The organism is Streptomyces sp. NPDC057271 (genome assembly GCF_042668715.1).
GTDB lineage: Bacteria > Actinomycetota > Actinomycetes > Streptomycetales > Streptomycetaceae > Streptomyces.
Map to the genome: position 1 here is coordinate 1 of NZ_JBHUYJ010000023.1, position 56,013 is coordinate 56,013.

General features: G+C 70.8%; 53 protein-coding genes and 1 pseudogene (1 of these 54 only partly in view). 30 read left to right on the forward strand and 24 right to left on the reverse strand.

Annotation, left to right across the window (positions count from 1 at the left end; genetic code table 11):
- Window positions 1-90: 90 nt before the first annotated feature.
- Window positions 91-504, reverse strand: a complete 414-nt coding sequence (locus tag ACFUJR_RS13665) for an NUDIX hydrolase (protein ID WP_383168218.1) — start codon at window positions 502-504, stop codon at window positions 91-93.
- Window positions 501-1,160 carry an NUDIX hydrolase gene (locus ACFUJR_RS13670; protein ID WP_383168215.1) on the reverse strand — a complete coding sequence of 220 codons (660 nt, stop codon included), beginning with the start codon at window positions 1,158-1,160 and terminating at the stop codon, window positions 501-503. Before ACFUJR_RS13670 ends, ACFUJR_RS13665 begins: the two co-directional genes overlap by 4 nt.
- Window positions 1,161-1,567: 407 nt before the next feature.
- On the opposite strand from ACFUJR_RS13670, the gene ACFUJR_RS13675 reads away from it, so the two are divergent.
- From ACFUJR_RS13675 to ACFUJR_RS13720, 10 genes are all read left to right on the forward strand, one after another.
- A complete protein-coding gene (locus tag ACFUJR_RS13675; protein ID WP_030344300.1) occupies window positions 1,568-2,077 on the forward strand; it encodes a nucleoside-diphosphate kinase in 510 nt (169 codons plus the stop codon).
- A gap of 80 nt (window positions 2,078-2,157) precedes the next feature.
- Window positions 2,158-2,457, forward strand: a complete 300-nt coding sequence (locus tag ACFUJR_RS13680) for a hypothetical protein (RefSeq protein ID WP_383168211.1) — start codon at window positions 2,158-2,160, stop codon at window positions 2,455-2,457.
- A gap of 158 nt (window positions 2,458-2,615) precedes the next feature.
- Window positions 2,616-3,200 carry a hypothetical protein gene (locus tag ACFUJR_RS13685; RefSeq protein WP_383168208.1) on the forward strand — a complete coding sequence of 195 codons (585 nt, stop codon included), beginning with the start codon at window positions 2,616-2,618 and terminating at the stop codon, window positions 3,198-3,200.
- Between the two features lie 39 nt (window positions 3,201-3,239).
- Window positions 3,240-4,004: a hypothetical protein gene (locus ACFUJR_RS13690; RefSeq protein ID WP_383168205.1), complete on the forward strand. Its 765-nt coding sequence runs from the start codon at window positions 3,240-3,242 to the stop codon at window positions 4,002-4,004.
- A 2-nt stretch (window positions 4,005-4,006) separates the two neighbouring features.
- Complete coding sequence (locus ACFUJR_RS13695; RefSeq protein ID WP_383168202.1) at window positions 4,007-5,401, forward strand: hypothetical protein; 1,395 nt, start codon at window positions 4,007-4,009, stop codon at window positions 5,399-5,401.
- Between the two features lie 62 nt (window positions 5,402-5,463).
- On the forward strand, window positions 5,464-6,201 hold the full coding sequence (locus tag ACFUJR_RS13700) for a class I SAM-dependent methyltransferase (protein ID WP_383168199.1): 738 nt from the start codon (window positions 5,464-5,466) through the stop codon (window positions 6,199-6,201).
- 119 nt (window positions 6,202-6,320) lie between these two features.
- Window positions 6,321-6,842 (forward strand): ATP-binding protein, encoded by a 522-nt coding sequence (locus tag ACFUJR_RS13705; RefSeq protein WP_383168197.1) that lies wholly within the window; start codon window positions 6,321-6,323, stop codon window positions 6,840-6,842.
- A 250-nt stretch (window positions 6,843-7,092) separates the two neighbouring features.
- On the forward strand, window positions 7,093-8,685 hold the full coding sequence (locus ACFUJR_RS13710; RefSeq protein ID WP_383168194.1) for a site-specific DNA-methyltransferase: 1,593 nt from the start codon (window positions 7,093-7,095) through the stop codon (window positions 8,683-8,685).
- Entirely contained in the window at window positions 8,682-11,105 is a 2,424-nt protein-coding gene (locus ACFUJR_RS13715; RefSeq protein ID WP_383168191.1) for a DEAD/DEAH box helicase family protein, read from the forward strand. Before ACFUJR_RS13710 ends, ACFUJR_RS13715 begins: the two co-directional genes overlap by 4 nt.
- Window positions 11,106-11,698: 593 nt before the next feature.
- Window positions 11,699-12,994, forward strand: coding sequence for an MFS transporter (locus tag ACFUJR_RS13720; RefSeq protein ID WP_383168188.1), 1,296 nt, complete (start codon window positions 11,699-11,701; stop codon window positions 12,992-12,994).
- Window positions 12,995-13,029: 35 nt separating this feature from the next.
- Here ACFUJR_RS13720 and ACFUJR_RS13725 read toward each other — a convergent pair whose 3' ends face one another.
- A complete protein-coding gene (locus tag ACFUJR_RS13725) occupies window positions 13,030-13,887 on the reverse strand; it encodes a sigma factor-like helix-turn-helix DNA-binding protein (RefSeq protein WP_383450402.1) in 858 nt (285 codons plus the stop codon).
- A gap of 27 nt (window positions 13,888-13,914) precedes the next feature.
- The gene (locus tag ACFUJR_RS13730) at window positions 13,915-14,298 is read right to left on the reverse strand and encodes a DUF6479 family protein (protein WP_383168181.1); all 384 of its coding nucleotides are present in this window, start codon (window positions 14,296-14,298) and stop codon (window positions 13,915-13,917) included.
- Window positions 14,299-14,451: 153 nt separating this feature from the next.
- Here ACFUJR_RS13730 and ACFUJR_RS13735 point away from each other — a divergent pair, with 153 nt between their 5' ends.
- Complete coding sequence (locus ACFUJR_RS13735) at window positions 14,452-14,961, forward strand: SigE family RNA polymerase sigma factor (protein WP_383168178.1); 510 nt, start codon at window positions 14,452-14,454, stop codon at window positions 14,959-14,961.
- Between the two features lie 62 nt (window positions 14,962-15,023).
- Window positions 15,024-16,295: a hypothetical protein gene (locus ACFUJR_RS13740; protein ID WP_383168175.1), complete on the forward strand. Its 1,272-nt coding sequence runs from the start codon at window positions 15,024-15,026 to the stop codon at window positions 16,293-16,295.
- Between the two features lie 294 nt (window positions 16,296-16,589).
- Here the strand turns inward: ACFUJR_RS13740 and ACFUJR_RS13745 are convergent, their stop codons facing one another.
- Window positions 16,590-18,287, reverse strand: coding sequence for a bifunctional 3'-5' exonuclease/DNA polymerase (locus tag ACFUJR_RS13745; RefSeq protein WP_383168173.1), 1,698 nt, complete (start codon window positions 18,285-18,287; stop codon window positions 16,590-16,592).
- A gap of 59 nt (window positions 18,288-18,346) precedes the next feature.
- Window positions 18,347-19,591, reverse strand: coding sequence for a LuxR C-terminal-related transcriptional regulator (locus ACFUJR_RS13750; RefSeq protein ID WP_383168170.1), 1,245 nt, complete (start codon window positions 19,589-19,591; stop codon window positions 18,347-18,349).
- A gap of 151 nt (window positions 19,592-19,742) precedes the next feature.
- Here ACFUJR_RS13750 and ACFUJR_RS13755 point away from each other — a divergent pair, with 151 nt between their 5' ends.
- Entirely contained in the window at window positions 19,743-20,660 is a 918-nt protein-coding gene (locus ACFUJR_RS13755; RefSeq protein WP_383168167.1) for an NADP-dependent oxidoreductase, read from the forward strand.
- Between the two features lie 7 nt (window positions 20,661-20,667).
- On the opposite strand, the gene ACFUJR_RS13760 is transcribed toward ACFUJR_RS13755, so the two are convergent.
- The gene (locus tag ACFUJR_RS13760; protein ID WP_383168165.1) at window positions 20,668-21,273 is read right to left on the reverse strand and encodes a Uma2 family endonuclease; all 606 of its coding nucleotides are present in this window, start codon (window positions 21,271-21,273) and stop codon (window positions 20,668-20,670) included.
- A 10-nt stretch (window positions 21,274-21,283) separates the two neighbouring features.
- Window positions 21,284-22,213, reverse strand: a complete 930-nt coding sequence (locus ACFUJR_RS13765; RefSeq protein WP_383168162.1) for a helix-turn-helix domain-containing protein — start codon at window positions 22,211-22,213, stop codon at window positions 21,284-21,286.
- A gap of 761 nt (window positions 22,214-22,974) precedes the next feature.
- Here ACFUJR_RS13765 and ACFUJR_RS13770 point away from each other — a divergent pair.
- Window positions 22,975-23,172: pseudogene (locus ACFUJR_RS13770) on the forward strand (DUF397 domain-containing protein).
- Window positions 23,173-23,234: 62 nt separating this feature from the next.
- Here the strand turns inward: ACFUJR_RS13770 and ACFUJR_RS13775 are convergent.
- From ACFUJR_RS13775 to ACFUJR_RS13785, 3 genes are all read right to left on the reverse strand, one after another.
- Entirely contained in the window at window positions 23,235-25,325 is a 2,091-nt protein-coding gene (locus ACFUJR_RS13775; protein WP_383168159.1) for an FtsX-like permease family protein, read from the reverse strand.
- A 58-nt stretch (window positions 25,326-25,383) separates the two neighbouring features.
- The gene (locus ACFUJR_RS13780) at window positions 25,384-26,142 is read right to left on the reverse strand and encodes an ABC transporter ATP-binding protein (protein WP_383168156.1); all 759 of its coding nucleotides are present in this window, start codon (window positions 26,140-26,142) and stop codon (window positions 25,384-25,386) included.
- 106 nt (window positions 26,143-26,248) lie between these two features.
- Complete coding sequence (locus ACFUJR_RS13785) at window positions 26,249-27,082, reverse strand: NAD(P)H-binding protein (RefSeq protein WP_383168153.1); 834 nt, start codon at window positions 27,080-27,082, stop codon at window positions 26,249-26,251.
- Window positions 27,083-27,161: 79 nt separating this feature from the next.
- Between ACFUJR_RS13785 and ACFUJR_RS13790 the strand changes: the two genes are divergently transcribed.
- Window positions 27,162-27,551 carry a winged helix-turn-helix transcriptional regulator gene (locus tag ACFUJR_RS13790; protein WP_383168150.1) on the forward strand — a complete coding sequence of 130 codons (390 nt, stop codon included), beginning with the start codon at window positions 27,162-27,164 and terminating at the stop codon, window positions 27,549-27,551.
- Complete coding sequence (locus tag ACFUJR_RS13795; RefSeq protein ID WP_383168147.1) at window positions 27,530-28,681, forward strand: DUF2786 domain-containing protein; 1,152 nt, start codon at window positions 27,530-27,532, stop codon at window positions 28,679-28,681. Before ACFUJR_RS13790 ends, ACFUJR_RS13795 begins: the two co-directional genes overlap by 22 nt.
- Window positions 28,682-28,845: 164 nt before the next feature.
- Here ACFUJR_RS13795 and ACFUJR_RS13800 read toward each other — a convergent pair whose 3' ends face one another.
- Complete coding sequence (locus tag ACFUJR_RS13800; RefSeq protein WP_383168145.1) at window positions 28,846-29,760, reverse strand: NAD-dependent epimerase/dehydratase family protein; 915 nt, start codon at window positions 29,758-29,760, stop codon at window positions 28,846-28,848.
- A gap of 394 nt (window positions 29,761-30,154) precedes the next feature.
- On the opposite strand from ACFUJR_RS13800, the gene ACFUJR_RS13805 reads away from it, so the two are divergent.
- Entirely contained in the window at window positions 30,155-30,367 is a 213-nt protein-coding gene (locus tag ACFUJR_RS13805; RefSeq protein WP_030219358.1) for a DUF397 domain-containing protein, read from the forward strand.
- Between the two features lie 119 nt (window positions 30,368-30,486).
- Here ACFUJR_RS13805 and ACFUJR_RS13810 read toward each other — a convergent pair whose 3' ends face one another.
- Complete coding sequence (locus ACFUJR_RS13810; RefSeq protein WP_383168142.1) at window positions 30,487-31,011, reverse strand: ATP-binding protein; 525 nt, start codon at window positions 31,009-31,011, stop codon at window positions 30,487-30,489.
- A gap of 279 nt (window positions 31,012-31,290) precedes the next feature.
- On the opposite strand from ACFUJR_RS13810, the gene ACFUJR_RS13815 reads away from it, so the two are divergent.
- From ACFUJR_RS13815 to ACFUJR_RS13840, 6 genes are all read left to right on the forward strand, one after another.
- Entirely contained in the window at window positions 31,291-32,163 is an 873-nt protein-coding gene (locus ACFUJR_RS13815; RefSeq protein WP_383168139.1) for a helix-turn-helix domain-containing protein, read from the forward strand.
- A gap of 84 nt (window positions 32,164-32,247) precedes the next feature.
- Complete coding sequence (locus ACFUJR_RS13820; RefSeq protein WP_383168135.1) at window positions 32,248-33,705, forward strand: aldehyde dehydrogenase family protein; 1,458 nt, start codon at window positions 32,248-32,250, stop codon at window positions 33,703-33,705.
- A gap of 93 nt (window positions 33,706-33,798) precedes the next feature.
- Complete coding sequence (locus tag ACFUJR_RS13825; protein ID WP_383168132.1) at window positions 33,799-34,344, forward strand: DinB family protein; 546 nt, start codon at window positions 33,799-33,801, stop codon at window positions 34,342-34,344.
- Window positions 34,345-34,369: 25 nt separating this feature from the next.
- Window positions 34,370-35,011 carry a PadR family transcriptional regulator gene (locus ACFUJR_RS13830; protein ID WP_383168129.1) on the forward strand — a complete coding sequence of 214 codons (642 nt, stop codon included), beginning with the start codon at window positions 34,370-34,372 and terminating at the stop codon, window positions 35,009-35,011.
- 77 nt (window positions 35,012-35,088) lie between these two features.
- The gene (locus tag ACFUJR_RS13835) at window positions 35,089-36,075 is read left to right on the forward strand and encodes an ATP-binding cassette domain-containing protein (protein ID WP_383168127.1); all 987 of its coding nucleotides are present in this window, start codon (window positions 35,089-35,091) and stop codon (window positions 36,073-36,075) included.
- Window positions 36,072-36,836: an ABC transporter permease gene (locus tag ACFUJR_RS13840; RefSeq protein ID WP_383168123.1), complete on the forward strand. Its 765-nt coding sequence runs from the start codon at window positions 36,072-36,074 to the stop codon at window positions 36,834-36,836. Before ACFUJR_RS13835 ends, ACFUJR_RS13840 begins: the two co-directional genes overlap by 4 nt.
- A gap of 82 nt (window positions 36,837-36,918) precedes the next feature.
- On the opposite strand, the gene ACFUJR_RS13845 is transcribed toward ACFUJR_RS13840, so the two are convergent.
- From ACFUJR_RS13845 to ACFUJR_RS13855, 3 genes are all read right to left on the reverse strand, one after another.
- On the reverse strand, window positions 36,919-38,331 hold the full coding sequence (locus ACFUJR_RS13845; protein WP_383168120.1) for a glutamate decarboxylase: 1,413 nt from the start codon (window positions 38,329-38,331) through the stop codon (window positions 36,919-36,921).
- Window positions 38,332-38,352: 21 nt separating this feature from the next.
- Window positions 38,353-39,648, reverse strand: coding sequence for an ion channel protein (locus tag ACFUJR_RS13850; RefSeq protein ID WP_383168117.1), 1,296 nt, complete (start codon window positions 39,646-39,648; stop codon window positions 38,353-38,355).
- A gap of 63 nt (window positions 39,649-39,711) precedes the next feature.
- Window positions 39,712-40,080, reverse strand: a complete 369-nt coding sequence (locus ACFUJR_RS13855; protein WP_383168114.1) for a YbjQ family protein — start codon at window positions 40,078-40,080, stop codon at window positions 39,712-39,714.
- A gap of 158 nt (window positions 40,081-40,238) precedes the next feature.
- On the opposite strand from ACFUJR_RS13855, the gene ACFUJR_RS13860 reads away from it, so the two are divergent.
- Window positions 40,239-40,946 (forward strand): DedA family protein, encoded by a 708-nt coding sequence (locus ACFUJR_RS13860; RefSeq protein WP_383168112.1) that lies wholly within the window; start codon window positions 40,239-40,241, stop codon window positions 40,944-40,946.
- A gap of 86 nt (window positions 40,947-41,032) precedes the next feature.
- Here ACFUJR_RS13860 and ACFUJR_RS13865 read toward each other — a convergent pair whose 3' ends face one another.
- Together ACFUJR_RS13865 and ACFUJR_RS13870 are read right to left on the reverse strand one after the other, a co-directional pair.
- On the reverse strand, window positions 41,033-42,673 hold the full coding sequence (locus tag ACFUJR_RS13865) for a threonine/serine exporter ThrE family protein (RefSeq protein ID WP_383168221.1): 1,641 nt from the start codon (window positions 42,671-42,673) through the stop codon (window positions 41,033-41,035).
- A gap of 152 nt (window positions 42,674-42,825) precedes the next feature.
- Complete coding sequence (locus ACFUJR_RS13870; RefSeq protein WP_003968257.1) at window positions 42,826-43,320, reverse strand: inorganic diphosphatase; 495 nt, start codon at window positions 43,318-43,320, stop codon at window positions 42,826-42,828.
- 102 nt (window positions 43,321-43,422) lie between these two features.
- Here ACFUJR_RS13870 and dacB point away from each other — a divergent pair, with 102 nt between their 5' ends.
- The 6 genes from dacB to folE all read left to right on the forward strand — a co-directional run bounded on the left by dacB (window position 43,423) and on the right by folE (window position 50,858).
- Window positions 43,423-44,928, forward strand: a complete 1,506-nt coding sequence (dacB, locus tag ACFUJR_RS13875) for a D-alanyl-D-alanine carboxypeptidase/D-alanyl-D-alanine-endopeptidase (protein WP_383168108.1) — start codon at window positions 43,423-43,425, stop codon at window positions 44,926-44,928.
- A gap of 49 nt (window positions 44,929-44,977) precedes the next feature.
- Window positions 44,978-46,108 (forward strand): zinc-dependent metalloprotease, encoded by a 1,131-nt coding sequence (locus ACFUJR_RS13880; protein WP_383168105.1) that lies wholly within the window; start codon window positions 44,978-44,980, stop codon window positions 46,106-46,108.
- Window positions 46,109-46,304: 196 nt separating this feature from the next.
- Window positions 46,305-47,378, forward strand: a complete 1,074-nt coding sequence (gene tilS / locus ACFUJR_RS13885; protein WP_383168102.1) for a tRNA lysidine(34) synthetase TilS — start codon at window positions 46,305-46,307, stop codon at window positions 47,376-47,378.
- 41 nt (window positions 47,379-47,419) lie between these two features.
- Window positions 47,420-47,959: a hypoxanthine phosphoribosyltransferase gene (gene hpt, locus ACFUJR_RS13890; RefSeq protein WP_132917781.1), complete on the forward strand. Its 540-nt coding sequence runs from the start codon at window positions 47,420-47,422 to the stop codon at window positions 47,957-47,959.
- 161 nt (window positions 47,960-48,120) lie between these two features.
- Window positions 48,121-50,154, forward strand: a complete 2,034-nt coding sequence (gene ftsH / locus ACFUJR_RS13895) for an ATP-dependent zinc metalloprotease FtsH (protein ID WP_383168099.1) — start codon at window positions 48,121-48,123, stop codon at window positions 50,152-50,154.
- Window positions 50,155-50,252: 98 nt separating this feature from the next.
- Window positions 50,253-50,858, forward strand: coding sequence for a GTP cyclohydrolase I FolE (gene folE, locus ACFUJR_RS13900; protein WP_383172395.1), 606 nt, complete (start codon window positions 50,253-50,255; stop codon window positions 50,856-50,858).
- Between the two features lie 194 nt (window positions 50,859-51,052).
- Here the strand turns inward: folE and ACFUJR_RS13905 are convergent, their stop codons facing one another.
- The 6 genes from ACFUJR_RS13905 to ACFUJR_RS13930 all read right to left on the reverse strand — a co-directional run.
- Window positions 51,053-51,541 (reverse strand): DUF3180 domain-containing protein, encoded by a 489-nt coding sequence (locus tag ACFUJR_RS13905; RefSeq protein WP_383172344.1) that lies wholly within the window; start codon window positions 51,539-51,541, stop codon window positions 51,053-51,055.
- Between the two features lie 49 nt (window positions 51,542-51,590).
- Window positions 51,591-52,190, reverse strand: coding sequence for a 2-amino-4-hydroxy-6-hydroxymethyldihydropteridine diphosphokinase (gene folK, locus ACFUJR_RS13910; RefSeq protein WP_383172346.1), 600 nt, complete (start codon window positions 52,188-52,190; stop codon window positions 51,591-51,593).
- Window positions 52,187-52,546, reverse strand: a complete 360-nt coding sequence (folB, locus tag ACFUJR_RS13915; protein ID WP_137988623.1) for a dihydroneopterin aldolase — start codon at window positions 52,544-52,546, stop codon at window positions 52,187-52,189. Before folB ends, folK begins: the two co-directional genes overlap by 4 nt.
- Before the next feature lie 201 nt (window positions 52,547-52,747).
- Window positions 52,748-53,206: a nuclear transport factor 2 family protein gene (locus ACFUJR_RS13920; RefSeq protein WP_383172349.1), complete on the reverse strand. Its 459-nt coding sequence runs from the start codon at window positions 53,204-53,206 to the stop codon at window positions 52,748-52,750.
- The gene (gene folP / locus ACFUJR_RS13925; RefSeq protein ID WP_383172397.1) at window positions 53,203-54,000 is read right to left on the reverse strand and encodes a dihydropteroate synthase; all 798 of its coding nucleotides are present in this window, start codon (window positions 53,998-54,000) and stop codon (window positions 53,203-53,205) included. The genes ACFUJR_RS13920 and folP overlap by 4 nt, the downstream gene beginning before the upstream one ends.
- A gap of 152 nt (window positions 54,001-54,152) precedes the next feature.
- Window positions 54,153-56,013: the 3' portion of a phosphatidylglycerol lysyltransferase domain-containing protein gene (locus ACFUJR_RS13930; protein WP_383172351.1), read on the reverse strand. Its footprint extends 35 nt past the window's final position; 1,861 of the gene's 1,896 nt are visible here — the last part of the coding sequence; its start codon lies off the right edge, out of view — the gene reads right to left on this strand; it ends in the stop codon at window positions 54,153-54,155.

Below are 56,013 nucleotides of genomic sequence, written 5' to 3' on the forward strand. Positions count from 1 at the left end.
TCACCCGCAGCCGCCTCGGACGCCTCACCCGCCAAGGCTTCCTCACCCAACCCGGACGAGGCCGCTACCAGAAACGGACTTAACGTCCACTCAGGAGAGCAGGGTCACGTCGAGGTAGTCCTGCACCGGCTCGAACAGTCCGTACGGCACGTACTCCGGGATCTCACCATGGGCGACCCAGGCCAGTTCGGCCAGCTCCTCGGTGTCCGCCACGTGGGCGGTACCGCCCAGCATCTCGCACGCGGTGTACGACATCAGCCGGCCCGTCTTCGGGTGGACACGCTCGCCGAGCAGCTTCACGGCCGCCACGGTCAGCCCGGTCTCCTCCTGGGTCTCTCGCACGGCGGCGTCCTCGCGGGCCTCGCCGGGCTCGACCTCTCCGGCCGGGAACTGCCAGGAGAGCTGTCCCTCGCTGACCCGGCGGCGCACCATCAGCACGCGTCCCTCGTTCACGACGATGGCGGCGGCGATGCCCGGGCGCTCGTCCGTGTTCTGGTTCGTCACGTCTGCTCCTCCAGGACGGCCAGGATGGGTGGGAAGATCGTATCGACGGGGATGAAGCGGGGCACCGAGTTTCTGGGGACCCACATGACGTCGATGTTCTCGGCCGCGTCGCTGTTCGTGGCCTCGCCGGCCAGGTACTCGCACAGGAAGTACTCGCACAGCACGCCGGTTACGGGGTGAAGGCGGTTCCCGAGGTGCTGCCGGATCGCGCAGTGGACACCCGTCTCGTCCAAGGTCTCCCGCACGGTGGTGGTCTCCGCCTTGCCGCCCGGCTTGATGACGCCGGCCGGGAACTGCCACGTGATTCCAGCGGCGTCGTCGTCCCGTCGGCACACCAGGAGGACATCGCTGTCGCGGGCGACCACCGCGATGGCCACCCGCAGCGCCTGAGCGCCTGACGGTGTCGAGTCCGCGGGGGCCTGTTCCTTCGCCAGCAGGAGCGCGAAGCGCTGTCGGGCGGCCGGAGGAGCCTGCTCATGGGCCGTGTCGAGGAGCTGCTGCATCTCCCTGCGAGGCACGACGGACGCGTCGGCGTGCCAGGTGGCCACCGTTCTCACGGCGATGCCCAGTTGTGCGGCGAACTGTTCGTTTCCGAGTCGTAGGGCGGACTGCAGCAGGCAGGCGTACCGGCCGCTCCAGCGCTCGATCACGTCCACAAGACCGTCCCCTTGTCGCCGCCCCGGTGCAGGAATCCGCGCGCCGAAAGTGCACTCCCACTGCACTGGCACTTCATGGTCACGCGGGAAGGGCCCCGGAAGAATCGGAGTCACCAGGGGCCAAGGAATCACCCATCGAAGGCTCAGTCCCTGGGAGGCGTATGAGAGGCGCGAGAGCGCCAGACGACCACAGGGAGATTCTAGGTGCGTAACCCCAGCGGATAGCGGAGAAAGAGAAGTTGGCCGAATCGGGCCTCTCGATGAGCTGATCGGCCACACCTTGGCCGGCATTCGCCCGTCCGGGGCATTGCCCGCATGCCCGAACCGCCCTGCCAGCGCCGGTAACCTCAGCAGATGACGGCTGATCGTCCGTCATGTTCGGTTGCTAGCAAGGCGAAAGGGAGTCAATGGCCGAGGTTCAGGCACACACTGTCGAGCGCACGCTCGTCCTGCTCAAGCCCGATGCGCTGGCGCGTGGCCTGGCAGGAAGGATCATCACGCGATTCGAAGACGCCGCGCTGAAGATCGTCGGCACCAAGATGAAGTGGATGGACGAGGAGTTCACCCGCAAGCACTATTTCGATCTTGAAGAGCGACTGGGGTCGGAGGTCTACAACCTCACGGCGACGTTCATGCAGCAGGGGCCGGTTATCGCCCTGGTGCTGGAGGGCTTCGACGCCATCGCCACCGTCCGCAAGATCGTCGGCAGCACGTACCCGAACCAGGCTCCGGCCGGCACGGTGCGAGGCGACTTCTCGCACTACAGCGCGGCAGCCAGCATCGCCTCTGGCAAGGCGGTCGCGAACCTCGTGCATGCCTCCGGCAACGCGGAGGAGGCCAAGCAGGAGGTGGAGCTGTGGTTCGACAAGGACGAGCTGCAGGACTACAAGACGCTGGCCGAGATCTACACGTACTAGCAGCGGGTCACGGCGTCACCACGGGTACGCCAGGGCGTTGATCACCACTGGGGCACGACCGTTTGAACCGAGAGGGCACCATGACCAACCAGACCCGCCTGGCCTCCACCGACGAGCTGGAGTCGATCTTCCAGCGTGAGCTGGCGACCGACCGGTGGGCCGCCACCGAGACCGCGTACGCCCTGGCCGTGCGCCACCGCGACCTGGGCGACTGGCCCGCGTCGCAGGAATGGGCCCAGCAGTGCCTGCGTCTGCTGGAGGACTTCCCCAGCGAGACGGAGGAGCAGGTCGCCACCGGCCGTACGTCGGTGGGAGGCGTCCAGCTGCCGACGTACCTGCACTCGGGTGTGGTCGAAGAGCGCTTCGGCACCCTCGGCTGACACCCGCCGCATCACCGGGGTGATGCGGCCGGCACCCGCATCGGCCGCATCACCCCACGTTCGACCATCAACCCCATAGCGATCGCCCGACCGGACAGCCCCCTCGCGGCAGGGTCCGGCTGGCTTCGCCATGCCTGAAACGAGGAGGCAGCAGCACCGTGGCCGTCGAGATCGAGATGCGCGCCCGCTTCACCAAGGAGGTCCACGACCAGCTCGTCACCCGCCTGAAGGCGGACGGGGAGGACCTGGGCCCCGACGACAAGCACATCTACTTCTACGTGCTGCCCGACCAGCTCCTGAAGGTCACCGACAACAGCGCCGCCGGCACTGCCAAGATCACCCTGAAGGGGAGCAAGATCGGGCAGGGTGCGGCCTTCGTGGAGACCGAGTTCGCCATCGCCCCCTCCGACGTTCCCGCCGCGGTGAAGGTGTTCAACGCCCTCGGGTTCGAGGCGGCGATGCACGAGGCGTTCAACTTCCGTCACAACTTCCGCCTCGACGACGTCGAGATCGCGGTCAAGTGGAGCGAGGCGTGGGGCTACCACGCCGAGTTCGAGGTCCTGCTGGAGGACGGCGCCCCGGACGCCGCTCGCGCCGAGGCCGAGGCCAAGATCACGGACGTCGCCACGACGCTCGGCGTGACCCTGATGACGGAGCAGGAGCTGGCCGACTTCACCGCTGCCTTCGAGTCGGCCGAGAAGGAGCGCAAGGAGCGCGAGCAGCAGGCTGCGCCGATCCGGTAGGGAACATCACCGCGGAGACCACCAAGGGGGTGGGCACGAGTGAGCACGACCCCGTTGACCGCAAGTCTGATCGACCTGGCTGCCCGAGGGCAGCTCCCGCTCCACCAGCACATGGACCACGCCACCATCGCGTGGATCAGCGACCACAGGCCCGACCTCCCGCCGGCAACGCGGCCGGCCTTGCGCCCGCAGTCGAAGGAGCTGCTCGCGCACGGCGGGCTGCCCACCCGGTGGTGGGCCGACCCCCGCCTGTACACATCGCTCCACGGCGTCCGGCACGCCATGAGGACGGCGGCGCTCGCCGCCGTCCTCGCCGAGGCGAACGACCTCGACGACGCCGATGCGGCCACGGCGATCCTCGCCGCCGCTGTACACGACTGCCAGCGGCGCCACGACCAGGACGACTGCGGACATGGCGCCCGCGGGGCTATCTGGCTCGCCGCGAACGCCGACACCGTCTGGGGCCACTTCGGCCTCGCCGCCACACCCCGGCGGATCGTGCAGGCGGCCACCGCCGTCCGACTGCACGACATTCCGTACGAGGCGTTCACTGCGGACGACAGGTCCGACCACGCCCGGGCCGAGCGCATCACCGACCTGGTCAAGGCCGCCGATGCCCTGGACCGATATCGCTTGCCCAAGCTGAAGTGGTGGCCGGAGTCCCGGTACGTCCGTGAGCCCGCCTTCGACCAGCTGCGCGGCCTCGCCTTCGACCTTGTCCTGGTCTCGGAGCGGGCCTACCTCGCCGGTGCCAGCGGCACCGCGGCTGTCCGCTACGCGCTCGCCGAGAAGGGGCTGGTCTGACCATGGACTTCCTCGACGCCTACCACCTGTGGGCCGACGCCCACGCCTTCTTCGACTCCACCCTCATCCCCAGCCCCTCCGACCACACCGACCCGCTTGCCACCCAGGCCGCGGGTTGGGACCGACGTCTCGCCGAGGAGACCCCGAACGGCCACCTGCTTCGGCAGAACGCCCTCTTCGAGGCCCTGAGCGGAAACGACAAGCTGCACCTGCTGCACGTCACCCACGCCCTGGAGGAGATCAGTCGGCAGGGAGTGCTCTACCCGTCGGGCGGCTGCCTCGTCGGAAGCATCTACTGCGCGCCGCTCACCTCGACCGACCAGGGCTTCCGCATGCACAACCTCGGCGCCTACGTCCTGACCAAGGAAGCGCCGGCCTTCCTGGCCAAGCTCGGCGTCACCGATCGCGTCCCCACCCCGCTGATCTTCGAGATCGACACCCCGTCGCAGGCGTATCGCGGTCTCGCCGGCGTGGACTACCTGCGGTTGGGCCTCATCCACCTGCAGATCTACAGCCACCTCGAATACCTGCTGAGTAAGAACGAGCGGCACCAGCTTCACGAGACCGTCGTCAGCCGGGTCAAGAACTCGGCCGCGTTCCTCGCCACCGCTGCCGCTGTCGCCTACCAGGGCACCCAGGTCGACGCCGAGCCGTTCCTCAAGCTGCTCGACGAGACGATCCCCCGGCTGCCGATCCTCGGCTACCTGTACTTCGAAGCAGTCGCCGAGTACCTGATGCTCCACTCGGCCTCCCGCCACACCCGGCGCCTGGCCGAGCTCGGCGAGCTGAACAACTGGCTGTACAAGGAGATGCTGTTCGTCTCCTTCCCCGCGATGGAAGGCAAGTTCGACCTCGCGAGGTTCCGTCCCCGTCCGAAGCAGCTGACCGCGCTCATCCACCGAGTCGACCCGACCATCGACACCAGCCACGCGAGCGCGTACCTGGTCGAGCGGATCAGCTACCTCGTCGCCGCCCGCCTCTTCGCGCCCGGCGACGCCCCCGAAGCGTGGCACCACACGCGCTGGGAGTTCGACTCCCTGGCCACGCAGCTCGGACCGCTCCTCGGTCACCTCATCCACCGGGAACTGCGCACCTTCGGCCGGTACCCCGACTTCTACTTCTACTTCGACCAGCACAAGGCGCTGCAAGCCTGGAACTACTGGAACCACATGGACATCGTCGCCCCGTTCAACGGCACGATGCCCAAGGGCGAGATCGGCATCAACCCGGCCTACCCCAACCTCGACTACCGCGTCTGGCGCGCCGAGCAGGACGACACGGGCCACCTCCACCCGGCCGAGGAGCTCGCGCTGACCATCGCCCCGCGCCTCGTGGACATCAAGTACACCCTCATGCGCAACAACCAGTGGACCGCCCCCGCGCCCAGCGCCGCCTGATCACCGCCGCCGCCATTCGCGGCCCACCCCACCCCGAGCAACCTCACACGTAGGAGATCGTGATGAGTCCCTCCGGCATGCCCTCCGTCGACCTCCTCGGCGAACAGATCGCCTCGGTCCTCGCCGACACCGCCACCACCCATGGCCTCGCCCGCACCCTCCGGGCCGCCGCCAAGGAGATCGAGCTCCACCGCTACCACCACGCCAGCCGGCGCGCCTGGCCCAACGGCCGCATCGACGACAAGCCCGCCAAGGTGCAGATCGGCGGCGGAGCCCACCGCATCGACGGCTTCTTCAACATCGACCTCGTGCCGCCGGCCGACCTCCTCTGGGACATCCGCGAGGGCATCCCCCTCCAGGACGACAGCACCGACGAGATCTTCTCCGAACACTTCCTGGAGCACATCGACTACCCGCGCTCCGCCAAGCACTACGTCCGCGAAGCCCGCCGCGTCCTCGTGCCGGGCGGCCGGATCATCACCGGCGTCCCCGACGCCGCCTTCGCCCTGCGCCAGTACCCCGGCCCCATGGACACCTCCGACGAGACGATCGAGCGCTGGTACGCCAAGCGCGACTGCCGCGGCGACATCAACACGCGGCTCGACCTCGTGAACCTCGTCTTCCGCGACCAGGACGACGACCCCACTTACACCCCGCACCTGTGGGCCTACGACCACGAGAAGCTCGTCCAGCTCTTCACCGAGGCCGGCTTCACCACCGTCGAGCCCTGGACCTTCGACCCCACCATGGCCAACCCGAAGCGCCGCTGGGGCAGCGTCTACGTCGTCGCCACGAAGTAAGCCCCTCAAACTGCCCGCGAGGCCGAGACGCCCCGTCCCTAGCCGTCCCGGCCTCGCGGGCCTCCATCCACGCCACAGCGCCGCACCCGCCCGGCCACGCCGCCGAGGGAGCCACCCGCATGAACCAGGTCCCATTGCCCACCAGCGAACTGACCCTCGCCGCCACCCCCAACGCCGTCGCCTGGGCCCGCCGCCACACTGTCGACATCCTCCAGCGCTGGCGCTTTCCCGCCGAGGGCATCGAGGTCGCCCGGCTCCTCGTCTCGGAGCTGGCCACCAACGCCATCCAGCACGCCCGCCTCGCCGAGATCGCGGAAACGGCCGCCGAATCTGCCAGCATCGGCACGATCCTGCTCAGGCTCTGGCCTACCGACGGCGGCATCATCCTCGCGGTCAGTGACCCTGACCCCCGACCGCCGGTACCTCGCGCTGACGACGCCAGGGCCACCGGGGGCCGTGGACTCGTCCTTATCCAGGCAATGGCCAACCGCTGGGGCTACTTCCCCACGCAGCCGCTCACTGGGAAGGTCGTCTGGGCCGAAGTGCCCAGCCATCCGAGGGCTGCGCTCAGAGAGTCGGGCGGCCCAGAGATCACCCCACTCGTGATGGGGCGAGCTCTCGTAGCGCTTCGCGATCTGTAGGACCCCTGCTGATCACCACACGGCAGTCACATCAGCGTCAGGGCGCTGTACCTCGTAGCCCTATCAAGGCCGGCCTGAGGCTGTGAGGCACCGCACACTGCACCCTCCGGACGGTGCCTATCCGCAGAACCGCATCACCGACGACTCGCAACCGTCGGTCGCTGTCGGCGGCGGCCGGTACCTTTGCAGTGAGTGTTGTGGTCCGCGTTTGACATCGCGGACCGATCGAGGTGCATGGGAGTGGTCGCGGGTGACGAATGGGCGTCTGACCCTGTCGTGGGTCGGCAGGGACGAGGCCCTGCGGAACACGGCGGACGGTGGATACGAGTGGGTTTCACGGCAAGACCCGCGGGTTACCGAAGTCCGGCTATTGCAGGAAACCGGCAAGGCCGGCGATGTCACCGGCACGGCAGCGGACAACCTTCTCATTCACGGCGACAGCTATGACGCCCTGCACGCCCTGGTTCGTAACCCAGAGTACGGTGATCACTACCGCGGCAAGGTAAAGCTCGTCTACATCGATCCGCCGTTCAACACGGGCCAGGCTTTCCAGCACTACGACGACGCGCTCGAGCATTCTGTGTGGCTCACGATGATGCGTGACCGACTTGTGCTTATCCGTGACCTTCTTGCCCCTGGCGGATCGGTCTGGGTGCATCTGGACGATGCTGAGATGGCGTACTGCCGCGTTCTCATGGACGAGGTCTTCGGACGTGGCAACTTCGTCGGGACTGTCGTCTGGCAGAAGATCCACGCTCGCAACAACTCCGCCCAGCACCTCTCCTCGGTGCATGACTACCTCCTCGTCTACGCCCGCTCCAAGAGTGATCTTGTGCTCAACAAGATCGATCGCACCGAGCTGAGCGACCAGGAGTTCTGGAACCCGGACAACGACCCTCGTGGCCCCTGGCGCAGGTCGGACCTCACGGCCTCCCACGCATACGAGGACGGCCGCTATGAGGTGGTCGGTCCACACGGCGATGTGTTTTCCCCGCGAGGCAACCGTTGGTGGTCGTGCTCAAGGGAGACATTCGACGCACTGCGTGAGGACAACCGGCTCTGGTGGGGGAAGACGGGGCGTACCTTCCCGTTCCGAAAGCGTTTCCAGTCGGAACTGGGTGGCCTCGTACCTACCACCTTCTGGACCCACGACGAGGTCGGCGACAACCGCCAGGCGAAGGCCGAGGTGACCAAGCTCTTCGACCGGTCGCGGATCTTCTCGACCCCGAAGCCTGAGGCTCTCTTGAAGCGCGTGATCCAGATCGCCACTGACCCGGGCGACGTTGTCGTCGATGTGTTCGCTGGCTCGGGCACCACCGCTGCCGTAGCGCACAAGATGGGACGCCGTTGGGTGACTGCCGAGATCCTCGAAGAGACGGCTGAGACCTTCACCCATCCCCGTTTGGAGAAGGTCGTCGCCGGCGACGACCCGGGGGGCATCACGAAGACCGTTGGATGGGAAGGCGGAGGGGGCTTCAGGAGCCTCAAGGCATCGCCGTCCGCGTTCGAGATCGTCGATGGCCGAGTCTTCCTCGCGGATTGGGTCAAGGGCGAAGACTTTGCTGCCGTCGTCGCAGCCCAGTTGGGCTTCATGTACGACAGCGCCGACGGTGGGCCGTTCTGCGGCACGAAGGGACGTGCTCGGCTGGCCATTGTCGACGGCGTCGTGGACGAGGTTGTGGCCCGAGGTGTTATTGGGCATTTGGACGAGGGAGAACGAGCAGTGATCGTCGGCAGGGGCGTCACGCCCGAAGCTGAGAGTCTCATTGCGGAGCTGAGCCGGGGGTCCAAGGTGCTTAAGGCGCCTCGCGACCTGGTGCGTCGCGGGAAGGCTGTGCGATGACCTGGATCGACTACGACGCCTCGCTCGTGGACGACATCGCGGCGAGGTTGGACCTTCGGGCACCCAATGCGTCGGCCGTTCGTGCGGTTGCCGAAGCTATCGCGGACGGGGACGGCCGCGAAGTGGTGTGCGACCTGGCGACGGGCGTCGGTAAGACGTACATCCTTGCCGGCCTGGTGGACTACCTGGCCGCGCAAGGAGTTCGGAACATCCTGGTCGTCACGCCCGGCACGACGATCCAAGACAAGACGGTCGCCAACTTCACTCCTGGGCATGCGAAGTTTGTGAACGGTAGTGACGTCGAGCCGTTGGTGATCACCTCGGAGAACTTCTCCCGAGGACAGGTGGGCGACGCCCTGCACGACGACACTGTTACGAAGCTGTTCGTCTTCAACGTGCAGCAGTTGATCCGGCCCAGCGACAAGACGTCCAGGCGGGTCCGGGCCCGAGACGAGTTCATCGGCACGGGTCTCTACCAGCACCTTCAGCAGGTAGAGGACCTCGTCGTCATCGCGGACGAGCACCACGTCTACAGCTCAAGGGCCAAGTCGTTCAACCAGGCCATCGAGGACCTGGGCGCGCGGGCAGTCGTCGGACTCACCGCAACACCTGCACCAGGTGTCAAGCCGATCTTCCAGTACTCCCTCGCCGAGGCCATTGCCGACGGCTTCGTGAAGATCCCTGTGATCGTCTACCGCCCGGATGGCCGGAAGGACGAGAGCACGGTCCTTGCCGACGCTTGCCACCTGCTGCGGATAAAGGACGCCGCATGGACTGCCTGGGCAGAAGCACAGGGCAGGACCCCGGTGCACCCTGTGCTGTTCGTGGTATGCCGTGACATCCCCGACGCCGAGCGTGTCGCGAACAGGCTGACAGCCGACGACATGTTTCCCGACGAGGGGCAGGTGCTCACCATCACCTCGCAGTCGAGCGACACCGCACTGCGGGCCTTGGCTGAGGTGGAAGAGGCCGACTCGCCGGTGCGCGTCGTGGTCTCGGTGAACAAGCTGAAGGAAGGCTGGGACGTCAAGAACATTGGGGTCATCGTCGGCCTGCGCGCTCTCGCGTCGGAGACCCTGACGGAGCAGGTCCTCGGCCGAGGGCTGCGGTTGCCTTACGGGCGCCGGGTTGGTACCCCCATGGTGGACACGGTTGACCTCGTTGCCCACGAGTCCTACCGGCAGTTGCTGGCCAACAAGGACGCGCTGCTGCAACAGGTTCTGCCCGCTGATGGCGGTGACCTGGACAAGGACCGTCCGCAGCCGGCCCCTGTTGCGAACCAGCCGAGCAGCGGCGATGAGCAGCAGATCCTGACCTTTACGTCCCGTCCGCGTGTCATCGGTGACGACTTGGTGGACGGCTCTCCGTTGCTGCATGTGGAGTCGTTTGACGCTGTCATGGCCCAAGGCAAGCGTGACACGAAGGCCGTCGCAACGCTTCGCGCCAAGGTCCCCGGTGCGCCGACGATCCGCTTCCCCAGGCGTGAGCGGGAGATTCTTCCTGTTCGTTTCTCCTTCAGCTACATCGACAACGCGGCCGCGCGGTCTGAGGGCGCCGCGTACAAGCACGAGTTCAAGGTCCCGTTGGTGCGGCAGGCGGTCGACGCACAGCGTGGCATGGACAGCAAGGTGGACACGTTCGTGACGGCAGCCGAATCGGTTGACGCCACCCAGAAGTTCATCTCAGTCTCCGAGCTCCGCAACGATCTCTTTGGGCGGATCTGGAACAGCGGTTACGTGGAGGAGACGCTTGCCGAATCCCGAGCGGCCGAACGCGTTGTCCGCGAGTTCTTGGCGGGAGCCGGCGTCACCGCGGAAGACCAGGAGCACGAGTGGGGTGAACTGCGTGCCGCCCAGGCAGCCACTGCCCTCGGCAAGTTGGTCAAGACTGCCTACGACACCCGTAAGCTCCAGCCCGCATACGCCTTCCGGCCGGTAGACGTCCCGACTGTTCCGCCGCCGCCCATGCCCTCGAACGTCGTCAGCAAGTGGGCGGATTTCCGTAAGGACCTTTGGTACGAGGGCTGGGAGCACTCGGTCGAACCGGTTGCTTCCTTCGATGCCGGCAGCACCGAGTACGCCATGGCGCACCTGTTTGACGCGAGCCCTAGCGTCCAGTGGTGGCTGCGCAACTACGACCCGGGTCCCATCTGGATCGAGCGGGACAACGGGAAGAAGTACTATCCGGACTTCATCGTCCTCGACGCCGAGGGAACGTACTGGGTCGTGGAAGGCAAGGCTAACGACCGAGCGAATGATCCCGAGGTGTTGGAGAAGCGGCGAGCTGCTGAGGATTGGGCACGCTTCGTCCGGGACTATGGCGAGTTCGGCACGTGGCGGTACATCTTCGCGACCGAGAAGATCATCAAGGATGCCAGGGGGTCGTGGGAGTCCCTGATCGCGCTTGCCAAGCCAGAATGATCAACCTTGTTGCGTGAGCGCTGCGTGAGCGGACTGGGCGGCACCGGGGCGGACCAGGCATCACGTTGATCAATGCGGCAAGCCTCTGATCAGCGGAAACGGGATTGAGCGGCACCGCTCAGCACCACCCGGGATGATCTTGCGGGCCCTCGTAATGCGTAGGTCTCGGGTTCGAATCCCGAAGGCGGCTCTGTGGAAGCCTCAGGACTCACTCGCCGTGACCTGGGGCTTTTGCTATTCCGCGACCTTTCTTCTGTTGGTGCGTCAGCCCAGAGGTCCCGCCGCGCGCCCCCTGGTGGCCGTGCTGGTGACGAAGGCCAACTCGTGGCAGAGGGCCGGAGATGCCAGGTCGCGGTCGCGCATCCGGCCGTCGCGCACGTACTTTCTGGCAGTCCTCGAACGCGTGAGCCTCGTAGCCCTCGGGCCCGGCTTGGGCTTATGCGGATCGGAAGGTCGCGCAGCGTGCTCGGTTACGGGACGCAGGCGTCGTAGAGACGGGGGCGGTCGGGGCCGCCATAGGGTAGGAGTGCTTAAGTGTTGCCGTAGAACAATTTGATTGTGCTGATGCTTCGGGGTGCGGCAGGTTCGAGGGCATGCGATCCGACTCACCCTGGCGCGTCCCCGACTTCCGTACGCTCTTCTCCGCGGCCGTCCTCAGCCAACTCGGCACCAACGTCGGATACGTGGCCGTTCCGCTGATCGCCGTCGAGGCGCTGGACGCGAGCCCCGGCGAGGTCGGGGCGCTCGCGACCCTCTCCACCCTCGCCTTCCTTCTCATCGGCCTTCCCGCGGGGGCGTGGGTGGACCGGCTGCCGCAGCGCCGGATGCTGATCGTGGCGGACGCGGCCCGTGGGCTGCTCCTGGCCTCCGTGCCCGTCGCCTGGTGGTGCGACGCCCTGACCCTCGCGCAGTTGTACGCCGTCGTACTGCTCAGCGGCTGCGCCACCGTCTTCTACGACGTCACCGGCCAGAGCATCCTGCCCCGGTTCGTCGGCCGCGACGGACTGGTCCCCGCCAACGCCGCCATGGTCAGCCTGATGGCCGTCACCAACGTGGCCGGCCGCGGGGCGGGCGGCGGCCTGGTCCAGCTGCTCACCGCGCCCCTCGCGGTGGTGGTCACCGCCGTGAGCCATCTGGCCTCCGCCGTACGGCTCCTGTGGCTCAAGGAGACGGCTGCCCCTGCTGCCTCGCCCCACTCGATGCGGGAGCCGCTGCGGACCCAGATCGCCACGGGCGTACGGCACGTCCTCGGACACAGGGAGCTGCGGGCGCTCGCCCTGTCCGCCTCGCTCACCAACCTCGGCTCACAGATACTCAACACGATGATGCCGGTCCTCTTCGTCCGCGAACTGGGGCTCTCCGCAGGCGTTCTCGGTCTCTACTGGGCGGCCGGCGGCGTCGGCCTGCTGCTCGGCGCCCGCTGCGCCCGCGCCGTGGCGGCCCGCCTCGGCTTCGGCCGCACGCTCGGTCTCGCCGGGCTCGTACTCGCTCCCGCCGGCCTCCTCGTCCCGCTCGTCGGGCACGGCCCCTGGCTCTGGGTCGCGGGCGCGGGGTGGCTGTGCGCCATGTTCAAGACCGGGATGGACAACGTCCTCGGCGTGAGCCTGCGTCAGCGGATGACCCCGGACGTGCTGCTCGGCCGCATGAACGCGACCTTCCGCTTCCTGCTCACCGGCGCCATCGCGATCGGCGCAGCGATCTCGGGCCTCCTCGGCGAACTCGTCGGTCTCCACGTCACCCTGTGGGTGGGCGGCTCCCTGCTCGCCTGCGCCTTCCTCCCGGTCTTCCTCTCGCCCGTCCGAACCCGCCGCGCGCTCCCGGCAGAGGCGGGTTCGGACGGGGCGGGGAGCGTCCGTCCGGCTCCGCTTCCGCGCGTACGGGAGGGGTGATCCCCGCCGGGCGGTCGGCGGGGAGGCCTCGCACCTCACTCCGGCAGGGGCTCCACGTCCAGGCGGTCGAGGTGGTTCGGGTCCATCAGGACGTCGGCCGCCGTGACGCGGCCCTCGATGACCGTGAAGGCGATCACCGCGATCGGGCCGCCGCCCGGGGCCGCCACCAGGCCCGCCGCGCCGTCGACCAGGGCCATGCGGGCCGACCGGGCCCGCTCGGCGAGGCGGGCCGCGACGGCCGTGGGGCCGTGGGCGGCCGCCGCGCCGGACCGTACCGCCTCGGTGTCCGCCCCCAGCAGCACGTCCGGATCGAGCAGCTCACGCAGCGCGAGAAGCTCGCCGTCGCGTGCGGCGGCGAGCACCGCGGCCACCACCTCCCGCTGGCGCGCCAGGTCCGGTTCCGGCATCTCCTCCGTACCCCGCACGCGCGTGCGTGCCCGGCTCACCAGCTGCCGCGTGGCCGCAGGCGTGCGCTCAAGGACCGGGGCGATCTCGTCGACGGGCACCGCGAACATGTCGTGCAGTACGAACGCCACCCGTTCGGCGGGCGTCAGCGTCTCCAGGGCCGCGTCCTCGGACCGGTGCGGGGTGCGACCGGACTCGGCGGCCGACCACGGATCCCACGGGTCCTCGCGCCGTGCCGCGCGCGACCGCAGCCTCGCCAGGCAGGCGCGCGCGACGGCCGCGGTGGTGACGGCTGAGGTGGTGTCGGGCGCGGTGCTGTCGGGCGGGGTGGTGACGGCTGAGGTGGTGTCGCGCACGGGAATGTCGGGCGCGGGGGTGTCGGCGGCGGTGTCGTCGAGGCGTCGCGCGCCCCGCGCCTCCCGCACCGCGTCGTCCGCCTCGTCGGACGAGCCCAGCAGCCGGTACGCCACCGCCTGCTCGTGGCTCACGGCACTCACCGCTTGATCGGCCACCGCTCAGTCGCCGTGCCCCGGTCCGCCGCTGCCGAAGCCGCCGCTGGAGATCCCGCCCCACTTGCGCTTCTCCTCGCTCGGCGGTTCGGACGAGGTCTCGGAACCGCTCTTCAGCTCGTACGGCATGAGCCGGTGCTCGCCGTCGGTCTGGGGCATCTCCGTCGGCTTGCGGTACTCGGATGTCTCTCCGGGAAGCCCGCCCTCCGGCCGGTGCGGCTGCTCCTCCGGCTTGGGCGTCGGAGACTCCTTGTCCCTGACCCTCATCCCGAGCCAGAACGCGCCGATCAGTACGGCGACCACGACCAGGCCGCCGAGAACCTGGGCCATCCCGGACTGCCAGACGCCGGCCGTCGTGACCCCTGCGGAATCCACGAGAAAACCGTTCATACTCCAGAGTTACCCAATTCTCGCCAATCTGAGCAATCCGGGGCATTTCATGAAGCTCGAAGTCGTAGAACGCCGTACGAACCTCGTGTGAAACATTTCCCCGGGCCCGTCGCGTCAATGAGGTGTACGGCGACCGCGACGGAGGGGAGGGACATGAGGCAGTCCCGCGCGGACGAGTTCATGGAGTTCGCCACTGCCAGAACCGGCCATCTGTTCCGGTCGGCATGCCTGCTGACCAGCGGGGACACCCATCTCGCCGAGGACCTCGTCCAGGAGACGCTGGGCCGGATGTACAGCCTCTGGGGGCGCGTCCAGCGGATCGGCAACCCGGCCGGGTATGCGCAGACCGTCCTGGTCCGCACGTTCCTCAGCCACCGGCGGCGACGCTCCGCGACCGAGCGGCCCCTCGGCGAGCTGCCGGACCGGGCCCCGGAGAACGGTGACGACCCGGCGCTCCGGATCGCCCTGCTCGACGCGCTCGCGGCCCTCGCGCCCAAGGACCGGGCGGTGGTGGTGCTGCGGTACTGGGAGGACCGCAGCGTCGAGGAGACCGCCCAGGCGCTCCATGTGAGCTCCGCGGCGGTCCGCACCCGCTCGACGAGGGCACTCGCCAAGCTCCGGGAGCGGCTCGGCGGCAGCCTCGTCGAGTTCGCGTCCCACTGACCCGGCACGTCGCACGCTTCCCACTCTTTCTTTCACCCATGGACCGGAGACGGTGATTCGGCATGCCTCTGAACGAGGGACACGACGGTTTCGCGGAGGAGTTCGGCCAGGCCCTGCGCCGCACGGGAGACGGATTCGCCACGGAGGCCGGCCGTGAGCTGGCCGCCGGCGGTCTGACCCGCGGCCGGCGCCGGCTGATGCGGCGCCGCGCGGCCACGGTGACCGGCGGTGTGCTGGCCTTCGCCGTGGTGGGCGTCGGCGGGATCCACGGCGGAAACCTGCTCGGTGGGGACCAGGGGGCCAAGGGGGAGGGGGGCGGGGAGTCCTCGGTCGCCGCGCCGAGGGAGACGACCCCGCCGCCCGCCAAGGGACCCGCGTCCACGCTCAGGGTCAAGGACCTGGCGGCGGTCCTCAAGGCGAACACCCCCGCCGGGACCTGGACCATCCCCGACGAGGAGGCCAAGGGCGAGTACGTCTCGGGCGTCTACCAGGACGGCAAGGGCGAGGCGGCCGTCTCCGTCGGCCTCTCCCGGGCCGGCGAGACGGAGGAGGCGGGCGCGGGGCAGGTGAAGTGCCCGGACGAGACGTTCGTCCCGCACGACGGGTGCACCAGCGAGAAGCTGCCGAACGGCGACCGGCTGATGGTCATCCAGGGGTACGAATACCCGGACCGGCGCGAGGAGACCAAGAACTGGCGGGCCGTCCTGCTCACCAGGGACGGCTTCCTCGTCGACGCGAGCGAGTACAACGCCCCGACGGAGAAGGGCTCCGCCGTCACCCGCGCGAACCCGCCCTTCAGCCCCGCCCAGCTGAAGGCCCTGGTCACCGCCGAGGGATGGCGGCCGCTGTTCAAGCAGCTGGCCGTGCCCGAGCAGAAGCCCGTCCTGCCGGGCATGGACACCGCGCCGCCGGAGCCGGACGGCCAGGCCGTGCGGGGGACCCTGCGCGCGCTGCTCCCCAAGGGGCTGAAGGTGACCTCCCAGGGCGGCGACGGCGCGTTCGCGTACGTGGTCGTGGACGACGGCAGGGGCAAGAGCCTCGTCCAGGTCAACGTGCAGAACGGCATGGACGGCGTCGCGGATCAGCTCTTCGCCGGAGCCACGAGGCTGCCCGACGGCCGGCTGGTGAAGGTGACCGAGCGGCCTGGTGAGAAGGGTGGCGCGGGCGTCGTCTGGTGGACGGCCGACATGATCCTGCCGTCGGGCTTCCGGGTGGTGGTCTCCGCGTTCAACACCGGCGCGCAGCACCAGGCCGCGACGCGCGCCGAACCCGCGCTGACGACGGACCAGCTCAAGGCGATCGCCCTCGACGACCGGTGGCTGAAGTTCTCGTGAGGTGACGTCCGCGGCGCGTCATGCGCGCGCCGTGCGGCGCCCTCAGGAGCGGGTGGGCCGGGCCCCGGCGGGGGCCCGGCCCGTGTGCCCGTACGGTCGTGGCCCGTACGGTCGTGTGCCCGTACGGTCGCGTGTCCCTACCGTGCCCTGTCCGCACGGAGGGCTGGCCTCCGGCGTACCGGCCTGCACGGAGGGCCTGTCCTCCGGCTGTACCGGCCGTGGCTGTACCGGGCCGTACGGAGGGGCGTCCTTACCCCCGCCTCCGCCCGTCCGTACGGCCGACCCAGGCGGCCGTCACTTGGCGTCCGCGTACCGCTCCACCGTGGCCGTCGTGAACGGAAAACGCACCGGCGTCGCGCCGAACGCGATCCGCCCCGCCTCGTCCCCGGCCGCGCGGATCGCCTCCGTGACCGCCTCCGCCTCCTCCGCCGGGCAGTGCACGATCACCTCGTCGTGCTGGAAGAAGACCAGCTCGGCCCGCATCCCCGCGAGTGCGCGGCGCAGGGCGGCGAGCATCAGCAGCGCCCAGTCGGCGGCGCTGCCCTGGACGACGAAGTTACGCGTGAACCGGCCGCGCGCCCGCGCGTTGCCGGAGGCGTATCCGGGCGTGAACTCGCCTTCCCCCGCCACTGGTTCGTCCGCGCCCTCCTGAGGGATGCCCGCCTCCTCGGCCTCGCCGGCGCCGACCGCCCGCGGGCTGGTCCGGCCGAGCCAGGTCCGTACGAGCCGGCCCTCCTCGCCGGCCTTCGCCGCGTCGTCCACGTAGGCCACGGCGCGGGGGAAGCGGCGGCGCAGCGCCGCCAGGTTCTTCAGGCCGTCGCCGCTGGTCTGCCCGTAGATCGCGCCGAGCAGGGCGATCTTCGCGTGGTCGCGGTCGCCGGCGAACGCGCGGTCCGAGAGCCGGGTGTACAGGTCGTCGGGGTGCCCGGCGACCTCCATCAGACCGGGGTCGCGGGAGATGGCGGCCAGCACCCGGGGCTCCATCTGGTCGGCGTCGGCCACGACGAGCCGCCAGCCCTCGTCGGCCACGACCGCCCGCCGGATGACCTTGGGGATCTGCAGCGCGCCGCCGCCGTTGGTCGTCCAGCGGCCGCTGACCGTGCCCCCAGGGAGGTACTCGGGGCGGAAGCGGCCGTCGCGCACCCAGTCCTGGAGCCAGGACCAGCCGTGGGCGGTCCAGATCCGGTACAGCTTCTTGTACGCGACGAGGGGGGCCACCGCCGGGTGGTCGATCTCCTCCAGCTCCCAGCGACGCGTGGACCGCACCCGGATCCCGGCCTGGGCGAAGGCCTTGACGACGTCGGCGGGCAGATCGGGGCGGACGCGGCGACCGAAGGCGGCGGACACCTCGTCGGCGAGCTCGGCGAGGCGCCGGGGCTCCCCGCCGCCCGCGTACCGCTCGCCCAGCAGTTCGTGCAGCAGCTCGCGGTGTACGTCGGCGCGCCAGGGCAGTCCGGCCCGGTTCATCTCGACGGCCACGAGCATGCCCGCGGACTCGGCGGCGGTGAGCAGCCGCATCCGGCCCGGGTGCTCGGCCCTCTCGTGGCGGCGCTGCTGCTCCGTGTAGACGGCGAGGAGGTCCTCGAAGGAGACGGCGGTGGCGCTGGGTCTCGCCTCGAAGAGGGAGTCCTGCGAGCCGGGCTCGGCGGCCCGCTGGGGCGGATCGGGCGGTACGGGAGCGTTCCGCAGCCGTGCGAGGGCGGCGGCCGCGGACCGGGGCTCCCCGAGCCGCCCCTCGTGGCCGAGGAGGAGGCCCTCGGCGACCTCGATGTCGTAACAGCGCTCGACGCGCACCCCGGCGGCGAGGAGCCGGGGATGGACGGCGGTGGTGGACCGCCACACCCACCGGGCGACACCGGGCCGGGAGCGGACGGCCTCGACGAGATCCGGTTCGTGGAGGACGGGTCCGGCGGGCAGCGCGTCGGGGCCGAGGGGGACGAGCCGCGCTCCGTCCCCCTCCGCCTCGGCGTCCACCACCCACCGCTCGCTCACGGGTGCGAGTCTGGCACCCCCCACTGACATCAGCGGCCCCGATCACGCGCCGCGTGCGGTCATGCCGCCTTGTGGAAGAGCGCGGCGGCCTCTCCGCGCGAACCGACCCCCAGCTTCGTCAGGATGTTGGCCACGTGGAACTTCACCGTGGACTCGCTGATGTGCAGCTCCTGCGCGATCTGCCGGTTGCGGTGGCCGAGCGCCAGATGGGTGAGGACCTCCAGCTCACGGTCGCCGAGGTCGGCGAGCGGGTTCGCCGTACCGTCGGGCGCGTCCGAGGTGGCCAGCGGGATCACGGCCGTGAGGGTCGTGCCCCAGCCCTGGACCGCGTCCATGTCCAGGCGGCCGCCCAGCACCTCCAGACGGTCGGTGATGCTGCCCGCCCCCAGATCGCAGCGTTCGAGCGTGCCCGAGCCGTCGTCGCGCACCGTCGCCCGCAGCTCGTGCTCGGTCAGCTGCCAGCCGACGTGGACCCGGCGCACGGAGTCCTGCTCGAGGATCACCAGGAGCAGCGCCCGCACGATGGCCCGCGCGCTGTGCGCCACGTCCGCCGCGAGCGAGCGGCCGGAGTCCGGCGGGCCGAGTTCGAGCCGGACCGGGGTGTGCCGGAGCATCGGCCGCAGATCTTCGGCGAGCCGGGCGAAGGCCTGCGGGGCCGGTTCCTCGGCGATCGCCCGTTCCCGTTTGGTCGCGGCGCGCATCTCGATCAGTGCGGAGGCCGTGAGGTCGATGGCCGTCGCCCGGGCCGTGGCGTCGTCCAGAGCCCGGCTGCGCAGCACCCCGAGCACCCCGGAGACGGCGGCCGCGTGGGCCGTCGACAGCTCTGCGATCACCCGGGCGCGGGTGTCGGAAGCCGTGCGCGATCGGGCCAGCGCCCCCGGCAACGCCTCCACCGAGAACCGGTCGAAGTGACTGGTCACCAGGTCCCAGAGGGCCTGCGCCACGGCGAGTCCGTCCTCGTCGACGGGCCCGGAGCCCTCGTCCCGTACGAGGACGAGGACGGACCGGCGCGCGGTCGCGTCGCTGGTGACGGCGACGACCGCGCGCTCGGTGCCGCCGATCGTGGCTCGCCCCTGCCAGGGCCTTCCCGGGACGCCGGAGGCCAGCATCGTGGTGAGTTCGGCCGCGACGAGCAGCTCCGTATCGCCGACGGTCTTGAACGGCGAGTGGGCGCAGTGCGTGGAGAGTTCGGCGGCTCCCCGGTGCGGGATCAGGGGCGCGAGGGCGGCCGAGAGGCGGGGCAGGATCTCCCCGAGCGGCTGCCGGATGATCTCGTACGCGGTGGTCAGCGTGGTCGCGTCCATGGGACTCAGCGTAATCAGGGGGCTGGTTCAGGTGGCTGTCCTTTCGGCCAGGTGAGACTGGCCGTTGGGAGGGCGGGGCGGCCGGGGCGTCGGGAGCACGCTTGATCCATCGAAGCAGGCGAGTGTTCAACGAGGGTCCACGGAGGCCGAGATGGAAGCGATCACGTACGAGAGGTTCGGCGGCCCGGAGGTCCTGCGCCACGAGGCGGGGGCGACCGTGCCCGAGCCCGGCCCCGGGCAGGTACGGGTGAAGGTGGCGGCGGTCGGCGTCAACCCCCTCGACTACAAGCGGCGCTACGGCTGGGTCGAGGCGTTCTACCCGACCACCTTCCCGGCCGTGCCCGGGCTGGAGTTCGCCGGCACGGTGGACGCGCTCGGGGGCGGTGTGACGGGCGTCGAGGCCGGTGACGAGGTGTTCGGCTGGACGACGACCGGCGCCTACGCCGAGTACGCCCTGGCCGAGGTCTTCGTCCCCAAGCCGGCCGGCCTGACCTGGGAGCAGGCTGCGAGCATCCCGGTCGCGGGGGAGACCGCTCAGCGGGTCCTGGACCTGCTCGGCCTGCGGGAGGGCGAGACGCTCCTCCTGCACGGTGCGGCGGGCGCGGTCGGCGCGCTGGCCGTGCAGCTCGCGGTGGCCGCGGGCGTGACGGTCATCGGCACCGCCTCCGCACGCAACCACGACTTCCTGCGCGGCCTCGGCGCGATCCCGGTGACGTACGGGGAGGGCCTGGCGGACCGCGTACGGGCGGCCGCACCCCAGGGCGTCGACGCGGTCTTCGACGCCGCGGGCCACGAGACGCTGCCGGTCTCGATCGAGCTGACGGGCGGGAAGAGGGAACGGATCGTGACGATCGCGGCGGTCGACGCGGAGGAGCACGGCATCGTCTTCAGCGGTGTCACGGTCGACCCGCCCCTCGCCCGCACCTGGCTCACCACCCACGCCCGCCTGGCGACGGAGGGCCGGCTGCGCCTCGACATCGCCGAGACCTTCCCTCTGAAGGAGGCGGCGAAGGCCCAGGAGCTGAGCGAGTCGGGGCACGTGCGGGGGAAGTTGGTGCTGCTGCCGTAGGGCTCGACTAGGAGTAGCGGGGCAGGTCCTCGGTCGAGATCGTCCAATGGGCGATGGTGACGTCCTCGCCGTAGACGAAGTCCTTGCGGGTGGCGTAACGCGGGCCGTCGGGCGTGGTGTGGATGTCGGAGAACACGGCGCCCGTCCCGGTACGGGGATCGAAGACCGCGTACACCGGAACGCCGATCAGCGGGTAGTCCCGCAGTTTGCCGATCCAGTCGTTGTCGGGGTTGGAGCGGGACGTGATCTCGATGGCGGCGACGAGGGTGCGGGGGTCGAAGGCGCCGTCGCCTTCCATGTCCGCCTCGGGGATCACCATCACGTCGGGGTGACGCAGGATGCCTTCAGGCTCGTCCTCGACATCGGGTTCGCCCGTGTGGGCTGCCAGTTCGTCCGGCATGACCTTCTCCAGGCGCTTGCGCACGCGGAACACGGTCAGCTCGTGGGGACGCTTCGGGACCATCATGTCGTGAACGATTCCTTCTTTGGTGATCTCGAACCTGCCGGAGACGGTGTCGTCCAGGTTCTCCACCGCCGCGCGCATGGTCCGGTAGTAGGGGGAAGCGGTCGTCATGGCGCTGGCTCCTCGTCCGTGCCCTGGGGCCCGAGTCATCAGCTTCATGCTAGGCGGCCTCTCTTCGTTCGGGGTTGCACTCGCGGCAGCGGCCGGGGGCGGGGGACCGGAACGCCAGGTCGCAGTCTTCGCAGGTCTGGAAGGGGTCGGGCGCGGGAGGCCTGGCGGGAAGGGGTGGGGGAATCAGGGCCGTGAGCCGGTGGGCGAGGAGCCCGGCCGGGTGTCTGAGCGGGTCGGGAAGGCAGGCGGAGAGCGTGCGGCGGACGGCATCGGGGTTTGCACCGCGCTCGAACCAGGCGGTCACGCCGGGGGCGAGGCGCTGGACGTCCCGCTCGGCGAGGAGGAGCCGTGGCTCGTCGAGGTGCAGCCCGGCGAGGAGCTCGGCGGCGGGCCTGTGCGCTTCGTCGAGCAGCGGGGGCGGGGGCGGGGGAGGCGACTTCGGAGCCGGAGCCGGAGCCGGGGCCGGGGCCGGGGCCGGGGCCGGCGCGGGGGCCGAAGCCGGGGCCGGGGCCGGTGGCGACGGGGGTGCCTCCGGTACGGCCTCAGGCGCGGGCGTCTCCGTTACGAGCGGTTCCGGCACCGGCGCCTTCGGTGGTGTCGGGCGCGGGAGCTCCGGCGGCGTCTCCGGTGGGGGCTCAGGTTCAGCCCCTGGTCGGTTGTACGAGACCGTGCGCGGGACCAGCCGCCCGTTGGGCAGGCGCTCGTTGAAGCGCTTCAGATAGCCGTGGGCCTCCAGCTCGCGCATGGCGGCGGCGACACGCAGCTCGCCCTCCGGAAAGCGGTCGGCCACGGCCTTGATACCCACGGAAGCCCCGGTGGGGAGCGACTGGATGTGGACGGCGAGCCCGATCGCCAGCAGCGAGAGCTCGCGGTGCTGGGCGAGGTGGTTGCCGACGACCGTGTACCGGGTCGTGTGGAGGACGTTGACGTGAATGAGCCCGGAGGCGCGCGAGGTCGCGCTAGGCTGCGAGTAAGCCATCAGGAAGCGCTACTTCCGTGGTGGTCAGGCCCTCGATCGGGATCGCTAGTCCCGTCGGGGGCCGACGTCTGTCTGGGGGTTGTCGGCGAGAGCATATGCCAGGCAACCGGCCCCAAATCCAGCCCAGTTGGCATAGATCACCCGTGTGAGTGACCGGTGCTCGGCGGGGAGGCTGGAGGGGTGGGGTGGGTACTTTCCCTCCGGTTCTTTAAAGCTTTTCCGTCGTGGCGCACCGCGTCGCGGAGCCCCGCTGCACGGCAGCCCGGTCGCACGGAAGCCCGATCTCGGCCCAGACCGTTTTGCGCGGAACGGGACCTGGCGTTCACGCCCTACCGGTCCGCGAGGGCCTCGACGGTGAGGAGTCCGCGCCCCGACGGTGTCGGTCGCCTCGACACGGAGCGTGGCCGCCGTCGCGGTGGGCGCCAGGTGGAAGTCCCGCCCGGGGAGGCGACCGTGGGTCGCCGCGTTGGCGGAGAGCTGGATTCCGAACTGGCGTACAGACGCCAACACTTGGGCGGTTTCGTGGTTCGTGTCACCCAGCGTGGTGGGCCGTGCGTACGCTGCCCAGCGAAGAAGCCCTTACGTAAGGTGATTGTCCCGCGACTGTCCGGCGGTGTCCCGGCTGTTCCGCGCGGCCGTCGGGTAAGGCGGCGCTGAGCACAGGTACGGCATCACGGAGGTGGGCGGGCGTGAGCGTGGTCGAGACGGACGAGCCGGGCTGGGAAGTCGATCCGGACGACGAGTCGATTGCTGGGAGAAACATGATCCGCAAGCCCGAGCCGGCGTGGTTCAAGAGCAGCTACAGCAGTGGCACCGATGGCGAGTCCTGTGTCTAGGTCGCCACCACTCCCGGCGCCGTCCACGTCCGTGACTCCAAGGGCATCGACATCCCCCACCTGGGCCTCGCCCCCTCCGCCTGGACCGCCTTCGTCTCGTACGTGTCCGTCGCCCAGGGCTGACAGGGCGGGGCGGTGGCCCGGCTCCGACCCTGGACACCGCCCCGTCCACCCACTTTCGCCGCTCAGCGCGTCAGGCGCCACGCGGGGAGCGCCGCGCAGGCGATCGCGACCAGGCCGCACGCGCCGGCCGCCGCGCCCACGGCGCCCCACGGCACGGCCAGGGCCACCGGCGCGGACAGGGCCGTCAGCCCCGCCCCCAGCGCGCCCAGGTTGATCGCCGTCACGACGAGGCCGAGGGCCGTCCCGACGGCCACGGCGAGCGCCGCCTCGCCCGTCACGACCCGCAGGATCTGGGGCCGCGTGGCGCCCGCCAGCCGGAGTGAGGCCAGCTCTCCGCCCCGTACGGAGGTCGCCATCAGCAGCGTGTTGGCGAGCGCGATCACCGTGTAGACGAGCGCGATGCCGAGCACCAGGAGCAGCCCGAGCCGGGTCTGCGGGCTGGCCGCCGGGTGCGTGGCGGCCGCCCACTCGTCCACGGTGCGTACCGTCCCGCCCGCCGCCGTGAGGGCCTCCGGCGCCACTCCGGCCGCCGCCTCGACCCGGTCCACCGTGGCCCCCGGCGCGTTCGCCCGCGTCACGTACGGGCCGTTGTCGCCCGTCCCGAGTGCGAGGACCGCCACCACCCGCAGCGCCACCGGTCCGCTGCCGTCCGCGCGCCACACCTCGACCCGCTCGCCCACCGTCCGCCGCTCCCACTCCTCGCTGACGACGATCGACCCGTCATCGAGATCGGCCACGTTCCCCGCCACCATCGGCAGCCGCGCGAGTTCCGCGAAGGCCGCCGGGTCGGAGACCGCCCGCGCCCCGTACTTGACCAGCGCCTCGGCCCCGTCCCGTACGAAGACGGACGTCGTCGCGGTCGCCGAGGCACCCGGCACCGGCCGCAGGTCCTCGCCCGTCACGACCCACGCCGCGCGGGTCTGCGCCCGTGCCTCCGCGGCCTTCGCGCTTGTGACCGAGGCCGCCGAACCGAGGAGCGAGCCCGCCAGTGAGACCGTCACCAGGACCGGCGCGGCGACGGCGGCGGTACGGCGGACAGCCGCCGCGCTGTTCTCCCGTACGAGCATCCCCGTCGCGCCAGGCAGTCGCAGCGCCCGCGCCACCGGCCGGACCAGCGCCGGGGCCAGCAGCGCGACGCCGGTGATCAGGAGCATCGGCACGGTCGTGTACGTCTTGCGCTTGAGCAGTTCGGACGGCTCCGTGGCCGCGGTCCACACGAGCACCGCGGCGCCCGCCAGGAGCAGGCCCGTCCCGAGCAGCGCGCGGCCGAGCGGCAGGACGTCCGTGTCGACGTCCGCCTCGCGCAGCGCCGCCGCCGGGCCGACCTTCCCGGCCCGCCGCGAGGCGGCGAGGGCCCCTGCGACGGCGACGGTCACGCCCGTCCAGAAGGCCAGGTGGAAGGGCCAGGTGGCGTCGCCGATCCCGAACCACTCAGGGGCCAGATCGCCGTCCACGAGCACCCGCGCCAGCCACGGCGCACCCCACGCGCCCAGCGCGCACCCGGTGGCCGCGGAGAGGACCCCGACGCCCGCGGCCTCCGCGAGGAGCATCCGCCGCACCTGACCGGGTGTCGCGCCCGCCGTCCGCAGCAGTCCGAACTCGCGGCGTCGCAGCGCGACGGCGAAGGCGAAGGTGGAGGCGACGACGAAGACCGAGACGAAGGCGGTGACGCCGCCCGCCGTCCCGAGAAGGGAGTTGAGGGCGACGAGCGCCTCGGCGTCCCGCTCGGGCTCGGGGCCGGCGCGCAGCCGGTCGTGCCCGGTGAGCACGCGGGCCCGGTCGCCGACGAGGGTACGGACCTCGGCGGCGGGGCCGTGGACGCCGACGGCGTCGGGGCCGCCCGCGGTGGTGACGGTCCAGCGGGCCTTCAGCTCGGCAAGGAGTTCGATATCCACAGGCTGTGGACGGTCGAGTTCCCGTGAGACGGAGGCGGTGTCCGGCCCCCGCCGGACCTCGACGGTGACCGCGTCCCGCCCCTGCACGACCACCGGCGCGGACGCGAACCGTCGCGGTTCGCGCTCCGGGGCGTCGAAGGTCGAGGCGAGGCCGAGGCCCATGGTGGCGAGGAGCCCGACGCCGAGGGCGAGGGCGACGAAGCTGCCGAGGAAGGCGGCCCAGCGGGCACGGAGGCCGGAGAGAACGACGGTCAGCATGCGACGGCCTCCGTCCGGGGTGCGGCCGGCAGGGCGGACGTGCGGCTCGCGACGACGGTCACCATGCGACGGCCTCCGCTCCGGGTGCCGTCTCCAGGGCGGCCATGCGGGCCGCGACCCGCTCGGCCGTCGGGGCGTGGAGTTCCCCCTCCACTCGCCCGTCGACCAGGAACACCACCCGGTCCGCCCGCGCCGCCGCCACCGGATCGTGCGTGACCATGACGATCGTCTGGCCGTCCCGGTCCACCAGTTCCCGCAGCATCGTCAGCACCTCACGGCTGGTGCCGGAGTCCAGCGCTCCGGTCGGCTCGTCGGCGAAGAGCACCGCGGGCCGGGTGATCAACGCCCTGGCGATCGCCACCCGTTGTTGCTGCCCGCCGGACAGCTCCCCGGGCCGGTGCCTCTCCCGTCCACCGAGCCCGACGCGTTCCAGCGCCGCGCGCACCTCGCCCCGGGACACCCGCCGGCCGGCCAGCCGCAGCGGCAGCGCCACGTTCTGAGCGGCCGTCAGCGAGGGCAGCAGGTTGAAGGACTGGAAGACGAACCCGATCCGGGCCCGCCGCAGCAGCGTCAGCCGCCGCTCGCTCAGCCCCTCCAGGGCGGTCCCGGCCAGCTCGACCGTCCCTCCCGTGGGCCGGTCGAGACCGGCCGCGCACCGGAGCAGCGTGGACTTGCCGGAGCCCGAGGGGCCCATGACGGCGGTGAAGGTGCCGGTACGGAAGTCGAGGTCGACGCCGTCCAGGGCGCGAACGTCCCGGTGGAGGCGGCGCAGGGCGGTGAGCCGAACGGCGGTGCGAGAGCTGGTCGTTGAGGTCATGACTCAAGCCAACCGCCGCCGACGCCGCCGATCACGACCGCTGGACGGCGTCTCCGGGGTATGCCTGGCCCTACCCCGCCCGTACGCCCCGCCCTCGCCATACGGCCTACCGTTCGCGCACGCCCTGCCGTTCGCGCACGGCCTTCACGAACACGTCGAGCGCGTCCAGCGGCTCCCGCCCCAGCAGCTCCCGCAGACTGCTGTGCTCGACACCCGTACCGTCCATGAAGCCGTGCGCGATCGCCGAGTACGTCCCCGTCAGCATCGGGACCTGGAACGGCTCGGCTCCCGAGGCGGCGATGGCGGTCCGCGCCTCGGCGAGGGTGCCGGGGACGTACTCGGCGCCCAGCGCCCGCGCCAGGTCGGCCCCGCCCAGCGAGTGCTCGCCGACCAGCTCGTAGGTGCGCCCTGCGTGCGCGGCCGGGGCGGTGGCGACGACGACCGCGATCTCGGCGAGGTCCTCGCGGGCCACGGCGGCGAGCCGGCCCTCGCCGAGGGGGCCCGTGATGCGGTTGTCGGCGTCCGGGGCCGCGATCCAGGTGAGGAGTTCGGCGTACAGCCCGTTGCGCAGCACCGTCCACTCCACCTTCGACCGCTGGAGCCGACGTTCGGTCCAGCGGTGTGCGAGGGAGTACGTGAGGTGGTCGCCGTCGCCGGAGAGGCTCGTGTAGACGATGTGGCCGACCCCGGCGGCCTCCGCGGCGGAGATCGCCGCCTCGTGCCGGGCGGTCACGGTGTCGTCCTCGCCGTATCCCGCCGAGATCAGCAGCAGGGTGCCGACCCCGGCGAAGGCGGCCGGCAGGGTGGCGGGCTCGTCGAAGTCGACGAGCCGGGTGCCGGACAGTCCGGCGCGCGTGCCGAGGACGACGTCGTCACGGCCGGCCAGACGCTCCGCGACGAGCGAGCCGAGGCCGCCGGAGACACCGGTGACGAGCAGCATGATTCCCCCTGGATTCGTGTTCGTGTTCGGTGAGGATCATTCTGGTGAGGGCGGCGGGAACGCGTAAGGAGGCACATTGATGTCAGCGGGGCACACCGAGGTGACCACGGACCCGGTGGTGAGTTGCGCGGAGGAGTGCGGAGTACGGGATGTGCAGGACCGGCTCGGCGACAAGTGGACCGTGCGCGTCGTGGTCGAACTGGCACCGGGGCCGCGCCGGTTCAGGGAGCTCCAGCGGCTGGTCGCCGGCATCTCGCAGCGGATGCTGACGCTCACGCTCCGCCGCCTGGAGCGGGACGGCCTGGTGACGCGGACGGTCCATCCGACGACCCCACCGCAGGTGGAGTACGCGCTGACGGAGACGGGGCACAGCATGACGCACCTGATCAAACAGCTGATCGACTGGTCGCTGGACCACCGTGCGGTGATCGGTCGGGCGCGCGAGGAATGGGACGCGAAGCAGGCGTGAGTACGACGAGGAGTACCGTCGAGAGGGCCTTCGAGGCCCTGTACACGGACGACGACACGGCCCTGGACTCGGCGGCGTCGCTGCTCGCGGCGGACCGGACGGCGGACGCGGAACTGACGCGCCGCGGAGAGGAGTTCGTACGGCGGGCGTGGGAGCGGGGCTGGCAGCCCGCGGATCTCGTACGGCTGGTGCGGCGGAAGCTCGCCGAGGAGCACGTGCGGCTCGCGGGCGCCCTGGTCGCGGCGGAGACCGGGCGTTACGAGCGGCTGCCGCACCGGTGGGCCGCGCAACTGGCCGACCTGGACACCGCACCCGCCCGCGCGGACCGTTTCTCCTCGGCGACGACGGCCCTGGAGCTGTACCGCCTGATGGTCCGGCTGCCGTCCCTGGAGCCGGTGGGTCCGGTTCCGGGGGACACGCTTCCGGCGGCCGTGGCGGGGGAGCCGCGGATGCTGACGCGCGTACGGGCTCTGCTCGCGAAGGCGGAGGCGACCGGCTACCCGGAGGAGGCGGAGGCGCTGACCGCCAAGGCCCAGGAGCTGATGGCCCGCCACAGCCTGGACGAGGCGGCGTTGGAGTCCCGTGCGCCTTCGGGGGACGTGCCGGGGGCGATCCGGATCGGTGTGGAGCCGCCGTACGAGCAGGCCAAGGCGATCCTGCTGGACGCGGTGGCGACGGCGAACCACTGCCGGTCGGTGTGGAACGAGCCGTACGGCTTCTCGACGGTGGTCGGTTTCGAGGCGGACCTCGATCCGGTGGAGCTGCTGTACACCTCGCTCCTGGTCCAGGGCACGGCGGCGATGACGCGGGCGGAGGCGGAGCAGCGGGCGGGGGGCCGGAAGCGTACGAAGTCCTTCCGGCAGTCGTTCCTGCTCGCGTACGCGAACCGGCTCGGCGCCCGGCTCGCGACCACGTCACGTCGTGTCGCCTCCGAGGCCCCGACCCTGCTCCCTGCGCTCGCCTCCCGGGAGGTCGCGGTGACGAACCGCGCGGACGAGATGTTCCCGGAGACCCGGACGACCCGTGTCCGCGCGATGTGGGACGAGGCGGGCTGGACCCACGGCACGACGGCCGCGAACGCGGCGGGTCTGGGACGCGGCCACCGGGAGATCCAGGACCGGCGCCCCTGACGTCGCCGGTCGCAGGCGCGCCCCTGCCCGCCCCGGTGACCCGCCCCGGGACCCGCCCCGGGGCGCCGCCTCCATGACCCCGCCCCCCGTGCCGCCTTCGGGCGCCGCCTCCGTGACCCCGCCCCCCGGCGCCGCCTCCGGGACCCCCTCACCACTCCGCCCCCTCACCACTCCGTCAGCGCCGCGAGGCCCGACGCGCAGTCGTGGTAGTGGGGGCTCCAGCCGAGTTCGGTCGCGGCCTTCGCGTGGGAGACGGTCAGGTTGGTGGTGCACACCCGGTGGGCGTACGACATCGGCCGCGTCAGCCAGGCCGGCACCGTCGGCGGCCTCGGGGTGCCGAACACCTTGGCGACCGCCCGCACATGGGCGCCGAAGCCCATCGGCCCGTCGTCGACGATGTTGTACGCCTCCCCCGGCCGCCCGCCCCCGACCGCCAGCACCACCGCGCGGGCCGCGTCCTGGAGGTGGACCCAGGGCAGCACCCTGCCCCGGTCGGCGACCGCCGGCAGCCTCCGCCTCCGCAGCAGATCCACGATGGTCTCGGTGCCGCCGGGGCCGTAGAAGAGGCCGAACCGCAGGGCGACGCCCTCGATCCCCTCGGCCCCGAGCATCAGCTCCTCCTTGGTCCGCATGGCGTCCACGTGGCGCTGGGACGCCGCGTCGAGGCCGGTCGGCCCGTAGGTGTCGTTCTCCGTGACCACGCGGTTCCCGAAGTCGCCGTACCCGTACCCGAACACCATGGTCTCGGCGATCATCCGCCGCGCTCCCACCGCGCGCGCCGCCTCGACCAGGTGGGACGTCCCGGCCACCCGCAGCGCGTCGGTCGCGTCCATGTCCCGGTGCCTCATCGGCGGCTCGCGCAGGGCGGTCGCCGCGTGCACGATGGTGTCGATCTCCAGCCCCTCCACCGCCCGGAGCAGCCCGTCGCGGTCCATGAGGTCGGCGACGACCTCGTTCTCCGCCCCGCGCCCGAGGCCGAGCACGGTGTGTCCGGCCGCGGTGAGTTCCTCGGCGACGTGGCGTCCGAAGACCCCGCTCGCCCCTGCCAGCAGCACGTTCCCGGTGTCAGTCATGCTCATGGGACGAGCATGACGCCGCGGTACGCGACATCCCCGGAAGTGACCCGGGACGCAGGGCATGCGGGTGAACGCCCCGTTCGTCCCGGTGCGACGTCAGGCTCGGCGCGATGAGCCGGCCGGGTCCTGAAGGCGACCGCCCGTTCCCGTCCCTGGACGAGGTGTCCGAAGCGCTCGCCCACGACACCCCCGCGAAGGCACGTCGTAGGGTGAGGCGGGCGGGGTGGCTTACCCGCCGGTAGCACGCTGAGTCGCGTAGTCGCTACGCCACCCCGCGTGCACGTGCATCTGCTCATGCATTGGCATATGAACACAGCTATGATCCGAGGAAGTTGACACCTGCATCAAGTATCTCGGGGAGCTACCAGTGCATCATGCGCATCACGCGTACAACGGCATGGCGGCCACGGAGCTCCGGGGTGTCGTGTGGCAGAAGAGCCGGCACAGCAACTCCCAGGGATCCTGTGTGGAGTTCGCCAAGTTGCCCGGTGGAAACGTTGCCGTACGCAACTCGCGTCACCCGGACGGCCCCGCGCTCGTCTACACACCCGCCGAGATAGAGGCGCTGCTGCTGGGCGTCAAGGACGGGGAGTTCGACCACCTGGTGTGAGCCCGCCGGGGGTTCGCCCCGGGTTCCGCCCGGTCCTCCGCACCGGCTTTCGGGCACAGGGAAAGGGCTCCGGCGTTCCGCCGGGGCCCTTTCTCCAACACCGTGCGCGGCTACGCGCGTCACTCCGGTCCGAGCCGGAACAACGCCCAGACGACCTTGCCCTGGAGCGTCCCGGCGAGTGGGTGCCAGCCCCAGGTGTCGCTGAACGAGTCGACCAGGAACAGCCCGCGCCCCGACTCCGCCGCGAAGTCCTCGCCCCCCTCGCGCGTCTCCGGGCTGCGGTGGCTGGGGTCGCGCACCGCGCAGACGAGGCGGCCCGTCCATCGCATCAGATGCAGTCGGACGGGGGGACCGTTCCGGCCGTCTTCGCGAAGGTCCCCGGAGTCCCTCGCGTGCGCCGCCTCGGACGGCAGCGCGTGCCTCAGGGCGTTGGTGACGAGTTCGGAGACGACCAGGGCCACGTCGTCGAAGCGCTCGGTGAGGTCCCATTGCGCGAGCGTGGCCCGGGTGAACTTCCGTGCGCCGCGCACCGCTTCGTACGCGGGTGGCAGTGCGCAGGAGGCCGAGCTGGAGACGGCGGCGGGATCGATCGGCGGAAGCCCCTGCCGTAACGGCTCGAGCATGGTCGATCCATTCGTCCCCATGCGAGGCACTCCCGGGAATCGCGGCGAATCGCGGATGTGGTGCGGTTGCGCGGGGTCCATGGTTCCCAAAGGGACCACTGGATGCAAGGGCAGATGCACGTGCACGCGCCGGACCTGTCCGCCCGCGTGCCGATTCTGTGCATATCTTCTGGTGACCACTTTCGCCTTGATCATGAAGTCGCCCTGAAGTTGCCGTCTTTCCGTAATCGAATGTGTACGGGCTGAAGCGTTTAGTGGCACAATCCGGGGGCCCGAGACCGCGAAGGAGAGGCTGGAGCCGTGACCGCAGTCGAATCGAGCGGAGCGAGCGGGAGTGTCGTGCGGCGCATCCTGCTGGGTTCGCAGCTGAGGAGGCTGCGCGAGTCGCGCGGCATCACCCGCGAGGCGGCCGGCTACTCGATCCGCGCGTCCGAATCCAAGATCAGCCGTATGGAGTTGGGCAGGGTGAGTTTCAAGGCCAGGGACGTCGAGGACCTGCTCACGCTCTACGGGGTCAGCGACGAGGCGGAGCGCGGCTCGCTCCTCGGGCTCGCCCGCGAGGCCAACGTGGCCGGCTGGTGGCACAGTTTCGGCGACGTCCTGCCGGGATGGTTCCAGACGTACATCGGCCTGGAGGGCGCCGCCTCCCTCATCCGCGTCTACGAAGTCCAGTTCGTCCACGGCCTGTTGCAGACCGAGGCGTACGCGCAGGCCGTCGTCACCCGTGGCATGCCCGGCGCCCCGCGCGCCGAGATCGAGCGCCGCGTCGCCCTGCGCCTGGAGCGCCAGAAGGTCCTCGTCTCCGAGCGTGCCCCGCACTTCCACGCGGTCCTCGACGAGGCGTCGCTGCGCCGCCCGTACGGCGACCGGGCGGTGATGCAGGGACAGTTGCGGCATCTCATCGAGATCTCCGAGCACCCTCATGTGACGCTCCAGGTCATGCCCTTCAGCTATGGAGGGCACGCCGGCGAGAGCGGCTCGTTCACGATGCTGAGCTTCCCCGAGTCCGACCTCTCCGACGTCGTCTACCTGGAGCAGCTGACCAGCGCGCTGTACCTCGACAAGCGCGAGGAGGTCGCCCAGTACGCGCGCGTGATGGAGCGGCTGGCCGAGGACAGCCCCGATCCGGCCGAAAGCCGGGATCTTCTCCGAGGTCTCCTCCAACTCACGTAGGACGTAAGTACGATGACGTGACATCAGAGTCTTCTGTCGTCACCGTCGCCACGTCCGCCACCGCGGGTTAAGGGGTCTCGCCACATGTCCTACTTCACCGACCTGGCCCATCAGTACATCGACGGCGAGTGGAAGCCCGGCAGCGGCTCGTGGGACATCATCGACTTCAACCCGTACACAGGGGAGAAGCTCGCCTCGATCACCGTCGCCACCGCCGACGAGGTCGACCGCGCCTACCGTGCCGCCGAGCGCGCGCAGCGCGAATGGGCCGAGACGAACCCGTACACCCGCCGGCTCGTCTTCGAGCGCGCGCTGCGGATCGTGGAGGAGCGCGACCAGGAGCTCGGCGACATGATCGTCGCAGAGCTGGGCGGTACGCGCCTGAAGGCGGCCTTCGAGCTGCACCTCGCCAAGGAGTTCCTGCGCGAGGCGATCCAGCTGGCGCTGCGGCCCGAGGGCCGGATCCTGCCCTCGCCCGTCGACGGCAAGGAGAACCGCGTCTACCGGCTCCCGGTCGGTGTCGTCGGTGTCATCTCCCCCTTCAACTTCCCGTTCCTCCTCTCCCTCAAGTCGGTCGCGCCCGCGCTCGCCCTCGGCAACGCGGTCGTCCTCAAGCCGCACCAGAACACGCCGATCTGCGGTGGCACGCTCGTCGCGAAGGTCCTGGAGGACGCCGGTCTGCCGGCCGGTCTGCTGAACGTCGTCGTCACCGACATCGCCGAGATCGGCGACGCGCTGCTGACCCACCCGGTCCCGAAGGTCATCTCCTTCACCGGCTCCGACAAGGTCGGCCGTCACGTCGCCACCGTCTGCGCGCAGAACTTCAAGCACGCCGTCCTCGAACTCGGCGGCAACAGCGCACTGATCGTCCTCGAGGACGCCGATGTCGACTACGCCGTGGACGCTGCCGTCTTCAGCCGCTTCGTGCACCAGGGCCAGGTCTGCATGGCCGCCAACCGGATCCTGGTGGACCGCAGGCTGGAGGAGGAGTTCACCGAGAAGTTCGTCGCCAAGGTGAAGACCCTGCGCGTCGGCGACCCGGCGGACCCCGCCACCCACATCGGCCCGCTCATCAACTCCCAGCAGGCGGAGTCGGTCTCGGCCGTGGTCGAGCAGGCCGTGGAGGCCGGTGCGACGGCCCTGCTGCACGGCACGGCGGACGGCAATGTCGTCTCCCCGTCGATCCTGTCCGGCCTTCCGGCGGACGCGCCCGTCCTGAGCCAGGAGATCTTCGGGCCGGTGGCCCTCGTCATCCCCTTCGACGGCGAGGACGAGGCGGTACGGATCGCCAACGACACGCCGTACGGGCTGAGCGGTGCCGTCCACACGGGGGACATCGAGCGGGGTGTACGGGTCGCCGGGCGCATCCACACCGGCATGATCCACATCAACGACGGCACCGTGGCCGACGAGCCGATCGTGCCGTTCGGGGGCGAGAAGCACTCGGGCGTCGGCCGGCTGAACGGCGACGCGATGATCGAGGCCTTCACCACCCAGAAGTGGATCTCGATCCAGCACGGCCGGAGCCGGTTCCCCTTCTAGGACCGTAGCTGTCCTCAAGGGTTCGTAGCGTGGTGGGTGTCGGGGAGAGGAGAGCTCCCCGGCGCCCACCGAGTCGACCGGAAGGCGGACATCATGGTTGCTCTTGTTCCCGCGGAGGCCCAGGGTGACGAGCGCGGAGCGTTCCTCAACTTCATCGAGGCGCAGCGGGCCGCGCTCCGCCGCGCCACCCTCGGCCTCACCGAGGAGCAGGCGGCGAGCCGCCCCAGCGCCAGCACGCTCAGCCTCTCCGGGTTGATCAAGCACGTCGCGGAGGTCGAGCTCAGCTGGCTGCGACTGGCCCAGCAGGTGCCCAACGAGCGGCACCGCACCCAGGAGACCTGGGGTGACGGCTTCCGGCTCGTGGAGGGCGAGAGCGTCCCGGCGACGCTGGCCTTCTGGGAGGGCGTGGCCAAGGAGACCGAGGAGTTCGTCCGGTCGGTGCCGAGCCTGGACGAGACCTTCCCGCTGCCGCCCGCGCCCTGGTTCCCCGAGGACGGCCGGGTCTCGGTCCGGTGGATGCTGCTCCACCTGGTCCAGGAGATGGGGCGGCACGCCGGGCACGCGGACATCATCAGGGAGTCGCTGGACGGCAGGGACTCCTTCACGCTGATCGCGGAGGAAGAGGGGCGCGTACCCTAGTCAAAATTGACTAGGAGGTACGAGGGTGTCAGCGATCCGGCTTCTTGTCCTCGGCGCGGTGCGCCGTCACGGGCGCGCCCACGGCTACCAGATCCGCAACGACCTGGAGTTCTGGGGCGCGCACGAGTGGTCCAACGCCAAGCCCGGCTCGATCTACCACGCGCTCAAGCAGATGGCCAAGCAGGACCTGCTGCACGCGTACGAGATCGCGCCGAGCACGGCGGGCGGCCCGCCGCGCACCGAGTACGAGGTGACGGAGAAGGGGGAGGCGGAGTACTTCGCGCTGCTGCGCGAGGCGCTGACCACGTACGACCAGAAGATGGACGTCCTGTCCGCGGGGATCGGGTTCATCGTCGACCTCCCTCGTGGGGAGGTCGTGGAACTGCTGCGGCAGCGGGTGCGGGCGCTCGACGAGTGGCGCACCGCCGTCACCGAGTACTACACGCCGGAGGGCGGCCCGGGGCAGCTCGGTCACATCGGCGAGATCATGCACCTCTGGATCCACTCGGCCGACGCGGGCAAGGAGTGGACGCTCGGGCTGATCGAGCGGATCGAGGCGGGTGCGTACTCCTTCGACGGAGAGGGCGGAGAGCCCTTCCTGGGGGTGCTCGCCGAGGGTGAGGAGAACCCGTACTCGACGGGCGGGCCCGACCCGGAATTCGAGTAATCAAGTTTGACCAATCGCGGGGGGTGCCATACCTTTCAGTGAGTGGTCAAGTTTGACTACTGCCTTGGAGGGCTGGAATGACTGATGCGATCGTCGTCGAAGGCGCGCGGAAACGGTACGGCGACAAGTGGGCGCTCGACGGCCTGAACCTGCGCGTGGGGCGCGGCACGGTGCACGGGCTGCTCGGCCCCAACGGCGCGGGCAAGACCACGACGGTACGGATCCTGGCCACGCTGCTGCGGCACGACGAGGGCCTGGTGCGAGTGGCGGGCTTCGACGTCCGGGCCCAGGCGGCCGAGGTGCGGCGCAGGATCGGGCTCCTCGGGCAGCACGCGGCCGTCGACGAGGAGCTCGGCGGCCGGCAGAACCTGGAGATGTTCGGGCGGCTGTACCACCTGGGGGCCCGGCGCGCGGGCGCGCGGGCCGACGAACTCCTGGAGCGGTTCGGGCTCGCGGACACCGGTCGCAAGCCGGTCAAGCAGTTCAGCGGCGGTATGCGCCGGCGCCTGGACCTCGCGGCCTCGCTGATCACCGAGCCGGAGGTGCTCTTCCTGGACGAGCCCACGACCGGACTCGATCCGCGCGGCCGCGGCGAGGTGTGGGAGTCGGTGCGCTCACTGGTGGGCGGAGGGACGACCGTCCTGCTCACCACGCAGTACCTGGAGGAGGCCGACCAGCTCGCCGACCGGATCTCGGTCGTCGACCACGGCCGCGTCGTGGCCGACGGAACGGCCGACGAGCTGAAGGCGAAGATCGGCGGGGACCGCGTCGACGTCGTCCTGCGGGACGCCCGGCGACTCGACGAGGCGATGCGTCTGCTGCCCGTCGGCCGGTCCGAGGCGACGGTGGACACCGACCGGCGGCGGATCAGCATGCCCGTCACCGACCGGATGGCGGCGCTGGCCGAGACCGTACGGGCCCTGGAGGCGGCCGGGATCGAGGCGGAGGACATCGCTCTGCGGCGGCCGACCCTCGACGAGGTCTTCCTCCGGCTGACCGGCGACGCGAAGGCCGAGGAAAGGGCCGAGGAAGCGAAGGACGACGAGGCGGAGGTGGCGCTATGAGCGCGGCGTACGTGATGAGCGACTGCTGGACCATGACCCGGCGGGAACTGGCCCACTGGGCGCGGCAGCCGGTCGTCGTGGTGGTCGGCCTCGCCTTCCCGGTCATGATGATGCTGATGTTCGGCTATCTCGTCGGCGGTGGCCGGGAGATCGACGGCGCGTACGTCGACTACCTCGTGCCCGGCATGCTCACGCTGACGATGGTCTTCGGTCTCGAAGCGACGATGACGGCCGTCACCCAGGATCTCGACAAGGGCGTGATCGACCGCTTCCGCTCGATGCCGATGGCCGACGGCGCGGTGCTGGTGGGGCGTTCGGCCGCCGACATGCTCCAGTCCGCGGCCGGGCTGCTGGTGATGGCCGGTGTCGGACACGCGATCGGCTGGCGCGCGCACGGCGGCGCCGGCGCCTTCCTCGGCGCGATGGGCCTGCTGCTCCTGCTGCGCCTCGCGATGCTGTGGATCGGGATCTACCTGGCGATGGTCGCGGGGCGGCCCGAACTGGTGATGGCCGTGCAGATCCTCGTCTGGCCGGTCGGCTTCCTCTCCAACGCCTTCGCCTCGCCCGACTCCATGCCGGGGTGGCTGGGCACGGTCGTGGAGTGGAACCCGATGTCGTCGACGGCGACGGCGGTACGGGATCTGTTCGGCAACCCCGGCGGCGAGCCGGGGCATGTGACGGCGGCGGTGGTGTGGCCGTTGCTGCTCCTCGCCGTCTTCCTCCCGCTGGCGGTACGGAGGTTCAGGAGGCTCAGCGTGTAGGGGGAACCGAACCGGTCGAGCATCCGGTCCCCTGCGCTGCCGCCGTCCCGGAGGGCGAGCCGTTCCGGGGTTGCTCTCCCGCTCAGTGGTGGAAGGAGGTGGCGGCCGCCTTGTTGTCGATCGACGGGGCGGACTGCCGCCGCAGTTCGGGCAGTACGCGGTTCAGGTCCTCGACGAACATGTCCGCGAGGTCGGCCGAGAAGCCGTTGCGGCAGACCACGCGCAGCACGGACAGGTCCTCCCGGTTGGCCGGGAAGGTGTACGCCGGGACGAGCCAACCGCGCTCCCGCATTCGGCGCGAGACGTCGAAGACGTCGAAGCCGATGATGTCGGGGGCGGTGGTGAACGCGAAGACCGGCAGCTGATCGCCGTAGGTGAGAAGGCGGAAGTCGCCCGTCGCCTGGATTCGTTGGGCGAGCCCGCGGGCGACGTCCCGGGTGGTCTGCTGGACCGCCCGGTATCCCTCGCGGCCGAGCCGCAGGAACGTGTAGTACTGCGCGACGACCTGCGCGCCCGGCCGGGAGAAGTTGAGGGCGAAGGTCGGCATGTCGCCGCCGAGGTAGTTGACCCGGAAGACGAGCTCCTCGGGGAGCTCGGCCGGCGAACGCCACAGGGCCCAGCCGACGCCCGGGTAGACCAGGCCGTACTTGTGACCGGAGGTGTTGATCGAGGAGACCCGCGGCAGCCGGAAGTCCCAGACCAGGTCGTCGTCGACGAAGGGGGCGACCATCGCGCCGGACGCGCCGTCGACGTGGACGGGGATGTCGAGGCCGGTCCGTTCCTGGAGGGCGTCGAGCGCGGCGCAGATCTCGGCGACCGGCTCGTAGGATCCGTCGAAGGTCGAACCGAGCACGGCGACCACGCCGATGGTGTTCTCGTCGCAGAGCGCGGCGGCCGACTCGGCGTCCATGTGGAAGCGGTCGCCCTCCATGGGCACGAGCCGCGCCTCGACCTCCCAGAAGTTGCAGAACTTCTCCCAGCAGACCTGGACGTTGACGCCCATGACGAGATTGGGCCGGGCGCTGCCCGGGTAGCGGTCGGCGTTCCGCTTGGCCCAGCGGCGCTTGAGGGCCATGCCGGCGAGCATGCCCGCCTCGCTGGAGCCCGTGGTGGAGCAGCCGACGGCGGCCGAGGGGTCCGGGGCGTTCCAGAGGTCGGCGAGCATGGCCACGCAGCGCCGTTCCAGTTCGGCGGTGCGCGGGTACTCGTCCTTGTCGATCATGTTCTTGTCGCGGCACTCGGCCATGAGGACGCCCGCCTGGGGTTCCATCCAGGTCGTGACGAAGGTGGCGAGGTTGAGGCGGGAGTTGCCGTCGAGCATCAGCTCGTCGTGGACCAGCTGATAGGCGCTCATGGGCGGCACCGGACCGTCGGGGAGCCGGTGGGTCGGCGGCGCCTCGGTCATGCCACCGACCGGGTCGGCTTCGCCGTAGAAGGGGTTGAGCGCGAGGCGGCGGCCGGTCTCGGTCTCGGTGGGACCCTTGTGCAGTGCCACGGGGGCTCCTTTCAGAGGTGTTCAGTGCAACGGGGCGCCCGACTCGTCGAGTTCGAGCTGGGGCCGGCCGGTGACGACCAGCCAGGCGGGCAGGGAGGCCAGACACAGCAGGGAGAGCAGCATGGGCGAGGAGGCGAGCACGGCGGCGACGAAGAGACTCAGCCAGCCCTGCCGGGTGGTCGCCAGCAGCACCCCGAGCACGGCGGAGGAGACGGCGACGGCCGGGTGGATCTCGGGGACGAGCGCCTGGGCCAGCAGGCCGAAGGCGGCCCCGATGAAGACGGCGGGGAAGATCCGGCCGCCCACGAAGCCGCAGGAGGTGGCGACCAGCAGGGCGGCGAGTTTGACCACCGCCATCTTCGCCAGCTCGCCCGAGGACCAGCCGCCGATGTTCGCGGTGAGTTCCTTCATCTCGTCCAGTCCCTTGAACAGCGTCAGGGAACCGCCGAGCACGCCCAGCAGGCCGAGGACCAGGCCGCCGACCGGAAGCATCAGCATCGGGTGCTTCAGCCGGTGGAAGGCACGGTGGACGTAGGGGAGGCCGTAGCAGCAGAGCAGGCCGAAGAGCGCCGCCGCCGTGGCGACGACCATCGCGGCGAGCAGGTCGGCCCACCCCGGCTCCGGCAGCGGCGGCAGGGAGAGGTCGAAGCTGGGGTGCGCCAGGAGTGTCGTCGTCATCGCCCCGGCGCCCGCGGCCATCAGCGGGGCGAACAGCCGGTCCCACAGTGAACCCTGGCTCTGGCCCGGCCGGTGGACCAGGGCCTCGGAGATGACCAGCGCCGCGGCGACCGGGGTGCCGAACAGGGCGCCGATGGTGCCGGCGGAGGCGAGCACGACCCAGAACCGGCCCGGTACGGACGCCGCCATCTTGCGGCCGAGCCAGTAGGCGAGCGCGCCGTTGGCCACGATGATCGGGTTTTCCGGGCCGAGGCTGACCCCGCCGGCCAGCGTGAGCGTGCCCGCGATCAGCAGCCCGGGGACGACCACCGGGGCCACGGGCGCGCTGTCGAGTCCGCCCTCCGCCGGATCCCCGCCCGCGTGCCCGGGGGCCTTCCAGACGACGAGCCCGACCGCGATCCCTGTCGCGGTGAGCATGACGATGATCCAGAGGGCGGAGAAGCCTCCGATGCCCAGTGCGTCCGGAAGGGTGTCCCACAGGACGTCCTTGAGCTGCTCGGAGAGCCATTCGATCGCGAGGAACACCAGACTCGCGCCGACCCCGATCACCAGCGCGGGCACGACCTGCGGCAGCAGGGCGCGCACGGGCGACCGGGGGGCCGGGGGCGCGGGTTCGGGCGACGGGTTATCGGTGGCCACCGCCCCACCATAGAGCTACAAAAGCCGCATTACGCACCGATAGTTGAGGGTGTCGCCGCCCGTTCAGGCGCGAGGCGCGATCACCGCCGCGGTGCCGTAGGCGCAGACCTCCGTCCCCACGTCCGCCGCCTCGGACACGTCGAAGCGGAACATCAGCACGGCGTTGGCGCCGCGCGCCTTCGCCTGCTCCACCAGCCGCTCCATCGCCTGGTTGCGGGTCTCCACCAGAGTCTTCGTCAGACCCTTCAGCTCCCCGCCGATCATCGACTTCAGCCCGGCGCCGATCTGGCTGCCCAGATGCCGGGAGCGCACGGTCAGCCCGAAGACCTCGCCGACGACCTGCCGGACCTCGTAGCCGGGAACGTCGTTCGTGGTGACGACCAGCACGTCGGGGTGCGGCCCCTGGCCGCCTCCGTACTCCTCGATGCCCATACGTATCCACCTCCTGGCCACCAGCGTCGGCCCGGCCGCGCGCGGCCGCACCCCGAAGGGGGCCGGTGGGATGCCCTTGGAACCCGGAGCCGTAGGAATGCGTTGATACTTTGGGGCAGCCGTCCCCCGCCCCCACCGACCGCAGGAGCCCGGAACCCGTGAATACGCTTGCCCTCGGACCGAGCTGGCTGGACCCGGACTATCTCATTCAGACCTTCGGTCTGATCGGCGTCCTCGTCATCGTCTTCGCCGAGTCCGGACTGCTCATCGGGTTCTTCCTGCCCGGCGACTCGCTGCTCTTCACCACCGGCCTGCTGGTCACCACCGGCAAGCTCGACACGCCGCTGTGGATCGTCTGCACGCTCATCGTGGCAGCCGCCATCATCGGCGACCAGGTCGGCTACCTCTTCGGCCGCAAGGTCGGCCCCGCCCTCTTCAAGCGCCCCGACTCCAAGCTCTTCAAGCAGGAGAACGTGGAGAAGGCGCACGAGTTCTTCGAGAAGCACGGCCCGAAGTCGCTGATCCTGGCCCGCTTCGTGCCGATCGTGCGCACGTTCACGCCGATCATCGCCGGTGTGAGCCGGATGAACTACCGCTCGTTCATCACCTTCAACATCATCGGCGGCGTGCTCTGGGGCGCGGGCGTCACCCTGCTCGGCGCCTCCCTCGGCAAGATCGACTTCGTCCACGAGCACATCGAGATGATCCTCATCCTGATCGTCGCGATCTCCGTGGTCCCGATCGTGATCGAGTACCTCCGGGCCCGCTCCCAGTCCAAGAAGGCCAAGGCCCAGGAGGACGAGACCGGCCACGACGGCCCCGGCACCCCCAACCCGGGCGGCCGCGGACGCCACGCCCGCCGATGACGGCGGGGGCGCAGGCCCCGCGCCGGTGACGGCGGGGGCGTACGGCCGCGCGCCGGTGACGGGCCCCGCGCCCGTGACGGCCGGGGTCAGAAGCCCCTCGTACGCTTCGCGGCGCGGCGGGCCGCCGCCGCGCCCGGAGCCTGCATGAAGAGGCGGGCCAGCTCGCCTCCCAGGTTCACCCCGATCGCGATCGCCAGGGCCAGGGCCGCCGCCTTCGCCAGATTGGCGAAGCCCTGGTCCAGGTTGTTCTGGGCGATCGACAGCACCCCGAAGTAGGTCGCCGAACCCGGCAGCAGCGGCCCGATCGCCGCCGTCACGTACGGCAGGGACGAGGTGTGCTGGTACCGGGCGATCAACTGCCCGAACAGACCCACGAGACCGGCCGCCACCGCCGTCGCCATCACCGCCGAGCCGCCCGCCGTCACCGCGATCGACGCGTAGACCACCCACGCCACCCCGCCGTTCAGGGTCACGAACAGCACCGTCGCCCGGGACTGCTGGAGCAGGATCGCGAACGTCAGGCAGAGCACCATCGCCGCCAGGATCTGCACCACCGGCCGTTCGACCAGCCCCAGCGCCCCCTCCGGGTTCAGCTGCGCGTCGAACTGCACGGCCACGTACAGCACCGACAGCACACCCACCACGATCGCCACGAAGAAGTACCCGACCTCCAGCAGCCGGGCCGACGCCGTGATGTAGAAACCGGTCAGACCGTCCTGCACGGCCGCCACGAGGGCACGCCCGGGGATCAGGGCGAACAGACCACCCGTGATGACCGCCGAGGGCCGCAGACCGGCGTGCAGCAGCGTCAGCAGCACCCCCATCGCCGCCGGCGGCATCGCCGCCACCAGGAACTGGTAGAACTCCGGCAGCCCGCGCCCCGCGCACAGCCAGGCCAGCCGGTCGCCGAGCGCCGCGCCCAGCGCCGCGACGAAGAAGACCGTCAGACCACCACCGAGCAGCACCGAGGCCGCTCCGGCCAGCACACCCGCCGCCGTCGTCAGCACCCATCCCGGGTACGGGTGCCGGTTCCGCCGTATCTCCGCCAGCCGCCGGTACGCCTCCTCCGTCGTGACGTCGTGCTCCTCCGCGTTGATGTCCGCGAGCAGCTGGTAGACGGCGGCCAGCCGGGTGTAGTCGGTGCCCCGCCGCCGTACCGTCCGGTTCGCCGTGATCGGATCGTCCACCAGCGACGGCTGGTACGTGATCGACAGCAGCGTGAACGTCACCGTCGGCTCGGAGCGGTCCAGACCGTACGAACGGCAGATCGCGAACATCGCCGCCTCGACGTCCTCCGCGCCCTCCCCGCCCGCCAGCAGCAGCTCGCCGATACGCAGGGTCAGGTCGAGCACACGGCCCACCGCGGGCCCCGCCTCGTCCTCCTTGCGCGTCGTCTCCGGCCGCTCCCCGACCGGCAGCCGCAGCATCGTCCGCATCCGGTCCTGCCACGGGGCGTCCGCCGACAGCCGCACGAGCGGAATGCCGTGGGCGGGCGTGAAGGCCGGCGGCGGGTTCTTCGCGGAGTAGGTCGACGGCGGCGCGAACGCCGAGCCCTCCGGCTCGGCGGGCGGCTCGGGAGTCAGCCCCTCGGGAACGGCGAACTCGGAGGTCGGGTGCTCCTCCTCCGGCACCACCGGCTGCTCGACCCCCGCCGGCGGGATGAAGGCGCTGCGCGCCTCGTCCGACTGCGGCTTCCGGTCCTCCGGGCCGTCCGCCTCCGCTACCACTCTCTTCGCCCTCACTCCCATGCGCGCTTTCCCCCGGACCTTCGTCCGGGGGCGCCCCCAGCCCAGTATGGGCACCGGCATACGACAGCACGCGAGACGGGCGGCGCACCCGCACGAGGTGCACCGCCCGTCACAGCTTCAGCAGGACCCACTCAGTGGGCGCCGCCCTGCGCCTCCAGGCGCTTGTAGGAGGCCTCGATCTCGGCCTCGGCCTCGGCGCGGCCCACCCAGTCGGCGCCCTCGACCGACTTGCCCGGCTCCAGGTCCTTGTAGACCTCGAAGAAGTGCTGGATCTCCAGGCGGTCGAACTCCGACACGTGGTGGATGTCGCGCAGGTGCTCGACGCGCGGGTCCGACGCGGGGACGCAGAGCAGCTTGTCGTCGCCGCCGGCCTCGTCCGTCATGCGGAACATGCCGATGGCGCGGCACTTGATCAGGCAGCCCGGGAAGGTCGGCTCGTCCAGGATGACCAGCGCGTCCAGCGGGTCGCCGTCCTCGCCGAGGGTGTTCTCGACGAAGCCGTAGTCGGCCGGGTAGCTGGTCGAGGTGAAGAGGCGACGGTCCAGGCGGATACGACCCGTCTCGTGGTCGACCTCGTACTTGTTCCGCGACCCCTTCGGGATCTCGATGGTGACGTCGAACTCCACGGGTGGCTCCTCCTGAATCAACACATGTGAATGCTTGCGGCAACGCGCAGTGATTAAGTGTCCCTCACGCCTGTGTGTGATCGCGAAAGGGGCTGGTCAGCAATGCCGGAGCCGAGGACCTGGCAGCTCACGGCGTGCTCCGCCGTACTCGGCCTGGCCCTGGCTGCCGGAGCGGCGACCGCCGCCGGCCCGTGGGACAACGGTCAGCGTAAGGCCGAGCGCGCCCGAGCGGCCGTCGCGACCCCGACAGGTGGCGCACATCACGCGGAGAAGCGGCCCCCGGCCGGCCCCACGCGGGGGCCCGCCCCGGCCCCCAGCGCCGCCGGAGTGCTCCGCGCGCTCGACACGCCCCCGGCCACCCCGCGGGACGACCTCGCCGCCGTCCTCGTACCGCTCCTCGCCGACCCCGGCCTCGGCCCCCTGCGCACCGCGTCGGTCGTCGACGCCACCACCGGCAGGCAGCTCTATGGGGAGGGCGCCACGACCCCGATGACGCCCGCCTCCACCATCAAGATCGCCACCTCGGTCGCCGCCCTCTCCGCCCTCGGCCCCGACCACCGCATCCCCACCACCGTGGTCGCCTCCGCCGACGGCCGCACCGTCACCCTCGTCGGGGGCGGCGACCCCACCCTCGACCGCGCCCGCCTCAAGGCCCTCGCCAACGCCACCGCCCGCGCCCTCGAGGACCGGGGCACCACCGGCGTACGGATCACCTACGACGCGAGCCTCTACCGCGGACCCGCCCGCCACCCCATCGGCCCCAACGAGAACATCGCCCCCGTCAGCGCCCTCATGCTCGACGCCGGGCGCCTTGGGGGTACCTCCCAGGCCGAAGGCTCTGGGGGAGGCTCGCGCAGCGGCCCCGCGCCCCGCACCGCCGACCCGGCCCGCGACGCCGCCACCGCCTTCGCCGAACTCCTCACCAAGGCCGGTACGAAGGTGCGGGGCGCCCCCACCCCCGGCCCCGCCCCCCAGCCGGCCCAGAGCCCCAAGGCCCAGGGGGCCGAGCCGGCCCAGAGCCCCAAGCCGGCCCAGGGGGCCGAGGCCGCCCCGCTGGCCCGTACCGAGTCCGCACCGCTCTCCGACCTCGTCGAGCGCACCCTCACCCACAGCGACAACGACCTCGCCGAGGCCCTCGCCCGCCAGACCGCCCTCGCCCGCAAGCAGCCCGCGAGCTTCACCGGCGCCGGCAAGGCCGTCCGCGCCGAACTCACCGCCCTCGGCCTGCCCACCTCCGGCACCCGCTTCGCCGACGGCAGCGGCCTCTCCCGCGACAACCGGCTCTCCGCCGCCCTGCTCACCGGCCTCCTCACCCGAGCGGCCGACCCCGACCGCCCCGCCCTGCGCCCTGTCCTGACCGGCCTGCCCGTCGGCGGCTTCAGCGGCACCCTCCGAGGCCGCTTCGACACCGGCCCCGCCACCACCGGCGCCGGACTCGTACGCGCCAAGACCGGCACCCTCACGGGCGTCAACACCCTCGCCGGAACCGTGGTCACCGCCGACGGCCGGCTCCTCGCCTTCGCCTTCCTCGCCGGCCGCACCCCCTCCCCGTACACCGCCCAACCCGCCCTCGACCGGCTCTCCGCCGCCCTCGCCCCCCAGGGCTGATGGCGAACGAACACTCACCCAACGGGCGTCGAGAACGTACGGTTGACGCATGACGAGCATCGGTGGTGCCGAGATGGTCGACTGGAACCTCGCGGTCGCGACCGCGACCCGACTGGTGAAACCCGGACCCGAGGTGAGCCGGGAAGAGGCCCGCGACGTCGTCGCGGAACTCCGCAGGCACGCCAAGGCGTCCGAAGAACACGTCAGGGCCTTCACCCGGATGATCCCCGAAGGCCACGAACCACGGGACACGCCCGTCCTCGTCGTGGACCGCGCCGGCTGGATCAAGGCCAACGTCGCCGGCTTCCGCGAACTGCTCTCCCCGCTCCTCGACAAGATGCAGGAACGGCGCACCACCACCCCCGGCGGCACCGTGCTCGGCGCCGTCGGCGGCAAGGTCACCGGCGTCGAACTCGGCATGCTGCTGTCCTTCCTCGCCTCCCGCATCCTCGGCCAGTACGAGACCTTCGCCCCCGCCACCCGCGAGCTGCCCGCAGGCGAGAACGGCGGCGGCCGCCTCCTGCTCGTCGCCCCCAACATCGTCCACGTCGAACGCGAACTCGCCGTCGCACCCCACGACTTCCGCCTCTGGGTCTGCATCCACGAAGAGACCCACCGCACCCAGTTCACCGCCGTCCCCTGGCTCCGTGACCACCTCCAGGGCGAGATCCAGTCATTCCTCGGCGCCACCGACGTCGACCCCTCCACCGTCGTCGAACGACTGCGCGAAGCCGCCCAGGCCCTCGTCGGCAGCCGTCCCGAGGGCGAGGAGGGCGAACCGAGCCCGTCCCTCGTCGAACTCGTCCAGACCCCCGAACAGCGCGAGATCCTCGGCCGCCTCACCGCCGTCATGTCCCTGCTCGAAGGACACGCCGACTACGTCATGGACGGCGTCGGCCCCGAGGTCGTCCCCTCGGTCGCCGACATCCGCGAGAAGTTCCAGCAGCGCCGCGCCCGCGGCGCCTCCCGCCTCGACCTCGCCCTGCGCAAGCTCCTCGGCCTCGACGCCAAACTGCGCCAGTACCGCGACGGAGAACGCTTCGTACGGGCCGTGGTCGACGAGGTCGGCATGGACGGCTTCAACCGCGTGTGGACCTCCCCCAACACGCTCCCCACCAAGACCGAGATCGCCGCACCGGCCGACTGGATCGCGAGGGTGCACCGTAAGGCAGACTCGTGAGACGGGTGCGACGTACGACGGAAGAACACACCGCCAATCACCCATCCGAGGGACCGTAGACCAGGGGTGGGGCGTGCAATGCTCGGGTAACGGCCAGGTTCTGTCACCATCGACGCACTCTGAGTGACCGAACCCCCTCTTCCGACCGTTAAGACTCCGACCGAGGCACCCCACTCCTCCACGAAGGGCACCGGACATGGGTCCCCATCCTGCGGTCGCGGCGATACGCCTGGCGGTCCGCCGCGTACTCCACGACGTCATCACCGAACACAGCACCGAACACCGCACCGACACCGCACCCGACCGGCAGCCCCTCGTCCTCGTGGCCTGCTCCGGCGGCGCCGACTCCATGGCGCTCGCCTCCGCACTCGCCTTCGAGGCCCGCAAGCTCGCCGTCCGGGCCGGCGGCATCACGGTCGACCACGGCCTCCAGGACGGCTCCACCCAACGAGCCGCCGAGGTCGCCGGACGCATGTCCGCACTCGGCCTCGACCCGGTCGAAGCCGTCACCGTCACCGTCGGCCAGGAGACAAGGGTGGCGCACAGCGCCTCGATCAGGGGTGTCGGCGGGCGAGGGGCGGGCGGACCCGAAGCCGCCGCCCGCGACGCCCGCTACGCCGCACTCGACGCCGCCGCCGAACGCCACGGCGCCACCGCCGTCCTCCTCGGCCACACCCGGGACGACCAGGCCGAAACCGTCCTGCTCGGACTCGCCCGCGGCTCCGGCATCCGCTCCCTGTCCGGCATGGCCGCCGTCTCCGGCGCCGCCGGCCGCTACCGCCGCCCCTTCCTCGAGCTCGACCGGCAGACCGTCCGCAAGGCCTGCGTCGCCCAGGAGCTCGCCGTCTGGGACGACCCCCACAACGCGGACCCCGCCTACACCCGCTCACGACTCCGCCACGAGGGCCTCCCCGCCCTCGAGAAGGCCCTCGGCAAGGGCGTCGTCGAAGCCCTCGCCCGAACGGCCCAGCTCTCCCGCGACGACGCCGACGCCCTCGACTCCTGGGCCGCCGACGCCGAATCCGCCGTACGCGACGAAGCCGGCCGACTCGAATGCGCCAAGCTCTTCGGTCTCCCGCCCGCCGTACGCCGCCGCATCCTGCGCCGCGCCATGATCGCCGAAGGCGCGCCCGCCGGCTCCCTCTTCGCCCGCCACATCGAAGAAGTCGACCGGCTGATCACCGGCTGGCGCGGCCAGGGCGCCATCAATCTGCCCGGCCGCGTCGAGGCGCGGCGGCAGGGTGGCAGACTGGTCATTCGGCAAGGCTGACGCAAGCTGCAACGAAAGTGACCCGGGTGAACGAGAAGGACATGGGCACCGACCTCAAGTCGGTGCTCATCACCAAGGAAGAGATCGACGCGAAGCTGGCCGAGCTGGCCGCGAAGATCGACGCGGAGTACGCGGGCAAGGACCTGCTCATCGTCGGAGTCCTCAAGGGCGCCGTGATGGTGATGGCGGACCTGGCGCGCGCGCTGTCCACCCCCGTCACCATGGACTGGATGGCCGTCTCCTCCTACGGCGCCGGCACCCAGTCCTCGGGCGTCGTCCGCATCCTCAAGGACCTCGACACCGACATCAAGGGCAAGCACGTCCTGATCGTCGAGGACATCATCGACTCCGGCCTGACGCTGTCCTGGCTGCTGTCCAACCTCGGCTCGCGCGAGCCCGCCTCCCTGGAGGTCTGCACCCTGCTGCGCAAGCCGGACGCCGCCAAGGTCGCGATCGACGTGAAGTGGATCGGCTTCGACATCCCCAACGAGTTCGTCGTCGGCTACGGCCTCGACTACGCCGAGAAGTACCGCAACCTCCCGTTCGTCGGCACTCTCGCACCGCACGTCTACGGCGGCTGAGGCACGGGAACCCGTACCGCCTTCCCGCCGTTGGAGCAAGGGAAGGCGGCCACGGGTCACCAGCCTGAGGTACCGTCCGAAGAACAGCTTTTTCTCATAGCAGCTCTCACAGCAGCATTTACCTACGGGCAGGAGGGACGGGGCGTTCTCGCCCCGTATGGATGGACGTGAAGCGATACTTCCGTGGGCCGGTCATGTGGATCGTGCTGGCCGTCCTCGCCGTGGTCGTGCTGATGCAGGTCGTCGGCTCGTCCGAGGGCTACAAGACGGTGGACACCAGCAGGGTCGTCCAGGCGATCAATGACAAGCAGGCCGACCAGGTCAAGCTGACGACCGGCGACGAGCAGGTCATCAAGGTCGAGCTCAAGAAGGGCGCCGACAAGGACAAGTACGGCGGCAGCACCAAGATCCAGGCCAGCTACATCGGTGACCAGGGCGCCAACCTGACCACCACGCTCCAGGAGCAGTCCGCCTCCGGCGACCTCGACAAGGGCTACACCGTCTCTCCCGAGCGCCAGAGCCCGTTCCTGTCGGTGCTGCTCTCGCTGCTCCCCTTCGTCCTCATCGTGGTCGTCTTCCTGTTCCTGATGAACCAGATGCAGGGCGGCGGCTCCCGAGTCATGAACTTCGGGAAGTCCAAGGCCAAGCTGATCACCAAGGACACCCCGAAGACCACCTTCGCCGACGTGGCGGGCTCCGACGAGGCCGTCGAGGAACTCCACGAGATCAAGGAGTTCCTCCAGGAGCCGGCGAAGTTCCAGGCCGTCGGCGCCAAGATCCCCAAGGGTGTGCTGCTCTACGGCCCGCCCGGAACCGGCAAGACCCTCCTCGCGCGCGCCGTCGCGGGCGAGGCCGGCGTGCCGTTCTACTCGATCTCCGGCTCCGACTTCGTCGAGATGTTCGTCGGAGTCGGTGCCTCCCGGGTCCGCGACCTCTTCGAGCAGGCCAAGGCGAACGCCCCGGCGATCGTCTTCGTCGACGAGATCGACGCCGTCGGCCGTCACCGCGGTGCCGGCCTCGGCGGCGGCCACGACGAGCGCGAGCAGACCCTCAACCAGCTCCTCGTCGAGATGGACGGCTTCGACGTGAAGGGCGGCGTCATCCTGATCGCCGCCACGAACCGCCCGGACATCCTCGACCCGGCCCTGCTCCGCCCCGGCCGCTTCGACCGCCAGATCGCGGTCGACCGCCCGGACATGCAGGGCCGTCTGGAGATCCTCAAGGTCCACCAGAAGGGCAAGCCGGTCGCCCCGGACGTCGACCTGGGCGCGGTCGCGCGTCGCACCCCGGGTTTCACGGGTGCCGATCTCTCCAACGTCCTCAACGAGGCGGCGCTCCTCACCGCCCGCTCGGACAAGAAGCTGATCGACAACCACTCCCTGGACGAGGCGATCGACCGCGTGGTCGCGGGCCCGCAGAAGCGGACCCGGATCATGTCGGACAAGGAGAAGAAGATCACCGCGTACCACGAGGGCGGCCACGCCCTGGTCGCGGCGGCCTCGCCGAACTCCGACCCGGTCCACAAGATCACGATCCTGTCCCGCGGCCGGGCCCTCGGCTACACGATGGTGCTCCCGGACGAGGACAAGTACTCGACCACCCGCAACGAGATGCTCGACCAGCTCGCCTACATGCTGGGCGGGCGGGCGGCCGAGGAGCTCGTCTTCCACGACCCGACCACGGGCGCGGCGAACGACATCGAGAAGGCCACGACCACCGCTCGCGCGATGGTCACGCAGTACGGCATGACCGAGCGGCTCGGCGCGATCAAGTTCGGCGGCGACAACACCGAACCGTTCCTGGGCCGTGAGATGGCGCACCAGCGCGACTACTCGGAAGAGGTCGCCGCGCTGGTCGACGAAGAGGTCAAGAAGCTCATCGAGACCGCGCACAACGAAGCGTGGGAGATCCTCGTCGAGAACCGCGACGTCCTCGACAACCTGGTCCTGCAGCTCCTGGAGAAGGAGACGCTGGGCAAGGAGGAGATCGCCGAGATCTTCGCCCCGATCGTCAAGCGCCCGGCCCGCCCGGCCTGGACCGGCTCGTCCCGCCGCACGCCCTCGACCCGCCCGCCGGTGCTCTCCCCCAAGGAGCTGGCACTGACGAACGGCGCGAACGGCTCGTCGGCGGCGACGGCCACGGTGGACACCACCAAGGCGATCGAGGTCGCCCCGGAGGAGACCCCGGAGTCCTGACCCCGGCGCCCCGGAATGGAAGCCGCGCCCCCACAGGTTTTAGCCTGTGGGGGCGCGGCTCATTTCCGCGCACGACAGTCAGAGGGAACGAGGCACAGATGACCGACCCGGTGACACTGGACGGCGAGGGCACGATCGGCGAGTTCGACGAGAAGCGCGCCGAGAACGCCGTACGAGAGCTCCTCATCGCGGTCGGCGAGGACCCGGACCGCGAGGGACTGCGCGAGACGCCGGCGCGGGTGGCGCGGGCGTACAGGGAGCTCTTCGCGGGGCTCTGGCAGAAGCCCGAGGATGTGTTGACGACCACGTTCGACCTGGGGCACGACGAGCTGGTGCTCGTGAAGGACATCGAGTTGACTGCGACCTGTGAGCATCATTTGCTCCCATTTCATGGCGTGGCTCACATTGGTTACATTCCTGCTGAATCGGGCAAGATTACCGGCCTGTCGAAGCTGGCGCGTCTGGTCGACGTATTCGCTCGCCGCCCGCAGGTTCAGGAGCGGCTCACGACGCAGATTGCCGATTCGCTCATGGAGATCCTGGAGGCGCGTGGCGCCATCGTCGTCATCGAGGCCGAGCACATGTGTATGTCGCTCCGCGGTATCCGCAAGCCGGGCGCGAAGACGACGACCTCGGCGGTTCGTGGGCAACTTCGTGACGCCACTACACGCGCCGAGGCCATGGCCTTGATATTGGCCCGTTAGTAGCGGGTTGCCGGGATGGCCCCGTACCGTCCCCGATCAGTGGAGTCGCTCACTGACCGGGGACGATCGGTATGCGGACGCGGGAGGGCGCTGGGCACGCCCGGTACGCCTACCGGCTGCGCGTGTCGTCCACCGCCCGCGCCGCCCTTGGAGGCGGGGTGGGCGAGGTGCCCGCACGGGTTGGGCCGGGCCCCTCAGGCCACCGGGGCCGTGCCCTTGCCGTTGTGGTCGTCGTCCTCCGGGAGTTTGCAGACCCGTTCCAGGAAGAGGGCCGCCGCGATCACGCCGAGGCCGGCGAGGACCGAGAAGCCGGCGTAGATCGCCTGGTCGCGGCGGGCCGGGATGTCCAGGGAGCCGAGGAGGAAGACGCCCGTGCCGCCGTACATGCCGGCGACCAGGGCGGCGACCAGGGCGCTCGCCTGGCCGAAGACCACGGCGCGGGCGGCCATGAGCGGTTCGACGCCCTTCGCGCCGGGGCGGCGCTCGCGCTGGGCCTTGAGGCGGGAGCGGATCGAGAGGGCCGTCGCGGTGAGGACGACCGCGATCGACGCGAGGACGATGGGCGCCGCGAGCGGCACGCTCGGCAGGGTGCCGACCGCGTCCCAGAGGCGCGCGGCGCCCCAGGACAGGATTCCGGCGACGACGAACAGTCCGGCGAGAACCTTGAGCCGCAGTTGTTTCACCGGGTGTCCTTCGTGTCGTCTCGCGGTCGGTCTTCCACGAGCCTAACGACTACTCGGGCAGACGGAGTTCCAGGTCGGCGCGCGGCACGACACCGGTCTGGCCGACCATGCCGAGCAGCTCCGCGACCGTGCCGTGTCCGGGCAGCTGGGCGTCGGGGTCGACGTCGTGCCAGGGGGCGAGGACGAAGGCGCGCTGGTGGGCGCGGGGGTGGGGGAGGGTGAGGACGGGGTCGTCGGAGACCACGTCGGCGTACGCGACGATGTCGACGTCGATGGTGCGGGCGCCCCAGCGCTCCTCGCGGACCCGGTGGAAGGCCTCTTCGACGGCGTGTGCCCGCTCCAGGAGGGAGCTGGGCGGCAGGGTGGTCTTCACGAGGGCGACCGCGTTGAGGTACGAGGGCTGGCTGCCGGGGTCGACGCCCCAGGGCTCCGTCTCGTAGACGGGGGAGACGGCCTTGACCCGGAGGCCGGGGGTGTCTTCGAGGGCGTCGACGGCGCCCTGGAGGGTCTCCAGGCGGTTGCCGAGGTTGGCGCCGAGGGCGATGACGGCCCACTTGGGGTTGGAGAGGGTCACGTCGGCGGCGTCGACCGTCTCGACGACGGAGGCCGGTACGGGCTGCACGGTGGGGTCGCTGTGCGTGGCTTTCATACTCGGCTCCGGGTGATGGTGATGGTCACGTCGTCGAAGGGGACCGTGATCGGCGCGTCCGGCTTGTGGACGACGACCTCGACCTCCTGTACGCCCGCGTGCTTGAGGCACTGCTCGGCGATCCGCTCGGCGAGGGTCTCGATCAGGTCCACGGGCTCGCCCTGGACGACGTCGACGACCTCTTCCGCGACGACGCCGTAGTGGACGGTCTTCGTCAGGTCGTCGTCGGCGGCCGCGGGGCGGGTGTCCAGGCCGAGGACGAGGTCGACGATGAAGGTCTGGCCTTCCTCGCGTTCCTTGGGGAAGACGCCGTGGTGTCCTCGGGCCTTGAGGCCGCGCAGCGCGACACGATCCACGCGAATCACTCCTGCTGTCGTAGTTCTTGTGGCCACGCAGCCGGGTGCGGACGGCCGGGTGTCCGGAATCGAATCTACCTGCGAGCACCGACAGCGCTTGCCCATGGGGGTTCGGGGCGGCGGCCGCAGGGGCTGGGTGCGGCCCCTACCCAGAGGGCCGGATTCCAATCCCCGGCGTCACCCGATCGGTCCCGGATCCCGTCAGGTGCCGGGTTCCTCGTCCTCTTCGTCGTCGGTTTCGGTGAGGACGGGGGAGCCGTGGTGGGACCAGATCCTCCATCCCTCGAATGTGCGGCGGAACACATTGGTGGCGACGACGAGCTGGCCGACGAGGGGGCCGAGTTCGGCGCCGTCCTCGGCGGGTCCGCCGCTGAGGATGTTCTCGGTGCAGGTGACGACGGCCACGTCGCCGCCGAGGGAGACCTTGACGTCGGTGAGGAAGAACTGGATGTACTCGGTGTTCGCCATGATCAGCGCGTACGAGCGGAGGACCTCGCCGCGTCCGGAGAGGACGGGCCAGCCGGGGTGGACGCAGCTGATGGGGGTGGCGCCGTCGTCGAGCCAGAGGGTGGAGATCTCCTCGAAGTCGCCGCGCTCCATGGCCTCGTAGAAGGCGGTGTTGGCGGCCTCGACCGCTGCGGTGTCGGTCTGGTGGGTCACCGGGCTCCTTCGACGGCTCTGGCTACTCGGACGGCGTCGGCGGTGGCTCTGACCTCGTGGACGCGGACGGCCCAGGCGCCTTCGTGGGCGGCGATGGCGGAGACTGCGGCGGTGGCGGCGTCGCGTTCGCGGGCGGGCGGCGGGCCTGCGCCCTCGCGGGTGAGGACGTGGCCGAGGAATCGCTTGCGCGAGGCTGCGACGAGCAGGGGGCGGCCGAGTGCGCGCAGTTCGGGGAGGTGGGCGACGAGGGCGAGGTCGTGGGGGGCGAGCTTGGCGAAGCCGAGGCCGGGGTCGATGACGATGCGCTCGGGCGGGATGCCGCCTTCGACGACGGCCTCCATGCGCCGGCGGAGTTCGGTGAGGACTTCGCCGACGACGTCGTCGTAGACGGCGAGGCTGTTCATGTCCTGGCTGAAGCCGCGCCAGTGCATGACGACGAAGGGGACCTCGGCGGCGGCGACGGCGGGGACCATGTCGGGGTCGGCGAGGCCGCCGCTGACGTCGTTGACGAGTGCGGCGCCCGCTTCGACGGCGGCTCGGGCGACGGAGGCGCGCATGGTGTCGACGGAGACGGTGACGCCTTCGGAGGCGAGGCCGCGGACGACGGGGACGACTCGGCGGAGCTCTTCCTCCTCGTCGACGCGGCTGGCGCCGGGGCGGGTGGATTCGCCGCCGACGTCGACGAGGTCGGCGCCTTCGGCGACGAGGTGGAGCCCGTGCTTGACGGCGGCCGTGGTGTCGAACCAGCGGCCGCCGTCGGAGAAGGAGTCAGGTGTCACATTGACGACGCCCATGACCGCGCAGCGGTCCCACTCCGGCAGGCCCAAGGCCGTGCCCCGACCGATCGACGTACTCATATGCCCAGCGTAGGGCCCGGGGGGCGGGTCGGGCCCCGCGGACCTCTCGGGATGGCCGGGCGGGGACCCCGGGGAGGGGTCGCGCCGGGTCACGCGGCGCGGGCCTCCCGGTCGGCCTGGGGGGCGACGATGTGGGCGCAGGGGCGGGGCTCCGCGACGGCCCTGCGGCGGGCGAAGGGGCGGGGCAGCCGCAGGTCGACGAAGCCTTCGGCCTGCATGGCGGCGAAGCCGATGCGGGGCAGGTCACGGCTCTTGCGGTAGACGACGAAGCGGGGTTCCCAGCGGGGCCGGAACTTGGCGTTGAACTTGTACAGCGACTCGATCTGGAACCAGCGGGAGAGGAAGACGAGCAGTCCGCGCCAGAGCCGGAGGACGGGGCCGGCGCCGATCTTCTCGCCGCGGGCGAGGGCGGAGCGGAACATGGCGAAGTTGAGGGAGACGCGTGCGATGCCGAGGCGGGGGGACTCCTGGAGGGCCGCGACGATGAGCAGCTCGTTCATGCCGGGGTCGGCGGAGCGGTCGCGGCGCATGAGTTCGAGGGACATTCCGTCGGGGCCCCAGGGCACGAAGTGGATGATCGCCTTGAGGTCGCCGTAGGGGGAGGTCGTGTCGTCCTCGCCGGCCCACCGGTCTCCCCTCGCCGCCTTGCCGGAGGCGCTCCGCGGCGCCTCTTCGTGCTTGTGGGCGGTGGCTATGACGGCGTCTCCGTCGCCGGGGTCGCCGATGCGGCCCAGTGCCATGGAGAAGCCGCGCTCGGTGTCGGTGCCGCGCCAGTCGGCGGCGGCGCGGCGGACGCGGGCGAGTTCGCCGTCGCTGAGGTCACGGACGCGGCGGACCTTGGTGGTGTAGCCGTTGCGTTCGATCCGCTTCACCATCTGGCGCACGTTGCGCATGGCGCGCCCGGAGAGGGAGAAATCCGCGACGTCCACCACAGCCTCGTCGCCGAGTTCGAGGGCGTCGAGGCCGGTCTCGCGGGTCCAGACCTCGCCGCCGGTCTCGGAGCAGCCCATGACGGCGGGGGTCCAGGAGTGGGCCTGGGCCTCGTCCATGAAGCGGTCGATGGCGCCGGGCCAGGCTTCGACGTCGCCGATGGGGTCGCCGCTGGCGAGCATGACGCCGGAGACGACGCGGTAGCAGACGGCTGCCTTGCCGCTGGGGGAGAAGACGACGCCTTTGTCGCGGCGGAGGGCGAAGTGGCCGAGGGAGTCGCGGGCGCCGTGCCTGTCGAGGAGGGCGCGGAGCCGGGTCTCGTCGTCCTCGGTGAGCCGGGCGGCGGGGTGCTCGGGGCGGAAGGCGAAGTAGATGGTGGTGAGGGCGGTGAGCATGCCGAGGGCGCCGAGGGAGTAGCCGACGGTCCAGTCGGCGCCGCCGGTGTAGTCGACGGGGCCTTCGAAGCCGAAGAGTCCGTACAGGACGTGTTCGAGGCGGTCGGTGATGCTGGGGCTGCCGATGACACGGCGCGGGTGGGCGCTGACGATGACGAGGCCGAGGAGGATCGACCCGGCGCCCATGAGGACGAGGTTGGCGAGCGCCTTCCAGCGGCTGCGGGGGTCGGGGAGGGCGGCGAACTGGCTGCGGTGGCGCAGCAGCAGGGCGAGCAGCGCGAGGGAGAGCAGGACGCCGACGACGGAGTGGCGCCAGACGAACTGGGCGACGGCGCCGAGCGGCAGGAGGACGACGGCGGCGCGCCAGGCGCGGCGCTTGTGGCGCTTGAGGCCGTGGGCGAGGAGCAGGAGCAGGACGCCGGCGCTGAGGGAGAGGGCCGCGGAGAGCGGTCCGAGGGTGCCGGGCAGGACTTCGGCGAGGGCGTGCATCCTGCTGGCCCGGAAGCGCGGGAAGACGCCCGCGGCGATGTCGATCAGGCCGATGAGGGTGCAGGCCGTTCCGACGAGTGAGGGGACCTTCTCGGGGCGTGGTCCGCGCAGAATCCGGCGTATCCGAACCGGAACC

Excerpts from the sequence above, each read along its gene's own strand:
- ACFUJR_RS13675 (WP_030344300.1), top strand. The coding sequence starts at position 1,568 with ATGGCCGAGGTTCAGGCACACACTGTCGAGCGCACGCTCGTCCTGCTC.
- ACFUJR_RS13680 (WP_383168211.1), top strand. The coding sequence starts at position 2,158 with ATGACCAACCAGACCCGCCTGGCCTCCACCGACGAGCTGGAGTCGATC.
- ACFUJR_RS13695 (WP_383168202.1), top strand. The coding sequence starts at position 4,007 with ATGGACTTCCTCGACGCCTACCACCTGTGGGCCGACGCCCACGCCTTC.
- ACFUJR_RS13700 (WP_383168199.1), top strand. The coding sequence starts at position 5,464 with ATGAGTCCCTCCGGCATGCCCTCCGTCGACCTCCTCGGCGAACAGATC.
- ACFUJR_RS13705 (WP_383168197.1), top strand. The coding sequence starts at position 6,321 with ATGAACCAGGTCCCATTGCCCACCAGCGAACTGACCCTCGCCGCCACC.
- ACFUJR_RS13715 (WP_383168191.1), top strand. The coding sequence starts at position 8,682 with ATGACCTGGATCGACTACGACGCCTCGCTCGTGGACGACATCGCGGCG.
- ACFUJR_RS13720 (WP_383168188.1), top strand. The coding sequence starts at position 11,699 with ATGCGATCCGACTCACCCTGGCGCGTCCCCGACTTCCGTACGCTCTTC.
- ACFUJR_RS13730 (WP_383168181.1), bottom strand. The coding sequence starts at position 14,298 with ATGAACGGTTTTCTCGTGGATTCCGCAGGGGTCACGACGGCCGGCGTC.
- ACFUJR_RS13735 (WP_383168178.1), top strand. The coding sequence starts at position 14,452 with ATGAGGCAGTCCCGCGCGGACGAGTTCATGGAGTTCGCCACTGCCAGA.
- ACFUJR_RS13740 (WP_383168175.1), top strand. The coding sequence starts at position 15,024 with ATGCCTCTGAACGAGGGACACGACGGTTTCGCGGAGGAGTTCGGCCAG.
- ACFUJR_RS13750 (WP_383168170.1), bottom strand. The coding sequence starts at position 19,591 with ATGGACGCGACCACGCTGACCACCGCGTACGAGATCATCCGGCAGCCG.
- ACFUJR_RS13755 (WP_383168167.1), top strand. The coding sequence starts at position 19,743 with ATGGAAGCGATCACGTACGAGAGGTTCGGCGGCCCGGAGGTCCTGCGC.
- ACFUJR_RS13760 (WP_383168165.1), bottom strand. The coding sequence starts at position 21,273 with ATGACTCGGGCCCCAGGGCACGGACGAGGAGCCAGCGCCATGACGACC.
- ACFUJR_RS13765 (WP_383168162.1), bottom strand. The coding sequence starts at position 22,213 with ATGGCTTACTCGCAGCCTAGCGCGACCTCGCGCGCCTCCGGGCTCATT.
- ACFUJR_RS13775 (WP_383168159.1), bottom strand. The coding sequence starts at position 25,325 with ATGCTGACCGTCGTTCTCTCCGGCCTCCGTGCCCGCTGGGCCGCCTTC.
- ACFUJR_RS13780 (WP_383168156.1), bottom strand. The coding sequence starts at position 26,142 with ATGACCTCAACGACCAGCTCTCGCACCGCCGTTCGGCTCACCGCCCTG.
- ACFUJR_RS13785 (WP_383168153.1), bottom strand. The coding sequence starts at position 27,082 with ATGCTGCTCGTCACCGGTGTCTCCGGCGGCCTCGGCTCGCTCGTCGCG.
- ACFUJR_RS13790 (WP_383168150.1), top strand. The coding sequence starts at position 27,162 with ATGTCAGCGGGGCACACCGAGGTGACCACGGACCCGGTGGTGAGTTGC.
- ACFUJR_RS13795 (WP_383168147.1), top strand. The coding sequence starts at position 27,530 with ATGGGACGCGAAGCAGGCGTGAGTACGACGAGGAGTACCGTCGAGAGG.
- ACFUJR_RS13800 (WP_383168145.1), bottom strand. The coding sequence starts at position 29,760 with ATGAGCATGACTGACACCGGGAACGTGCTGCTGGCAGGGGCGAGCGGG.
- ACFUJR_RS13805 (WP_030219358.1), top strand. The coding sequence starts at position 30,155 with ATGGCGGCCACGGAGCTCCGGGGTGTCGTGTGGCAGAAGAGCCGGCAC.
- ACFUJR_RS13810 (WP_383168142.1), bottom strand. The coding sequence starts at position 31,011 with ATGGGGACGAATGGATCGACCATGCTCGAGCCGTTACGGCAGGGGCTT.
- ACFUJR_RS13820 (WP_383168135.1), top strand. The coding sequence starts at position 32,248 with ATGTCCTACTTCACCGACCTGGCCCATCAGTACATCGACGGCGAGTGG.
- ACFUJR_RS13825 (WP_383168132.1), top strand. The coding sequence starts at position 33,799 with ATGGTTGCTCTTGTTCCCGCGGAGGCCCAGGGTGACGAGCGCGGAGCG.
- ACFUJR_RS13835 (WP_383168127.1), top strand. The coding sequence starts at position 35,089 with ATGACTGATGCGATCGTCGTCGAAGGCGCGCGGAAACGGTACGGCGAC.
- ACFUJR_RS13840 (WP_383168123.1), top strand. The coding sequence starts at position 36,072 with ATGAGCGCGGCGTACGTGATGAGCGACTGCTGGACCATGACCCGGCGG.
- ACFUJR_RS13855 (WP_383168114.1), bottom strand. The coding sequence starts at position 40,080 with ATGGGCATCGAGGAGTACGGAGGCGGCCAGGGGCCGCACCCCGACGTG.
- dacB (WP_383168108.1), top strand. The coding sequence starts at position 43,423 with ATGCCGGAGCCGAGGACCTGGCAGCTCACGGCGTGCTCCGCCGTACTC.
- ACFUJR_RS13880 (WP_383168105.1), top strand. The coding sequence starts at position 44,978 with ATGACGAGCATCGGTGGTGCCGAGATGGTCGACTGGAACCTCGCGGTC.
- tilS (WP_383168102.1), top strand. The coding sequence starts at position 46,305 with ATGGGTCCCCATCCTGCGGTCGCGGCGATACGCCTGGCGGTCCGCCGC.
- hpt (WP_132917781.1), top strand. The coding sequence starts at position 47,420 with ATGGGCACCGACCTCAAGTCGGTGCTCATCACCAAGGAAGAGATCGAC.
- ftsH (WP_383168099.1), top strand. The coding sequence starts at position 48,121 with ATGGACGTGAAGCGATACTTCCGTGGGCCGGTCATGTGGATCGTGCTG.
- folE (WP_383172395.1), top strand. The coding sequence starts at position 50,253 with ATGACCGACCCGGTGACACTGGACGGCGAGGGCACGATCGGCGAGTTC.
- folK (WP_383172346.1), bottom strand. The coding sequence starts at position 52,190 with ATGAAAGCCACGCACAGCGACCCCACCGTGCAGCCCGTACCGGCCTCC.
- folP (WP_383172397.1), bottom strand. The coding sequence starts at position 54,000 with ATGGGCGTCGTCAATGTGACACCTGACTCCTTCTCCGACGGCGGCCGC.